General features: G+C 57.9%; 49 protein-coding genes and 4 tRNA genes (1 of these 53 running past the window's edge). 28 read left to right on the top strand and 25 right to left on the bottom strand.

Annotated features, from left to right (window positions below; genetic code table 11):
* Positions 1-701 carry the 3' portion of an outer membrane protein OmpK gene (locus AD669_RS08360; RefSeq protein ID WP_053118648.1) on the top strand. It extends 85 nt beyond the left edge of the window, so the window shows 701 of its 786 coding nt (coding positions 86-786); its start codon lies off the left edge, out of view; the stop codon is at positions 699-701.
* 374 nt (positions 702-1,075) lie between these two features.
* Positions 1,076-1,861, top strand: a complete 786-nt coding sequence (locus AD669_RS08355; protein WP_053118646.1) for an outer membrane protein OmpK — start codon at positions 1,076-1,078, stop codon at positions 1,859-1,861.
* Between the two features lie 73 nt (positions 1,862-1,934).
* Here the strand turns inward: AD669_RS08355 and AD669_RS08350 are convergent, their stop codons facing one another.
* The 3 genes from AD669_RS08350 to AD669_RS08340 all read right to left on the bottom strand — a co-directional run bounded on the left by AD669_RS08350 (position 1,935) and on the right by AD669_RS08340 (position 6,941).
* Entirely contained in the window at positions 1,935-4,733 is a 2,799-nt protein-coding gene (locus tag AD669_RS08350) for an RHS repeat domain-containing protein (protein WP_172680091.1), read from the bottom strand.
* 70 nt (positions 4,734-4,803) lie between these two features.
* Positions 4,804-5,973: a patatin-like phospholipase family protein gene (locus AD669_RS08345; protein WP_053118642.1), complete on the bottom strand. Its 1,170-nt coding sequence runs from the start codon at positions 5,971-5,973 to the stop codon at positions 4,804-4,806.
* Positions 5,974-6,008: 35 nt separating this feature from the next.
* On the bottom strand, positions 6,009-6,941 hold the full coding sequence (locus AD669_RS08340) for a lipid A biosynthesis lauroyl acyltransferase (protein WP_053118640.1): 933 nt from the start codon (positions 6,939-6,941) through the stop codon (positions 6,009-6,011).
* A 117-nt stretch (positions 6,942-7,058) separates the two neighbouring features.
* On the opposite strand from AD669_RS08340, the gene minC reads away from it, so the two are divergent.
* The 8 genes from minC (at position 7,059) to AD669_RS08305 (ending at position 15,007) form a co-directional block, all read left to right on the top strand.
* Positions 7,059-7,796, top strand: a complete 738-nt coding sequence (gene minC / locus AD669_RS08335) for a septum site-determining protein MinC (protein ID WP_053118637.1) — start codon at positions 7,059-7,061, stop codon at positions 7,794-7,796.
* A 169-nt stretch (positions 7,797-7,965) separates the two neighbouring features.
* A complete protein-coding gene (gene minD / locus AD669_RS08330; protein WP_007913953.1) occupies positions 7,966-8,778 on the top strand; it encodes a septum site-determining protein MinD in 813 nt (270 codons plus the stop codon).
* Positions 8,778-9,032, top strand: coding sequence for a cell division topological specificity factor MinE (gene minE / locus AD669_RS08325; protein WP_003223146.1), 255 nt, complete (start codon positions 8,778-8,780; stop codon positions 9,030-9,032). The genes minD and minE overlap by 1 nt, the downstream gene beginning before the upstream one ends.
* Before the next feature lie 174 nt (positions 9,033-9,206).
* The gene (locus AD669_RS08320) at positions 9,207-9,842 is read left to right on the top strand and encodes an RluA family pseudouridine synthase (RefSeq protein ID WP_034151766.1); all 636 of its coding nucleotides are present in this window, start codon (positions 9,207-9,209) and stop codon (positions 9,840-9,842) included.
* 15 nt (positions 9,843-9,857) lie between these two features.
* Positions 9,858-10,958, top strand: a complete 1,101-nt coding sequence (locus AD669_RS08315) for a hypothetical protein (protein WP_053118635.1) — start codon at positions 9,858-9,860, stop codon at positions 10,956-10,958.
* A gap of 158 nt (positions 10,959-11,116) precedes the next feature.
* A complete protein-coding gene (locus tag AD669_RS08310) occupies positions 11,117-12,406 on the top strand; it encodes a M18 family aminopeptidase (RefSeq protein ID WP_053118633.1) in 1,290 nt (429 codons plus the stop codon).
* Between the two features lie 195 nt (positions 12,407-12,601).
* Positions 12,602-12,778: a hypothetical protein gene (locus AD669_RS28565; protein WP_172680090.1), complete on the top strand. Its 177-nt coding sequence runs from the start codon at positions 12,602-12,604 to the stop codon at positions 12,776-12,778.
* A 75-nt stretch (positions 12,779-12,853) separates the two neighbouring features.
* Complete coding sequence (locus tag AD669_RS08305; RefSeq protein ID WP_053118631.1) at positions 12,854-15,007, top strand: mechanosensitive ion channel family protein; 2,154 nt, start codon at positions 12,854-12,856, stop codon at positions 15,005-15,007.
* Positions 15,008-15,049: 42 nt separating this feature from the next.
* On the opposite strand, the gene AD669_RS08300 is transcribed toward AD669_RS08305, so the two are convergent.
* On the bottom strand, positions 15,050-15,598 hold the full coding sequence (locus AD669_RS08300; RefSeq protein WP_053118629.1) for a hypothetical protein: 549 nt from the start codon (positions 15,596-15,598) through the stop codon (positions 15,050-15,052).
* A 120-nt stretch (positions 15,599-15,718) separates the two neighbouring features.
* Positions 15,719-16,432 carry a UTRA domain-containing protein gene (locus AD669_RS08295; RefSeq protein ID WP_053118627.1) on the bottom strand — a complete coding sequence of 238 codons (714 nt, stop codon included), beginning with the start codon at positions 16,430-16,432 and terminating at the stop codon, positions 15,719-15,721.
* A gap of 351 nt (positions 16,433-16,783) precedes the next feature.
* On the opposite strand from AD669_RS08295, the gene AD669_RS08290 reads away from it, so the two are divergent.
* The 6 genes from AD669_RS08290 to AD669_RS08265 all read left to right on the top strand — a co-directional run bounded on the left by AD669_RS08290 (position 16,784) and on the right by AD669_RS08265 (position 22,171).
* The gene (locus AD669_RS08290) at positions 16,784-17,851 is read left to right on the top strand and encodes an ABC transporter substrate-binding protein (protein ID WP_008083842.1); all 1,068 of its coding nucleotides are present in this window, start codon (positions 16,784-16,786) and stop codon (positions 17,849-17,851) included.
* A 133-nt stretch (positions 17,852-17,984) separates the two neighbouring features.
* Positions 17,985-18,791 (top strand): alkaline phosphatase family protein, encoded by an 807-nt coding sequence (locus tag AD669_RS08285; protein WP_053118625.1) that lies wholly within the window; start codon positions 17,985-17,987, stop codon positions 18,789-18,791.
* Positions 18,792-18,796: 5 nt separating this feature from the next.
* The gene (locus AD669_RS08280; RefSeq protein WP_162130782.1) at positions 18,797-19,633 is read left to right on the top strand and encodes an ABC transporter permease subunit; all 837 of its coding nucleotides are present in this window, start codon (positions 18,797-18,799) and stop codon (positions 19,631-19,633) included.
* The gene (locus tag AD669_RS08275) at positions 19,620-20,420 is read left to right on the top strand and encodes an ABC transporter permease (protein ID WP_008083711.1); all 801 of its coding nucleotides are present in this window, start codon (positions 19,620-19,622) and stop codon (positions 20,418-20,420) included. The genes AD669_RS08280 and AD669_RS08275 overlap by 14 nt, the downstream gene beginning before the upstream one ends.
* The gene (locus tag AD669_RS08270) at positions 20,417-21,406 is read left to right on the top strand and encodes an ABC transporter ATP-binding protein (RefSeq protein ID WP_053118623.1); all 990 of its coding nucleotides are present in this window, start codon (positions 20,417-20,419) and stop codon (positions 21,404-21,406) included. The genes AD669_RS08275 and AD669_RS08270 overlap by 4 nt, the downstream gene beginning before the upstream one ends.
* Positions 21,407-21,517: 111 nt before the next feature.
* Positions 21,518-22,171 (top strand): HAD family phosphatase, encoded by a 654-nt coding sequence (locus AD669_RS08265; protein ID WP_053118621.1) that lies wholly within the window; start codon positions 21,518-21,520, stop codon positions 22,169-22,171.
* 97 nt (positions 22,172-22,268) lie between these two features.
* On the opposite strand, the gene AD669_RS08260 is transcribed toward AD669_RS08265, so the two are convergent.
* The gene (locus AD669_RS08260) at positions 22,269-23,231 is read right to left on the bottom strand and encodes a zinc-binding dehydrogenase (protein ID WP_053118619.1); all 963 of its coding nucleotides are present in this window, start codon (positions 23,229-23,231) and stop codon (positions 22,269-22,271) included.
* Between the two features lie 138 nt (positions 23,232-23,369).
* Between AD669_RS08260 and AD669_RS08255 the strand changes: the two genes are divergently transcribed.
* Entirely contained in the window at positions 23,370-25,454 is a 2,085-nt protein-coding gene (locus tag AD669_RS08255; protein ID WP_172680089.1) for a carboxy terminal-processing peptidase, read from the top strand.
* A gap of 131 nt (positions 25,455-25,585) precedes the next feature.
* Positions 25,586-27,376, top strand: coding sequence for a bifunctional diguanylate cyclase/phosphodiesterase (locus AD669_RS08250; RefSeq protein WP_053118615.1), 1,791 nt, complete (start codon positions 25,586-25,588; stop codon positions 27,374-27,376).
* A gap of 88 nt (positions 27,377-27,464) precedes the next feature.
* On the opposite strand, the gene AD669_RS08245 is transcribed toward AD669_RS08250, so the two are convergent.
* The 9 genes from AD669_RS08245 to AD669_RS08205 form a co-directional block, all read right to left on the bottom strand.
* Entirely contained in the window at positions 27,465-27,881 is a 417-nt protein-coding gene (locus tag AD669_RS08245) for a hypothetical protein (RefSeq protein WP_053118613.1), read from the bottom strand.
* The gene (locus AD669_RS28740) at positions 27,881-28,333 is read right to left on the bottom strand and encodes a hypothetical protein (protein WP_256218827.1); all 453 of its coding nucleotides are present in this window, start codon (positions 28,331-28,333) and stop codon (positions 27,881-27,883) included. The genes AD669_RS08245 and AD669_RS28740 overlap by 1 nt, the downstream gene beginning before the upstream one ends.
* A gap of 71 nt (positions 28,334-28,404) precedes the next feature.
* Complete coding sequence (locus AD669_RS08235; RefSeq protein ID WP_053118611.1) at positions 28,405-28,719, bottom strand: contact-dependent growth inhibition system immunity protein; 315 nt, start codon at positions 28,717-28,719, stop codon at positions 28,405-28,407.
* Entirely contained in the window at positions 28,709-33,367 is a 4,659-nt protein-coding gene (locus AD669_RS08230) for an RHS repeat-associated core domain-containing protein (RefSeq protein WP_053118609.1), read from the bottom strand. Before AD669_RS08230 ends, AD669_RS08235 begins: the two co-directional genes overlap by 11 nt.
* Before the next feature lie 232 nt (positions 33,368-33,599).
* Positions 33,600-34,007 (bottom strand): tetratricopeptide repeat protein, encoded by a 408-nt coding sequence (locus tag AD669_RS08225; protein ID WP_053118607.1) that lies wholly within the window; start codon positions 34,005-34,007, stop codon positions 33,600-33,602.
* Positions 34,008-34,379, bottom strand: coding sequence for a hypothetical protein (locus AD669_RS08220; protein ID WP_003223109.1), 372 nt, complete (start codon positions 34,377-34,379; stop codon positions 34,008-34,010).
* Entirely contained in the window at positions 34,376-34,717 is a 342-nt protein-coding gene (locus tag AD669_RS08215) for a helix-turn-helix transcriptional regulator (protein ID WP_053118605.1), read from the bottom strand. Before AD669_RS08215 ends, AD669_RS08220 begins: the two co-directional genes overlap by 4 nt.
* Before the next feature lie 112 nt (positions 34,718-34,829).
* Positions 34,830-35,285 carry a YkvA family protein gene (locus AD669_RS08210; protein ID WP_053118602.1) on the bottom strand — a complete coding sequence of 152 codons (456 nt, stop codon included), beginning with the start codon at positions 35,283-35,285 and terminating at the stop codon, positions 34,830-34,832.
* A 293-nt stretch (positions 35,286-35,578) separates the two neighbouring features.
* Positions 35,579-36,298 carry an FKBP-type peptidyl-prolyl cis-trans isomerase gene (locus AD669_RS08205; protein WP_053118601.1) on the bottom strand — a complete coding sequence of 240 codons (720 nt, stop codon included), beginning with the start codon at positions 36,296-36,298 and terminating at the stop codon, positions 35,579-35,581.
* Between the two features lie 269 nt (positions 36,299-36,567).
* Between AD669_RS08205 and AD669_RS08200 the strand changes: the two genes are divergently transcribed.
* The gene (locus tag AD669_RS08200; RefSeq protein ID WP_053118598.1) at positions 36,568-38,376 is read left to right on the top strand and encodes a di-heme-cytochrome C peroxidase; all 1,809 of its coding nucleotides are present in this window, start codon (positions 36,568-36,570) and stop codon (positions 38,374-38,376) included.
* Complete coding sequence (locus AD669_RS08195) at positions 38,373-39,542, top strand: catalase family protein (RefSeq protein WP_053118596.1); 1,170 nt, start codon at positions 38,373-38,375, stop codon at positions 39,540-39,542. Before AD669_RS08200 ends, AD669_RS08195 begins: the two co-directional genes overlap by 4 nt.
* A gap of 220 nt (positions 39,543-39,762) precedes the next feature.
* On the opposite strand, the gene AD669_RS08190 is transcribed toward AD669_RS08195, so the two are convergent.
* From AD669_RS08190 to AD669_RS08175, 4 genes are all read right to left on the bottom strand, one after another.
* Positions 39,763-39,839: transfer RNA gene (locus AD669_RS08190), tRNA-Asp, on the bottom strand.
* A 19-nt stretch (positions 39,840-39,858) separates the two neighbouring features.
* Positions 39,859-39,934, bottom strand: a tRNA-Val gene (locus tag AD669_RS08185).
* Between the two features lie 200 nt (positions 39,935-40,134).
* Positions 40,135-40,211 (bottom strand) — tRNA-Asp (locus tag AD669_RS08180).
* Positions 40,212-40,230: 19 nt separating this feature from the next.
* Positions 40,231-40,306 (bottom strand) — tRNA-Val (locus AD669_RS08175).
* Positions 40,307-40,465: 159 nt separating this feature from the next.
* On the opposite strand from AD669_RS08175, the gene rdgC reads away from it, so the two are divergent.
* The 3 genes from rdgC to sugE all read left to right on the top strand — a co-directional run bounded on the left by rdgC (position 40,466) and on the right by sugE (position 42,932).
* Positions 40,466-41,386, top strand: a complete 921-nt coding sequence (gene rdgC / locus AD669_RS08170; protein WP_053118594.1) for a recombination-associated protein RdgC — start codon at positions 40,466-40,468, stop codon at positions 41,384-41,386.
* 147 nt (positions 41,387-41,533) lie between these two features.
* Positions 41,534-42,499 (top strand): bile acid:sodium symporter family protein, encoded by a 966-nt coding sequence (locus tag AD669_RS08165; RefSeq protein ID WP_053118592.1) that lies wholly within the window; start codon positions 41,534-41,536, stop codon positions 42,497-42,499.
* A 118-nt stretch (positions 42,500-42,617) separates the two neighbouring features.
* Positions 42,618-42,932 carry a quaternary ammonium compound efflux SMR transporter SugE gene (gene sugE, locus AD669_RS08160; RefSeq protein ID WP_008077894.1) on the top strand — a complete coding sequence of 105 codons (315 nt, stop codon included), beginning with the start codon at positions 42,618-42,620 and terminating at the stop codon, positions 42,930-42,932.
* A 114-nt stretch (positions 42,933-43,046) separates the two neighbouring features.
* Here sugE and AD669_RS08155 read toward each other — a convergent pair whose 3' ends face one another.
* From AD669_RS08155 to AD669_RS08140, 4 genes are all read right to left on the bottom strand, one after another.
* Positions 43,047-44,921: an MFS transporter gene (locus AD669_RS08155; RefSeq protein WP_053118590.1), complete on the bottom strand. Its 1,875-nt coding sequence runs from the start codon at positions 44,919-44,921 to the stop codon at positions 43,047-43,049.
* A gap of 97 nt (positions 44,922-45,018) precedes the next feature.
* Positions 45,019-46,170, bottom strand: coding sequence for a TDT family transporter (locus AD669_RS08150; protein WP_053118585.1), 1,152 nt, complete (start codon positions 46,168-46,170; stop codon positions 45,019-45,021).
* 105 nt (positions 46,171-46,275) lie between these two features.
* Positions 46,276-46,587 (bottom strand): cupin domain-containing protein, encoded by a 312-nt coding sequence (locus AD669_RS08145; RefSeq protein ID WP_053118583.1) that lies wholly within the window; start codon positions 46,585-46,587, stop codon positions 46,276-46,278.
* A gap of 44 nt (positions 46,588-46,631) precedes the next feature.
* On the bottom strand, positions 46,632-47,831 hold the full coding sequence (locus AD669_RS08140; RefSeq protein ID WP_371262365.1) for an MFS transporter: 1,200 nt from the start codon (positions 47,829-47,831) through the stop codon (positions 46,632-46,634).
* A 91-nt stretch (positions 47,832-47,922) separates the two neighbouring features.
* Between AD669_RS08140 and AD669_RS08135 the strand changes: the two genes are divergently transcribed.
* Together AD669_RS08135 and AD669_RS08130 are read left to right on the top strand one after the other, a co-directional pair.
* A complete protein-coding gene (locus tag AD669_RS08135) occupies positions 47,923-48,465 on the top strand; it encodes a TetR/AcrR family transcriptional regulator (protein ID WP_053118581.1) in 543 nt (180 codons plus the stop codon).
* A 253-nt stretch (positions 48,466-48,718) separates the two neighbouring features.
* Entirely contained in the window at positions 48,719-52,189 is a 3,471-nt protein-coding gene (locus tag AD669_RS08130; protein WP_053118578.1) for a PAS domain-containing hybrid sensor histidine kinase/response regulator, read from the top strand.
* Positions 52,190-52,301: 112 nt separating this feature from the next.
* On the opposite strand, the gene rmuC is transcribed toward AD669_RS08130, so the two are convergent.
* Positions 52,302-53,666, bottom strand: coding sequence for a DNA recombination protein RmuC (gene rmuC, locus AD669_RS08125; RefSeq protein WP_172680092.1), 1,365 nt, complete (start codon positions 53,664-53,666; stop codon positions 52,302-52,304).
* Positions 53,667-53,841: 175 nt separating this feature from the next.
* Complete coding sequence (locus AD669_RS08120; protein ID WP_082341407.1) at positions 53,842-54,165, bottom strand: hypothetical protein; 324 nt, start codon at positions 54,163-54,165, stop codon at positions 53,842-53,844.
* Positions 54,166-55,129: 964 nt separating this feature from the next.
* Between AD669_RS08120 and AD669_RS08115 the strand changes: the two genes are divergently transcribed.
* The 3 genes from AD669_RS08115 (at position 55,130) to AD669_RS08105 (ending at position 57,529) form a co-directional block, all read left to right on the top strand.
* A complete protein-coding gene (locus tag AD669_RS08115; RefSeq protein ID WP_003214941.1) occupies positions 55,130-55,354 on the top strand; it encodes a hypothetical protein in 225 nt (74 codons plus the stop codon).
* 274 nt (positions 55,355-55,628) lie between these two features.
* Complete coding sequence (locus AD669_RS08110) at positions 55,629-56,111, top strand: hypothetical protein (RefSeq protein ID WP_053118572.1); 483 nt, start codon at positions 55,629-55,631, stop codon at positions 56,109-56,111.
* Positions 56,112-56,257: 146 nt separating this feature from the next.
* Entirely contained in the window at positions 56,258-57,529 is a 1,272-nt protein-coding gene (locus AD669_RS08105) for an OmpP1/FadL family transporter (RefSeq protein ID WP_053118570.1), read from the top strand.
* Positions 57,530-57,671 lie beyond the last annotated feature (142 nt).

The raw sequence follows: 57,671 nt of genomic DNA, 5'->3' as shown, positions 1-57,671 counted from the left end.
AAACCAACAGCCTCAGCTACCTGTACGGCAAGAATTTCGCGATCAACCCGTCGATCCAGCAGACGGTCACGTTCGAGCACGCCGACAAGTGGAAATACGGCGACAACTTTCTCTTCGTCGACAAAATCTTCTACAACGGCGAAGAAGACCGCAACAAAGGCCCGCACACCTTTTACGGCGAATTCACCCCACGCTTCTCGTTCGGCAAGATCTTCGACCAGAAGATCGAATTCGGCCCGATCAAAGACGTGCTGCTGGCGATGACCTACGAGTACGGCGAAGGTGAAAGCGAGGCCTACCTGATCGGCCCGGGCTTCGACCTCAAGGTGCCCGGCTTCAACTACGTCACCCTCAACATCTTCCGCCGCCAGACCGAAGGCCCGCGCCCCGGCGACGGCGTGTGGCAGATCACCCCCGGCTGGTCTTACAGCATTCCCGTGGGCAATTCCGACGTGCTGATCGATGGCTATCTGGATTGGGTGGTCGACAACGACGAGAACTCGCGCGGCACCTACCACGCCAACCTGCACATCAATCCGCAGATCAAATATGACCTCGGCAAAGCCCTGGGCTGGAGTCAGAAGCAGCTGTACGTCGGCACCGAATACAGCTACTGGAAGAACAAATACGGCGTCGAAAGCAGCCACAACCTCGACACCAATCAGAACACCGCCAGCCTGCTTGTGAAGGTGCATTTTTAAGATGACCCGCAACCGTGCCCCATACCTGTCGTCGGTGCTCTGTTGCGGGGCACTTGAGAGCTGGCCGAGGAGTCAGTATTCTCCGCGGCCTCATGAATTCGGTCTAAAAAAAAGCCCGGATTTAATTCCTGACCGACGGGCCAACTTATCCCGGCCCCGGCCAGTACCGAGGCATCCCGAGAACACGCTCAATCGACTGTTTTGCAGCAGCCGACGGGCGTTTTTTTGCTTTTCGAAAAGCCTTGGCCCAGCTCTTGCTAACACCAGCAAAGCTGACCGATTGGATGACTTTTGCAGTAACGAAAAAAGGCGCCACACCAGAGCGCCGATCTTAAAAAAAATAAACGTGGAACACCTACTTTGGGAGCAACCGAATGAAACGTACGTGCACCAGCCTGATGCTTGCGGGATCGATGCTGGCCGGCGGCCAGGCCATGGCCGATGGCCTGCTGCAGTGGCAGAACAACAGCCTGACCTACCTCTACGGTAAGGACTTCAAGGTCAACCCTGCGATCCAGCAGACCGTCACCTTCGAGCACGCCGATGCGTGGAAGTATGGGGACAACTTCCTGTTCGTCGACAAGATCTTCTACAACGGTGACAAGGACTTCAACAACGGCCCGAACACCTACTACGGCGAGTTCCAGCCGCGCATCTCGCTGGGCAAGGTACTCGACCAGAAGATCGAATTCGGCCCGATCAAAGACGTCCTGCTGGCGATGACCTACGAGTTCGGCGAGGGTGACACCGAGTCCTACCTGATCGGTCCTGGCTTCGACCTGGCCATTCCGGGCTTCGACTACTTCCAGCTGAACTTCTACCAGCGCCACACCGAAGGCTCGCGCCCGGGTGACAACGTCTGGCAGATCACCCCGGTCTGGTCCTACACCATCCCGGTCGGCGACTCGAACGTGCTGATCGACGGTTACATGGACTGGGTCGTCGACAACGACGAAAACAACCGTGGCGAATACAAAGCCAACCTGCACTTCAACCCACAGGTCAAATACGACCTGGGCAAGGCGCTGAATTTCGGCGAGAAGCAGCTGTACGTCGGTGTTGAGTACGACTACTGGAAAGACAAGTACGGGATCGACGACACCCGTGCGTTCACCACCAATCAGAACGTGACCAGCTTCCTGGTGAAGTTCCACTTCTGATTACACGGCAACCTGTACACAGGTCTTTCACGGCAAACGTGAAGGATCTGTGTGTAATGATTATTCATGTCGGCTACGCGTCCTTCGGTGAACGGTAATTCGCCGAGAATTTATTTCTGAGTTGTTCTGAGTAAGGGGGTGGTCGCTGCTCTTCAAGCACATGAGCTAATGTCTTGGTAAAGTAAGTCAGCACTCCCGCATCATGCGTCAATAAATCAGCCCTGATTTCTGGATTCGCGGCCATTTTGCCTTCCAGATTAAAAAGCCTTTTCGATCCAAAAAAACATTTAACATCAGCAGGTTTTAGTCGATCCAGAACGCGAGATACAATTTCCCCATCAAACTTTCCATTTGCGAGATCTTCTCCAACAAAGGCAGTAGCATCAGGCGCTATCATTGGAAATCCCCTTGAAAAACCAAGTAACTCATGCCCTCCCATTCGTACTGCCGCGGCGTGAATAAAAGCAATATCGAGAGTTCCCTCACTTAAAAGTTCGCGCTCGGTGACCACCATTCGATTCATCGGATCCTTGGGGGGCATACGCACACCAGCATAAAGTCTCTCGTTTCCTCGACTCTCACCGATTGCCCGTTTTATATTCGGCCGCTCCACCAGAAGAATATTGTCTCTGTCAATGGAATAGTTGTTCAAATGGTCTTCTATTCTGCCTAATGCTTCCATCAAATAAGTACGATCGACACCAGGCCCAAACGTGTTATCAATGCAATCTGAAACCGCAGAATTAAATCCACTTTCTTTGTTCGACAACATCGCTGCATTTACACTTTCAATTTCAGAAATTGCTTTATCGAGTGAAAAATCAACTTTGCTTCTAGCTTTATCCCACCACTCCCCCTCTTCTTTATACACAAAGCCTATTGGCCTAACCTTGTAAAAATACTCACTGGCATTCCAACTCAACCCTTGGCTGTCAACTCTGCTCGCCGATCCATTCCCACAAAACAAAAACAAATTCAAACCATTCACGTCCCCTGCGGGATCCGTGCTCACCCATCGCTGCAACCAAGGCGCGTAATAGCGATAACCATAGTAATAAAGCCCCGTCAAATCCCTCTCTTTTCCCGAATAACGAATTGTTTTGTACTTCGCCTGAACCTCGCTAGCCCCCGCCCACAGAGCCGTGCCGCCATACGCGTAATAAACCTCCCGACTCAGGACGCTGCCCCACTCATCCAATTCCAGGGTGCATGAGTTCAAATGATTGCTCAGGGAAAAACGCAACTGATCGTTGCGCACATCCGCAGGCTTTCCGGTTTCCCAGTGCAAGGCGCGAACCTGGCTGTGCCCTGCTTCAACACTGATGACATGCCGCTCTTCTCCGGTGGCGGTATCACGATGGATTTCCAGTCCCGACAAGTAGCGAACTTCAGTCCTTAAAGTGCGACTGGCAGCTTGCGTAACGCCAACCTTGCGCAAGCGATGGCCGGGGCGCTCATAACAGTAATGTTCGGCATCATCTGAACCGTCAGGACGGTTGACCATCGTTACGCGGCTCAACTGGTTGCGAACATCCCACGTCATCCGTTGGCCGCGCAAAAGCTCCAGCTGATTGCCGTTCGCATCGAAGCCATCAGTCAGACTCGCTTGATCGGCAACACTGCGATTGCTCTGCAACGACGTAAACATCTCGAAAGTTTCTGCATCGCTGTGGTGGCGCCTTTTCAGGTTGCCGGCCGCGTCGTAATCGAATGCCTGGACGTAATTGCGTAACTGATTGGGATCCAGTGGCGTAGTTTGCCAGCCGGGTAATGCAGGGCCATGGCTGGGTTGGCTGACTTCACTGCCCGTGGCCTCGACCAGTTGGTAAAGGCTGTCATGAACATAACGGTTAACCGGATCAATGCGCTGATTCTTGAAATAACGCGTCGGCTGCGCAAGGTCTTGAAGCGTTACGATGTTGCCGACAGGATCGTACTCATAGTTGAAATCCTGCAGCACACCGCCCTCGCCATTGGGGGACTGCATTTGCAGCAAACGTCCGTCTTCAATGGCGTAGTGGGCAGTACTCACTGCATCATTGCCAGTCTGCTCACTGATGCGGTTACCCGTAGCGTCGTAATGTATATCGTTGACCAGCAAACGCGGAGGTTCCGAGGAGCCAGCGAGTTTGAGTCGGGCGGCGCTAAGTTGCCCCGCCCGGTCGAACTCAAAGAATCTGACATTGCCCGCGGCATCCGTCTGGCAGCGCACTTCTGCCAAAGGGCCATACTTCTGCGTTGACTTGAAAACCTCGTCTTCCAATAGGGCTGACACGGATTCGCACGACCAGTCAGGCAACTCGAGATCACGCAGAAACCGCGTCTGCTCCGATAACAGCAAACCACTCACGCCGTATTCGTCGAGGCTGCGGCTGCCTGCCGGATGATCATGCTGCAACAGTTGGCCGCACTGGTTATGCTCAGCAAACGCGTCAGAGCCATCGCCATAATCAAAACGGTCGCAAACCTTCGGTGAATCCTGCGCCAGATGCTCCGAAACAATCGTCGGCCGCTGCAGATGATCGTATTCGGTGTGCCGTTGACTCCCACGTCCGTCCCAGAAAGAGCGAGCCATACCGGCCTGATCCACCAGACTCAGTTGCCAGCCTGCATCAACGCTGTCCACCAATAGGGACTGGTTTTGCAGATTGTAGGTCGTCGCGAGGTTCGGTTTCGCTGCGCCCCCCCACAATCGAGGATCCCATGACGCTATCTGCCGGCCGGCAGCATCAAAATGATTGCGGGTAATGCGAGGTTCAATGGAAGGATTTTTCGGGTGTCGACAATAGGCAACGCTTCGCACGGCCAGCCCGCGTGAGTCGACGACAGAGAGTGCCGGCGTGTGAGTATCCGTCCATTGCTGACTGTCCATCGCTCCCCCCCTGTCCATGGGATAAAGCTAAGGACATAACCATCAGCCGTCTACTGTCATACCTGACAGGTCAAACGGCTTCAGGCTGCCGAATTCCGAGAAACCGGCACAACTCCTCACGCTTGGCCAACGCATCCCTTCGCCCCAAATCAATCAACTCGCTGCAATACCCCGCCTCGAACAACAGATAACTCAGCACCCCTGCCCCGCTCGTCTTCGTCGCCCCCGGCCCGCGCAAAAACAAGCGCAACGCCGCCGGCAATTCCTGACGATGCCGCGCCGCGATCTCATCAATCGGCTGACTCGGTGAAATCACCAGCACCTCCACCGGCGCCACGCCCAACTCGCGTGTCGGCGTGCCGGCGGGCATCAGATGACTGAATTGGTTGAGCCGCTGCAGCAACTCGATGTCGCTTTCCAGGCTGTCAATGAACGTGCTGTTGAGCATGTGCCCGCCGATCTGCGCGAGTGTCGGCTGTTGCCCGGAGTAGGTGCGTTCCAGCGGCTGCTGCGGATCAAAGCCACGCGGGTTGCCGCTGACGCCGACCACCAGCACGCGACTGGCGCCCAAGTGCAACGCCGGACTGATCGGCGCCGATTGCCGCACCGCGCCGTCGCCGAAATACTCCTCACCGATTTTCACCGGCGCGAACAACAACGGAATCGCCGAGCTGGCCAACAGATGATCGACCGACAATTGCGTCGGCACACCGATGCGCCGATGCCGCAGCCACGAATCAATCGTGCCGCCGCCCTGATAGAACGTCACCGCCTGCCCCGATTCGTAGCCGAACGCCGTCACCGCCACCGCATGCAATTGCTTGCGTGCGATGGATTCGGCGATGCCGGGCAGGTGCAGTTTTTCGTTGAGCAGGTCGCGCAGCGGCGAACTGTTGAGCAGCGCTGCCGGCAGATGTCGACCGAGGCCAAGCAGGCTGTGGCTGACAAAACGGCTGGCCTGACGGATCACACCGGGCCAGTCACTGCGCAGCACGCGATGGCTGCGAAAGCCTTGCCAGAACAGCGTCAGACGTTCGATCGCCGCGCGGAAATCGCTGGCGCCGCTGGCGAGGCTGACCGCGTTGATCGCGCCGGCCGAGGTGCCGACGATTACCGGGAACGGGTTGTCCGCGCCCACCGGCAACAATTCGGCAATCGCTGCCAGCACGCCCACTTGATACGCCGCCCGAGCCCCGCCGCCGGAAAGAATCAAACCTGTGACCGGTTCCGCTGGGCTCATCGCAACACTCCGTGGTGCTTAGGGGATGGGGTGAATCAACCGCGTTTGGCGTACAACTTCGGCTCGCCCGGCGGCCGGCTCTTGAAGCGACGATGCGCCCACAAGTATTGCTCCGGGCAATCGCGCAACACACCTTCAACCCATTGGTTGATGCGCAGGCAATCGGCTTCTTCGGTCTCGCCCGGGAAATCTTCCAGCGGCGGATGCACCACCAGACGATACCCGCTGCCGTCCGCCAGACGCTCCTGAGTGAACGGCACCACCAGCGCCTTACCCAGCCGCGCGAATTTGGTCGTCGCCGTCACCGTCGCCGCCTGAATGCCGAACAGCGGCACGAAGATACTTTGCTTGGCGCCGTAGTCCTGATCCGGCGCGTACCAGATCGCCCGACCGGAACGCAGCAGCTTGAGCATGCCGCGCACGTCGTCGCGCTCCACCGCCAGCGAATCGAGGTTGTGCCGCTCACGGCCCTGACGCTGGATGAAATCGAACAACGGATTTTTGTGCTCGCGGTACATGCCGTCGATGGTGTGCTGTTGGCCGAGCAGTGCCGCGCCGATTTCCAGCGTAGTGAAATGCACCGCCATCAGGATCACGCCTTTGCCTTCGCGCTGGGCTTTCTGCAAATGCTCCAGCCCTTCGACGTGGGCGAGTTTGGCCAGACGCTCACGCGACCACCACCAGCTCATCGCCATTTCAAAAAAAGCGATGCCGGTCGAGGCGAAATTTTCCTTGAGCAGGCGTTTGCGCTCCGCCGCGGATTTTTCCGGGAAGCACAGTTCAAGATTACGCTTGGCAATGCGCCGCCGGTCGCCGGCGAAGCGATACATCAACGCACCCAAAAATCGACCGATGGTCAGCAACGCCGGATACGGCAGCTGCACGATCAGCCACAAAAGCCCCAAGCCGCACCAGAGCGGCCAGAAGCGTGGAGCAAGAAATGCTTTTCGAAAACGCGGGCGATCCATTAAAGCTTCCGTAAATACAGTGGCCGCGCATTCTACATCGTTCGACCCGGCTTGCGGCCTGCGGGCGTTCTCGTTATAAGTCTCGGCACTTTTAGTGACAAGCCGTTGTATGCCGACATGAGCAAAACCGAACCGTTAAACCAAGATCCCGTGTTCCAGCTAAAGGGCAGCATGCTGGCCATTACCGTGCTGGAACTGGCCCGTAACGACCTCGACAGCCTCGATCGGCAATTGGCCGCCAAAGTTGCGCAGGCGCCGAATTTCTTCAGCAACGCGCCGCTGGTTCTGGCCCTGGACAAACTGCCGCCGAGCGAAGGCGCGGTCGACCTGCCAGGTTTGATGCGTGTGTGCCGTCAACATGGCCTGCGCACCCTGGCGATTCGCGCCAGCCGCATCGAAGACATTGCCGCCGCCATCGCCATCGACATTCCGGTGCTGCCGCCGTCCGGTGCCCGTGAACGCCCGCTGGAGATGCCCGAAGCCGAAGTCAAAAAGAAGCCGGAAAAGCCGCCAGAACCGACCGTCAAACAGACCCGCGTCATCACCACGCCAGTACGTGGTGGCCAACAGATATACGCGCAGGGTGGCGATTTGGTCGTGGTCTCCTCGGTCAGTCCGGGGGCGGAACTTCTTGCCGATGGCAACATCCATGTATACGGCCCGATGCGTGGCCGTGCGCTGGCCGGCGTGAAGGGTGACACCAAGGCACGGATTTTCTGTCAGCAATTGAGCGCTGAACTGATCTCCATCGCCGGTCATTACAAGGTTTCCGAGGATTTACGCCGCGATCCAATGTGGGGCTCGGGCGTACAGGTCAGCCTGTCGGGCGACGTGTTGAACATCATTCGGCTTTAACGGATACTGCCGCATTTTCCAAGCATCTCTAAAACGTAGCGAAAACGGCTCAAACGAAGTAGGAAAAAGGCCTAAAGCCAAATTCCAGCCAAGGCTGTCCGACTGCAGTAGTTTTCAAGAGATGTTTTTCAGGGGCTAAAAAGTCCTTCTTCCTTAGGGGTGAAACACCTTGGCCAAGATTCTCGTGGTTACATCCGGCAAGGGTGGTGTGGGTAAGACCACCACCAGCGCCGCTATCGGTACCGGCCTCGCTCTGCGCGGCCACAAAACAGTGATCGTCGACTTCGACGTGGGCCTGCGTAACCTTGACTTGATCATGGGTTGCGAGCGCCGCGTGGTGTATGACTTCGTCAACGTGGTCAATGGCGAAGCCAACCTGCAACAGGCGCTGATCAAAGACAAGCGCCTGGAAAACCTCTACGTGCTGGCCGCCAGCCAGACCCGCGACAAAGACGCGCTGACCGTCGAAGGCGTGGAAAAAGTCCTGATGGAGCTCAAGGAACAATTTGAGTTCGTCGTCTGCGACTCCCCGGCGGGCATCGAAAAAGGCGCACACCTGGCCATGTACTTCGCTGATGAAGCGATCGTCGTGACCAACCCGGAAGTGTCCTCGGTACGAGATTCGGACCGCATGCTCGGCCTGCTGGCGAGCAAATCGCGTCGCGCCGAACGTGGCGAAGACCCGATCAAGGAACACCTGCTGATCACTCGCTACCATCCAGAGCGTGTGGAAAAGGGCGAGATGCTTGGCGTTGAAGACGTCAAGGAAATCCTCTCGGTCACCCTGCTCGGCGTGATCCCGGAATCCCAGGCGGTGCTCAAGGCATCCAACCAGGGCGTGCCGGTGATTCTCGACGACCAGAGCGATGCCGGTCAGGCTTATAGCGATACCGTCGACCGTTTGCTGGGCAAAGAAAAAGCCCACCGTTTCCTCGATGTCGAGAAGAAGGGATTCTTCGAGCGCCTGTTTGGAGGTAGGTAATGAACCTTTTTGACTTCTTTCGTGCCAACAAAAAGCCAAGTACCGCCTCGGTAGCGAAAGAGCGTCTACAGATCATCGTGGCGCATGAGCGCGGCCAGCGCAGCACGCCGGATTACCTGCCAGCCTTGCAGAAGGAACTGGTCGACGTGATCCGCAAGTACGTCAACATCGGCAACGACGACGTACATGTTGCACTGGAAAGCCAGGGCAGTTGCTCGATTCTGGAACTCAACATCACCCTGCCCGATCGCTGAGTCGATTGGGTAGTCGCTACGGCGGCTCGGGGCCAACAAGCTTTTGTAGGAGCTGCGGCACGCTGCGATCTTTTGCTCTTGTTGTTAAAAGATCAAAAGATCGCAGCGTGCCGCAGCTCCTACAGGGAATGTGGTCCCCGAGCCGCCGTTGGCATTTGTTACGAGGCTGTTTTAATGCCGTTGTCCAACATCCACATCATCCATCAGGACGCCGCTGTACTGGTGGTGAACAAACCGACGTTGCTGCTCTCGGTGCCCGGTCGCGCCGACGACAACAAGGATTGCCTGATTACCCGTCTGCAGGAAAACGGCTACCCGGAAGCGCGCATCGTCCATCGTCTGGACTGGGAAACCTCCGGCATCATTCTGCTGGCCCGTGACGCCGACACGCATCGTGAACTGTCGCGCCAGTTTCATGACCGTGAAACCGAAAAGGCCTACACCGCGTTGGCCTGGGGTCAGCCGGAACTGGACAGCGGCAGCATCGATTTGCCCCTGCGCTACGACCCGCCGACCAAGCCGCGCCATGTGGTTGATCACGAATTCGGCAAACATGCGCTGACCTTCTGGCGCGTGCTGGAACGTTGTGGCGACTGGTGCCGCGTCGAGCTGACGCCGATCACCGGCCGTTCGCACCAGTTGCGCGTGCACATGCTGTCCATCGGTCATCCGCTGCTGGGCGACGGGCTCTACGCCCATGAACAAGCCTTGGCGGCCTGGCCGCGTTTGTGTCTGCACGCGAGTATGTTGAGCTTCACCCATCCCCAGACCGGCGAACGCTTGCGCTTCGAATGCCCGGCACCGTTTTAAGGATTTTTGTTTCGGATGAGTTGTATTGATTCCCTCGCCACACCCCTGAAAAAAACCCGCCAGCAGTTGCTGTACCTGATTTACGGCAATCAGGATGTCTACCGCCGCGAGGCCAAGTTCAGCATCCTCACCGTGTTGTCCCAGGCGAAAAACGGCCAGCTCCCGGCGATCAGGATTCTCACTGATCGCCCGCAAGATTACGCCGGCTGGCCGGTCGACACGGTGTTCCTCGATGAAGCCACGCTGACGCGCTGGCAAGGCGAAAACGGCTACCACCATCGCCGTAAGGCCTGCGCCATCGCCGCCGGCATGCAGTGGGCGGAGAAGACGCTGTTCGTCGACACCGACACGCTGTTCACTGATCATCCCAGCCGTCTGCTCGATGCCATCGGAGAGGATTGCTCGGTCATGGATCGCTTCGAGTACGACTGGAAAGACGTGCACCAGCGCAGCGACTATCTGAAGCTTGCGCGCGACCTCAGTGCGTATGGCGTGACGCCGGACAACGGCTTCAAGCTCTACAACAGCGGCCTGTGCGGTGTCACCGAAAACGATCTGGATCTGTTCGAAGAGTCGATCCGCATGATCGATCAATGCACGGTCGGCGGGTTCGAGATTCACACCATCGAGCAGATCGCCTTGTCTTATGCCATGCGTGAACGCCGGGTCGTGGAAGCGCGAAAATACGTCTATCACTACTTCGCCGAAAAGCGTTTTTTCCATGCGATGCAGACGTACTTCTTCTCCCAGCATGGCGAAACGTTCAGTCAGCGACTGGTGGATCTGTGCCGCGACGTGCCGCGAGTCAAACCGTTCCCGTCGGCCTGGCAGCGCCTGAAAATCAAATGGAAACTGCGCCACCAGAGCGGCGCCTTGCGCAAGGTCGGTCGAGACTTGTTGTATGGCAGCGCTGCACCGGATGATCCGTACTACAGCGCCTGTCGCCATGAGTGGTGGGAATGTGCGTCGCGGGAGATTCTGCGCTGGGACGAGAGCCGGCAGAAAAAGCTCCTGAGCCAGAGCCGCTGGCCAAAACAGCTGCCACGCCCGGACAAGCCGGAAGACGAGAAAGTCATCATGCGCTACCTGAAAAAACGCGTGTTCAGCCCGCGCTAACCAACCCCACCCTCTGTAGGAGCTGCGGCACGCTGCGATCTTTTGATTCTGCTTTTTGAAATCAAAATCAAAAGATCGCAGCGTGCCGCAGCTCCTACAGGGATCGAATTCCCCTCCCGATGCGTTAAACTCCCGGCCATTGCTGTCTGGAGCTTGTTATGCGCGAAGAGTTGAACCAAGGCCTGATCGACTTCCTCAAGGCCTCCCCTACCCCGTTCCACGCCACCGCCAGTCTTGTGCAGCGTCTGGAGGCCGCCGGTTTTGTGCGCCTCGACGAGCGCGAGCCGTGGACCACCGAGCCTAACGGCCGCTATTACGTTACTCGTAATGACTCCTCGATCGTCGCGATCAAAATGGGCCGCACTTCACCCCTGCACGGTGGCATCCGTCTGGTTGGCGCGCACACCGACAGCCCGTGCCTGCGCGTCAAACCACAGCCGGAACTGCAGCGTCAGGGCTTCTGGCAACTGGGCGTTGAAGTGTATGGCGGCGCACTGCTGGCGCCGTGGTTCGACCGCGATCTGTCGCTGGCCGGCCGCGTCACCTTCCGCCGCGATGGCAAGGTCGAAAGCCAACTGATCGACTTCAAGGTGCCGATCGCGATCATTCCCAACCTGGCCATTCACCTCAACCGTGAAGCCAATCAGGGCTGGGCGATCAACGCGCAGACCGAGCTGCCGCCGATCCTTGCGCAATTCGCTGGGGACGAACGCGTCGATTTCCGCGCCGTGCTCACCGATCAACTGGCCCGCGAACACGGCTTGAACGCCGACGTCGTGCTCGATTACGAGCTGAGCTTCTACGACACACAAAGTGCTGCAGTGATTGGCCTGAATGGCGACTTCATTGCCGGCGCGCGTCTCGACAACTTGCTGTCGTGCTACGCCGGACTGCAAGCGCTGCTGACTGCCGAAACCGACGAAACTTGCGTGCTGGTCTGCAACGATCACGAAGAAGTCGGCTCCTGCTCGGCCTGCGGCGCTGACGGCCCGATGCTCGAACAAACCCTGCGCCGTCTGCTGCCGGAAGGTGACGAGTTCGTTCGCACCATCCAGAAATCCCTGCTGGTCTCGGCCGACAACGCCCACGGCGTGCACCCGAACTACGCCGACAAGCACGACGCCAACCACGGCCCGAAACTCAACGCTGGCCCGGTGATCAAGGTCAACAGCAACCAGCGGTACGCCACCAACAGCGAAACCGCCGGCTTCTTCCGCCATCTGTGCATGGCCGAAGAAGTGCCGGTGCAAAGCTTCGTAGTGCGCAGCGACATGGGCTGCGGCTCGACCATCGGCCCGATCACCGCCAGCCACCTCGGTGTGCGCACCGTCGATATCGGCCTGCCGACCTTCGCCATGCACTCGATCCGCGAACTGTGCGGCAGCCATGATCTGGCACATCTGGTGAAAGTGCTGAGCGCGTTTTACGCCTGCCGCGATTTGCCTTAAAAGCCTTAAAAGCTTCGCGAGCAAGCTCTGCTCCTACACAAGCCTCACCTCTGTAGGAGCAAGGCTTGCCCGCGATGAGGCCGGTTCAGCCAGCACAAATTTCATCAAGAAACCGGCTCAACTCTGATACACATCAGCACCTCCCAAACAAAAGCCACCTAGACTTTAATCATCCCTTTCGACAAGGCTGTCTCCATGATCACGATGTCTTCGTTTCACGCCATGCTCATTCCGATCCTGTGCGGAATGCTCCTGCTGGCCATCGGCTTCAACTTCCGCGACAAGAACGCCGGTGTTTTCGCCATGTGGGTCGGCATGCTGTTGATCCTCGCCACCGTGGTTTACAAGATCCTCGCCAAACTCAACGAATAACCGCGCACCGGCTCGCATTGCAGCAGGCGGGCTCGTACACTCGTTCGATCCGCCCATTGCGAGGTTGACCGCCTAGTGTTTGCTCGTCTTTTTGCTTTACCCAGTCTGTTCCTCGTCTGCCTGATGACGCTGCTGCCGCTGGCGCCTGCCCAGGCGGTCGGTCTGCCCGGCCTGCTCAACACCAACAAGGCCCAGCCCGAAGCGCAGGAACCCCTCGGTCAATCCCTCGACGAAGTCATCAAGTCGCTGGAAAACGACAAGCAACGCGCGCAACTGCTCACCGACCTGAAAAAGCTGCGCGACGCCACGAAAAAAGCCCAGACCACACCTGAAGAAGGCGTGCTCGGCCTGATCGGCGGCACCCTCGCCAATTTCGAAAAACAATTCACCGGCGCTGACAGCCCGCTCAATCGCTGGTCTGCCGAGTTCGATCTGGCCAAAGATGAATTCAGCGCCTTGATGATGCCGGCCAGCGAATGGCTGCCGGTAATCTTCGGTTTCGCCATGATTCTGATGGTATGGAGCCTGCTCGCCGCTGCGCTGATCTGGCTCAGTCATCGCGTGCGCATGCGTTTTGGTCTGACCGAAGAACTGCCGCAACACCCCAAAGCCCTCGACATGTTGCGCTTCGCCCTGCGCAAACTCGGGCCGTGGCTGATCGCCTTGGTCATCACCGTTTACATGAGTTACGCCTTGCCGTCCTCGCTGGGTAAAAGCCTGGCGATGGTGTTGGCGTACGCATTGGTGGTCGGCACCTGCTTCTCGGCGATCTGCGTGATTGCTTTCTCCCTGCTCGATGGCCCGCACCGCCATCGCGCGCTGTACATCCTGCGTCATCAGGCGTTCCGGCCGTTGTGGCTGATCGGCAGCTTCGCCGCGTTCGGTGAGGCGCTGAATGATCCGCGTCTGATCGAAAGCCTCGGCGTGCATCTGGCCCACACCGCCGCGACCGTCGCCAACGTCCTCGCGGCAATTTCAACCGGCCTGTTCATTCTGCGGTTCCGCCGACCGATTGCGCACCTGATCCGCAACCAGCCCCTGTCGCGACGCCTGACCCGCCGCGCCCTCAGCGACACCATCGATATCCTCGGTACCTTCTGGTACGTCCCGGCGCTGGTGCTGGTGGGGATTTCGCTGTTCGCGACGTTCTTCTCCGCCGGCGACACCAGCACTGCTTTGCGCCAATCGATGATCTGCACGGTGTTGCTGGTGTTGTGCATGGTGATCAACGGCCTGGTGCGTCGCCACTCGCTGAAACCGCAGCGCGGGGCTAAACGCCATGCGCTGTATTCGGAACGACTGAAAAACTTCTTCTACACCCTCGCCCATCTGCTGGTGTGGCTGGCGTTTATCGAGTTGGGTCTGCGGGTGTGGGGCAAGTCGCTGATCACTTTCGCAGAAGGCGACGGGCATGACGTCAGCGTCAAACTGTTCAGCCTCGCTGGCACGCTGCTGTTTGCCTGGCTGATCTGGATTCTTTCTGATACGGCTGTGCACCACGCCCTCACCCGCTCGCGCAAAGGCCTGGCCAATGCCCGCGCGCAAACGATGATGCCGCTGATCCGCAACGTGCTGTTCGTGGCGATTTTCATCATCGCGCTGATCGTCGCGCTGGCGAACATGGGCATGAACGTTACGCCACTGCTGGCCGGTGCCGGTGTGATCGGTCTGGCCATCGGTTTCGGTGCGCAGTCGCTGGTTGCCGACTTGATTACCGGCCTGTTCATCATCATCGAAGATTCGCTGGCCATCGATGACTACGTCGACGTCGGCGGCCACCTCGGTACCGTCGAAGGCCTGACCATCCGCACCGTGCGCCTGCGCGACATCGACGGCATCGTCCACACCATCCCGTTCAGCGAAATCAAAAGCATCAAGAACTACTCCCGCGAATTCGGCTACGCGATCTTCCGCGTCGCGGTGCCGTACAACATGGAAATCGACGACGCGATCAAACTAATGCGCGACGTCGGCCAGAAGATGCGCACCGATCCTCTGCAACGGCGCAATATCTGGTCGCCGCTGGAAATTCAGGGTGTCGAAAGTTTTGAGTCGGGTAGCGCGATTTTGCGTGCACGGTTCAAGACGGCGCCAATCAAACAGTGGGAAGTGTCGCGGGCGTTCAACTTGTCGCTGAAGCGGCATCTGGATGAAGCCGGACTGGATCTGGCGACACCGAGGATGAGTATTCAGATGGTGCCGGGGGGGAGTCAGCTGGATAAGCAGTAATAAAAAACGCAGCGCGAAACTCCGCGCTGCGTACAACTGGGTTTACACAACGGTTAATACAAAGGGTGTAGCCTTACTGAAGTACGGCTGATCTTCCGTATACTTCCTCCATGTGCCATCGCCGGCCGGGGCGAAATAATAAACACTTTCATCAATAGTCTCGTGTTTGACTTTATGAGCTGCGTTCAAGAAGTTGTATCGCGCATCCACATCCCAATCAAACAAGTCTGCGCCGCCAAACAGCAATACATCTGCATTCTCTGTAGAGCCGACCAGATACACCACCTTTTCACCCGACGATTGTGTGTTGGCGAGTGGCGCCCCTTCACCATCACTGACATAAAACTCAATACCTTGCTGTTGTATGCGCAGATACCCTTCCGTTTCCATTCCGACAACGCCCTTGCCTTCATCAGTGCGTCCCAGACTTATCGAATATCTACCGTAACTCCCGTAGAAATAGAACACGGTCGGTTCAACACCCGAGCGCATTGCCGCTACTCGTCCAGTCTCCGTCACAGAAATAGGGTTACCGTAAGCAGTCAACGTGCCCTTAAAGCTTTCCTTGCTGCAATCTTCATCACCAAACATACAACATCCTTATTTAAATCAATGCAAGTCAGATTTGACCTGCATTTACTTTAAACAAGACAACCAAACTTAAAAATCGAAAACAAACCACTAGTTATTTCAACAAATCATATAAAAAGTTCAAAGCACATCCACTCCAACATGAATCGCATCATGCCGCCAAAACTCCAGATCACAATCAATCAACCGCTCATGCTGATCATAATTAACCCGAGCAATCCGTAACCCCGGACTCCCCACCGACACCCGCAAAGCCGCCGCCGCATCCACCGACAAAGACGTCGGCACAATCTCAAAGCGCACCCGCCCATAGTGCAAATCGTAATGCCGCGCATACAACTCAGTAATCGACTGATTCAAATCAAACTCAAGAATCCCCGGAAAAAACTGCGGATTCAAATAGTGCTCCACATACAACACCAACCGCCCGTCAATCCGCCGCGACCGGCAAATCTGAATCACGCTGGACAGCGCCGGCAACTGCAACCACTCGCATACCGCCGCTGACGCCGGTTGCAGCCGCGCCGAAATCACCTCGGTCGACGGCACCCGCCCCTGCGCACTGACCATCGCGTGAAAGTGACTGCGTTGCATCAGGTTATAGGCCAGACGCGGCGGCGACACGAACCAGCCGCGTCGCTCCTCACGATAAATCTGCCCCTGCGCCTCCAACTGCAACAACGCCTCACGCACAGTAATCCGCGTGGTGCCAAACAACTCACTGAGCTTACGCTCGGCCGGCAACTTGCTGCCCGCCGCCAACAGCCCATGATCGAGCTGCTCCTGCAAGACCTGGCCAATGGCTGTCACCGCTTTTGTTGCCTCATCGCGCATCAACGTTACCTATCTGGACTAGACCAGCACTGTTTCGGGGCAAAACCGCACGGCGATCAAACCGTTTTGCGGTGTTGCAAGCCTAGGCAGTACAGATGACCGAGAGATGACAAAACTACCCGACGGTCGTCCTCACGACTTGCAATACATCGGCCAAGTCCCTTGCCCTCCGGGCCTTTGAGCATGGTCTACGCTTATCTGGCACCTGCCGATATCGACCAAATAAAAGGCCTGGCGCGAGGCCACCGACATCAAAGTGTCATCCAGCCCCCTTAAATTGGCTCAGGTATTGCTGACCTAGACCAACAACCACCGCAATCGCAGCGTTGAACACGACCAAGGAGCTTCGGAATGAAACAGCTTTTCCTGGCAACACTGTTAGGCTCGACCATTGCACTGTGCACCTCCGCCATGGCGGCCGGCACCGATCTGAAAACCCTCGAAGCCGCTGCGAAAGCGGAAGGCGCCGTCAACAGCGTCGGCATGCCGGATGACTGGGCCAACTGGAAAGGCACCTGGGAAGACCTGGCCAAGACCTACGGCCTGAAACACATCGACACCGACATGAGTTCCGCCCAGGAAATCGCCAAGTTCGCCGCTGAAAAAGACAACGCCACCGCCGACATCGGCGACGTCGGTGCCGCTTTCGGCCCGATCGCGGTCAAGCAAGGCGTGGTGCAACCGTACAAGCCAAGCACCTGGGATCAGGTTCCGGACTGGGCCAAGGACAAGGACGGCAACTGGGCACTGGCCTACACCGGCACCATCGCCTTTATCGTCAACAAAAAGCTGCTGCACGGTTCCGAAGTACCGACCAAATGGGCTGACCTCAAGGGCGGCAAATACAAGGTCTCGATTGGTGACGTGAGCACCGCCGCCCAAGCTGCCAACGGCGTACTCGCTGCGGCACTGGCCAACGGTGGCGACGAGAAAAACATCAAGCCTGCGCTGCTGTTGTTTGCCGACATTGCCAAGCAAGGTCGCCTGTCGATGGCCAACCCGACCATCGCCACCATGGAAAAAGGCGAGATCGAAGTCGGTGTGGTCTGGGACTTCAACGGCCTGAGCTACAAAGCCAAAATGGCCAACCCGGATGACTACGTGGTGCTGATCCCGTCCGACGGCTCGGTGATTTCCGGCTACACCACGATCATCAACAAGTACGCGAAAAACCCTAACGCCGCCAAGCTGACCCGCGAATACATCTTCAGCGACGCCGGCCAGACCAACCTCGCTCGCGGCAACGCGCGCCCGATCCGCGCCGAGCACCTGCAACTGCCGGAAGACGTGAAAGCCAAACTGCTGCCAAACGAGCAGTACAAAAAGGTCACCCCGATCAAAGACGCCGATGCGTGGGAAAAAACCTCCAAAGCCCTGCCACAGGCTTGGAACGAAGAAGTCATCGTAGAGATGAAGTAATCCTTCATCTGTAGGAGCTGCCGCAGGCTGCGATCTTTTGATCTTGCCCTTTAAAAGCAACATCAAAAGATCGCAGCCTGCGGCAGCTCCTACAGGGGTTGGTTCCAGTTTTGTTTTCGGAGTTTTTGCCCCTATGAAGCACAACGTCATCCTTGTCGTGCTCGACGGTCTCAACTACGAGGTCGCGCGCCACGCCATGGGGCATCTGCAGGCTTATGTTGGCGCAGGACGCGCCGCGCTCTACCAGTTGGAGTGCGAGCTGCCGGCCCTGTCCCGACCGCTTTATGAATGCATCCTCACCGGCGTGCCGCCGATCGACAGCGGCATCGTCCACAACAACGTTTCGCGCCTGTCCAATCAGCGCAGCATTTATCATTACGCCCGCGATGCCGGTCTGAAAACCGCCGCCGCGGCGTATCACTGGGTCAGCGAGCTGTACAACCGCTCGCCCTTCGTCGCCGCCCGCGACCGCCACACTGACAATCTGTCGCTGCCGATCCAGCACGGGCATTTCTACTGGAGCGATCACTACCCGGATTCGCACCTGTTCGCCGACGCGGAAAACCTGCGCCTGCGCCACGATCCGAACTTCCTGCTGATCCACCCGATGAACATCGACGACGCCGGGCACAAGCACGGCCTCGACTCTTCGCAGTACCGCAACAGTGCGCGCTCGGCCGACATCATCCTCGCCGACTATCTGCAGAGCTGGCTCGACACCGGCTATCAAATACTGGTGACCGCCGACCACGGCATGAACAACGACCGTTCGCACAACGGCCTGTTGCCGGAAGAACGCCAAGTGCCGCTGTTCGTCCTTGGTGATGCATTCAGCCTCGACGCTGACGCCGCACCGAAACAGACGGAAATCTGCGGCACGGTCTGCGAACTGCTCGGCGTGCCCCACGACAAACCTGTGTGCCGGGAGCTGCTCAAGTGAACGCCATGACTCGCGGCAAATGGCTGGCGGCACTGTGCCTGGTGCCCTTCGCGCTGTTCTTTATCGTTTTCGAAATCGCCCCGCTGGTCTGGGTGATGATCAACAGCCTGCAATCGGAAGAGTTCGGTTGGGGCATCGAAAACTTCACCAAGATCTTCAATTCGAAGTTCTATTTGCAGGCGATCCAGTACAGCCTGGAGATCAGTTTCTGGTCGAGTGTGTTCGGCATCATCATTGCCGTGCTCGGGGCGTATTCCCTGCGCCGGGTCGACTCGAAACTGCGCAACTTCGTCAACGCCTTCGCCAACATGACCAGCAACTTTGCCGGCGTGCCGCTGGCCTTCGCCTTCATCATCCTGCTCGGTTTCAACGGCAGCATCACCATCATGCTGAAGCAGTCGGGGATCATTCAGGACTTCAACCTGTACTCGAAAACCGGGTTGATCATCCTCTACACCTATTTCCAGATTCCCCTCGGCGTGCTGCTGCTCTACCCGGCCTTCGACGCCTTGCGTGAAGACTGGCGCGAATCCGCAGCGTTGCTCGGCGCCAATGGCTGGCAGTTCTGGCGGCACATCGGTTTGCCAGTGCTGACACCTGCTTTGCTCGGTACGTTTGTGATTCTGCTGGCCAACGCCCTCGGCGCCTACGCCACGGTGTATGCACTGACGACGGGCAACTTCAACGTCCTGCCGATCCGGATTGCTGCGATGGTCTCCGGCGACATTTCCCTCGACCCGAATCTGGCCAGCGCTCTGGCCGTGGTGCTGGTGGCGCTGATGACCATCGTCACCGTCGTGCATCAACTGCTGTTGAAGAGGAGCTACCATGTCTCGCGCTGAATCCGGCCCGGCCGGCCTCTACCACCGCGTCGTGGTTTATCTGCTGTTTGCGATCCTCTTGCTGCCGCTGGCAGGCACGCTGGTCTACTCGATCGCCAGCAGTTGGTCGGCGACCATTTTGCCCAGCGGTTTCACTTTCAAGTGGTACATCCAGTTGTGGAGCGACCCGCGCTTCCTTCACGCGTTCGGCCAGTCATTGCTGGTCTGCGTCGGCGCGCTGGTGCTGTCAGTGGTGTTGATTCTGCCGCTGCTGTTCGTCGTGCATTACCACTTCCCGAAACTCGATGCGCTGATGAACATCCTGATCCTGCTGCCCTTCGCGGTGCCGCCGGTGGTGTCGTCGGTGGGCCTGTTGCAGCTCTACGGTTCCGGGCCGATGGCGATGGTCGGCACGCCTTGGATTCTGATCGGCTGCTACTTCACCGTGGCGCTGCCGTTCATGTACCGGGCGATCACCAACAACCTGCAAGCGATCAACCTGCGCGACCTGATGGACGCCGCGCAACTGCTCGGCGCCAGCACCTTTCAGGCAGCGATTCTGGTGGTGCTGCCCAACCTGCGCAAAGGCCTGATGGTCGCGTTGCTGCTGTCGTTCTCGTTCCTGTTCGGTGAGTTCGTTTTCGCCAACATTCTGGTCGGCACGCGTTACGAAACCCTGCAGGTTTATTTGAACAACATGCGCAACAGCAGCGGCCACTTCACCAGTGCGCTGGTCATCTCGTATTTCTTTTTCGTGCTGGTCCTGACCTGGATCGCCAACATCTTGAACAAGGACAAAAGCGAATGAGCTATGTCAGCGTCCAACACCTGCAGAAAAATTACGCGGGCACCCCGGTGTTCAGCGACATCAACTGCGAGATCAACAAAGGCGAATTCGTCACCCTGCTCGGCCCGTCCGGTTGCGGCAAATCTACGCTGCTGCGCTGCATCGCCGGCCTGACGCCGGTCGATGGAGGCCAGATCCTGCTGGATGGCGTCGACATTGTGCCGCTGACACCGCAAAAACGCGGGATCGGCATGGTCTTCCAGAGCTACGCGCTGTTCCCCAACATGACCGTCGAGCAGAACGTCGCATTCGGTTTGCGCATGCAGAAGGTCAACGCCGACGACAGTCATAAACGCGTGTCGGAAGTATTGAAACTGGTTGAACTCATCGACTTCGCCAGCCGCTATCCGCATCAACTCTCCGGTGGTCAATGCCAGCGTGTCGCCCTCGCCCGTTCGCTGGTCACGCGCCCACGTTTGTTGCTATTGGATGAACCGCTGTCAGCACTCGATGCACGAATTCGCAAACACCTGCGCGAACAGATCCGTCAGATTCAGCGCGAACTCGGCCTGACCACGATCTTCGTCACACACGATCAGGAAGAAGCGCTGACCATGTCTGATCGCATTTTCCTGATGAATCAGGGAAAAATCGTACAGAGCGGCGACGCCGAAACCTTGTACACCGCGCCAGTCGACGTGTTCGCCGCAGGCTTTATCGGCAACTACAACCTGCTCGACGCCGAAGCCGCGTCGAAACTGTTGCAGCGCCCGATCAACCATCGCATCGCCATTCGCCCGGAAGCCATCGAACTGAGCCTCAACGGCGAACTCGACGCGCAGATCCGCAGCCACAGCCTGCTCGGCAATGTCATTCGCTATCGCATCGAAGCGCGCGGCGTGGAATTGGTGGTGGATGTGCTCAATCGTTCGGCGGCTGATCTGCATCCCGACGGTCAGCGTCTGGCGCTTTCCATCGATCCGACGGCCCTGTGCGAAGTCGCTTAAAAGCAGCTGCACGCTTCGAGCTACAAGCTTCAAGTTGTAGACTGCGGCGTAGCTGATTCCAATTCTTGCAGCTCGAAGCTTGTAGCTCGCAGCTGTTCTCGGAGAGAACTGATGGCCCTGGCAATTTTTGATCTGGACGAAACGTTGATCCACGGCGACTGCGCCACCCTCTGGAGCGAGCAGATGGGGCGCCTGGGCTGGGTCGATCCCGAGTCGTTCATGCGCAAGAACAACGAACTGATGGACGCCTACAGCCATGGCAAATTACGCATGGAAGAGTACATGGCGTTCAGCCTCGAACCGCTGATCGGCCGTACGCCAGAAGAAGTCGAGCACCTGGTCGGGCCGTGGGTTGAAGACTTTATCGAACCGATCATCTTCAGCGACGCGACCAAAACCATCGCCGCGCACCGAAAGGCCGGCGACCGGATTCTGGTGATCTCGGCGTCGGGCACGCACCTGGTCAGACCGATTGCCGATCGACTCGGCATCGACGAGATTCTGGGGATTGAACTGGAAGTCGCACACGGCGTTTACAGCGGCCAGACCGTGGGCACGTTGACCTACCGTGAAGGCAAGATCACTCGCTTGCTGGAGTGGCTGGACGCTGAGGAAGAGAACCTCGAAGGCGCGAGTTTTTATTCCGACTCACGCAATGACCTGCCATTGCTGCTGAAAGTGGATTTCCCGCACGTGGTCAACCCGGATCCGGTGCTGCTCGAGCACGCCGAAAAAGCCGGCTGGCCCATCCATCTCTGGAAATAAAAGCAAAAGATCGCAGCCTTCGGCAGCTCCTACATTTGGAATGCAATCCCCCTGTAGGAGCTGCCGAAGGCTGCGATCTTTTGACCTTGCTCTGATCTCAGCTCAAACTTTCGTCAATCACCAACACCAGTTTCCCAGCCACCGTATTACTCGCCAGCTCGGCAAACGCCGCCTCGGCATCCTTCACCGCAAACGCCTTGGCCAACTGCGGACTCAATCGCCCCTCAGCAAACAATGGCCACACCTGCTGGCCCAAATCGCTCAACAGATCCGCCTTGAACTGATCATCACGGCTGCGCAACGTCGAGCCCAGCAACTGCACGCGCTTACCCAACACCTGCGCCAGATCCAGTTTCGCTTCGCGGCCACCCATCAAACCGATCAGCACCCAACGCCCGTCCAGCGCCATCAGCTTCAGATTCAGCGCCGAATAATTACCGCCCACCGGATCGAGAATCACATCAAACGACCCGAAGTCGCGCAGGCTCTCCAGATCGTCAGTGCGCAGCACCCCGCCCTGAGCCCCCAGCGCCTCGCAATAGGCCAAACGCTCGGCTGAACCGACGCTGACCCAGCACGGATTGCCAAACGCCTTGCACAGCTGAATGGCGGCTGAACCGATTCCACTTGCCCCGGCGTGCAAGAGAACTTTCTCACCCGGTTTGAGCGCCGCAAGTTGAAACACATTCAGCCAGACTGTTGCGTAAACCTCGGGCAATGCCGCCGCTTCAATCAACGAAACGCCTTCGGGAACCGGCAGCACGTGCCGCCCGTCAACCACCACCTCTTCGGCCATGCCGCCCCCGGCCAGCAAGGCGCAGACCCGATCGCCGACCTGCCACGAACTGCCCGCGCCAACCTCGCTGATGACCCCGGAACACTCCAGACCGAGCACGTCGCTTGCGCCCGGCGGTGGCGGATAGAGACCGGCTTTCTGTAATAAATCGGCGCGATTGAGGCCGGCTGCCGCCACTCGAATGCGAACTTGTCCTACATCACATGTAGGACTCGGAGTCTCAACCCACGCCACTTGACCTTCCACGCCTTGCAATGCCTTCACAGTGCCTCCATAGTGAGTCTGGACTGAGCCCGAAGCTGTAGCGCCGGGCTTTTTGCATTATGCGACCGGCTCTCGTAGAACCGGCGACTTCAAAGACGGCCTAATATGCGTTATCAATTGTCCCCGCGTCGAATCAGCATGAAGCATCTGCTCCCAAGCACCGCCCTCGCTCTATTCATCGGTATCGGTATTTTGCCGATGTCGGGCAATACCTTCGCTGCCAACAGCTGGGACAAATTGCAGCCTGATCGCGATGAAGTCATCGCCAGCCTGAACGTCGTCGAGTTGCTCAAGCGTCACCACTACAGCAAGCCGCCGCTCGACGATGCGCGCTCGGTGATCATCTACGACAGCTACATCAAGCTGCTGGATCCGTCGCGCAGCTATTTCATGGCCAGCGACATCGCCGAATTCGACAAGTGGAAGACGCAGTTCGACGACTTCCTCAAAAGCGGCGACCTCAACGCCGGCTTCACCATCTACAAGCGTTATCTGGATCGCGTCAAATCGCGTCTGGACTTCGCCATCGCCGAGCTGAACAAAGGCGTCGACAAGATGGACTTCAACACCAAGGAAACCTTGCTGATCGATCGCAAGGACGCCCCTTGGCTGAAATCCACTGCAGAACTTGATGACCTGTGGCGCAAACGCGTCAAGGACGAAGTCCTGCGCCAGAAGATCGCCGGCAAAGATCCGAAGCAGATTCAGGAAACCCTGACCAAGCGCTACAAAAACCAGTTGGCGCGCCTGGATCAGACCCGTCCGGAAGACATCTTCCAGGCGTACATCAACACCTTCGCCATGTCGTACGACCCGCACACCAACTATCTGTCGCCGGATAACGCGGAAAACTTCGACATCAACATGAGCCTGTCCCTCGAGGGCATCGGCGCTGTGTTGCAGAGCGACAACGACCAGGTGAAAGTCGTGCGTCTGGTGCCGGCAGGCCCGGCCGACAAGACCAAACAGGTCGCCCCGGCGGACAAGATCATCGGCGTTGCCCAAGGCAACAAAGAGATGGTCGACGTGGTCGGCTGGCGTCTGGACGAAGTGGTCAAACTGATTCGCGGCCCGAAAGGCACCGTGGTGCGTCTGGAAGTGATTCCGGCGAGCAATGCGCCGAACGATCAGACCACCAAGATCGTGCCGATCACCCGTGAAGCGGTGAAGCTCGAAGACCAGGCGGTGAAGAAGTCCATCCTCAACCTGAAACAGGACGGTAAGGACTACAAGCTCGGCGTCATCGAGATTCCGGCCTTCTACCTCGACTTCAAAGCGTTCCGCGCCGGTGATCCGGACTACAAGAGCACCACCCGCGACGTTAAAAAACTGCTGACTGAACTGCAGAAAGAAAAAGTCGACGGTGTGGTTATCGACCTGCGCAACAACGGCGGCGGCTCCCTCCAGGAAGCCACCGAGCTGACCAGTCTGTTCATCGACAAAGGCCCGACCGTACTGGTGCGTAATGCCGATGGCCGTGTCGACGTGCTCGAAGATGAAAACCCGGGCGCGTTCTACAAAGGCCCGATGGCGCTGCTGGTCAACCGCTTGTCCGCCTCGGCTTCGGAGATTTTCGCCGGCGCCATGCAGGACTATCACCGCGCGCTGATCATCGGTGGCCAGACCTTCGGTAAAGGCACCGTGCAGACCATTCAGCCGCTGAACCATGGCGAACTGAAACTGACCCTGGCCAAGTTCTACCGGGTCTCCGGTCAGAGCACCCAGCATCAGGGCGTGCTGCCGGACATCGACTACCCGTCGCTGATCGACACCAAGGAAATTGGCGAAAGCGCTCTGCCGGAAGCCATGCCGTGGGACACCATCCGCGCGGCCATCAAACCGGCGGCCGATCCGTTCAAACCGTATCTGGCTCAGCTCAAATCCGAGCATGACGCCCGCACGGCGAAAGACGCGGAGTTCGTGTTCATCCGTGACAAGCTGGCACTCGCGCAGAAACTGATGGAAGAAAAAACCGTCAGCCTCAATGAAACCGAGCGTCGCGCGCAACACACCGACATCGACGCCAAGCAACTGGCGATGGAAAACATCCGTCGCAAAGCCAAAGGCGAAGAGCCGCTCAAAGAGCTGAAGAAAGAAGACGACGACGCCCTCACGGCCGCCGAGCCGGACAAGGTTAAACCAGAAGACGATGCCTACCTGAGCGAAACCGGGCGCGTGCTGCTGGATTACCTGAAGCTGAGCAATCAGGTGGCGAAGAAGTAAGTGATGGCAATTTAATGCTGACGATCCCCGGATCGTCATCAAACAGTCATCATTCTGTCGTGCAATAAAGGACTGGGAGCCACTCTCCAACGAGAGCGCTCCCAGTCCTTTTTTTATCGCCAGAGATTGCCATGACCACGACCGAACAGCTGAGTGCCTTGAGCTCGATCCTGACTCAAAGCGGATTGCACAGCCTGTTCCAGCCGATCATCTGCCTCTCCGAGCGCCGCATTCTCGGCTACGAAGCGCTGACACGCGGCCCGTCCAACAGCCCTCTTCACTCGCCGATTGCCTTGTTCGCCGTGGCGCGACAGGCCGGACGTTTGAGTGAGCTGGAAATCGCCTGCCGCCAAAGCGCTTGCCGTCGTTTCAATGAACAGCAACTGCCGGGCAAACTGTTTCTCAACGTCTCGCCCGAGTCATTACTCGAAGCAGCGCATCAACCGGGACGCACACTGCAACTACTGCAGGACTTCGGCATTCCACCCAGCCAGGTCGTCATTGAACTGACCGAACAAACACCCATCGACGACTTCCAGCTGCTGCAAACCGCACTGCATCACTACCGCGCGATGGGCTTCTCCATCGCGCTGGATGATCTTGGCGCCGGTTATTCGAGCCTGCGCCTGTGGTCGGAGCTGCGCCCGGATTACGTGAAGATCGATCGACACTTCATCGACGGCATCCATCAGGATGCGCTGAAACGCGAATTCGTCGGCTCGATCCTGCAAATCGCCAAAGCCTCCCGCGCGCAAGTCATCGCCGAAGGCATCGAACTGCCGGAAGAACTCGCGGTGCTCACCGAAATGGGCGTCGACCTGGTGCAGGGCTACTTGCTCGGCCGCCCACAGGAACACCCACCGCGCGACGCCCGCACGTTGATGCCCAAACACGACAGCAGCAGCGTTGCGCTGAACGACGAAGGCAGCGACCTCAGCGCACTGCTCAACGACCAACCCGCCGTAGCGCGTGACACACCGACCGCCACCGTGCTGGAAGCCTTCCGCCGCCAGGCCAACCTCAACTCACTGGCCGTACTCGATGAACAGGGTCAGCCGTGTGGCATCGTCCATCGCCATTCCTTGTCGGATGCGCTGCTCAAACCGTTTGCCACTGACTTGTTTGCGCGTAAACCGATTAGCCGATTGATGAATGACGACTTTCTCGCGGTGGAAATGAGTCAGTCGTTGCAGCAAGTGAGCCGCCTCATCACCAGCCGCGCCCGTCAGCGGATCGAAGAAGATTTCATCATCACCCTCAACGGCAGCTACCTCGGTCTCGGCCGGGTGATCGACGTGCTCAAACTCATCACCGAACTGAAAATCCAACAGGCACGCTACGCCAACCCGCTGACCTTGCTACCCGGCAATGTGCCGATTCAGCAGTGCCTCACCCGCCTGCTGCAACAGGGTCGAGAATCAGTCATCTGCTACGTCGACATCGACAGCTTCAAACCCTTCAACGATATCTACGGGTACGGACGCGGGGACGAAGTGTTGTTGTGTCTCGCGCAATGCCTGAATGAACGCGTCGACCCCACCCGAGATTTCGTTGGCCACATTGGTGGCGACGACTTCCTGTTAGTCCTCGGCCCTGAAGACTGGCGCAAACGACTCAATCAACTACTCGACGACTTCCAAAGCCAATGCCGCCGCTTCTATCGCCCGGAACACCTTGAGGCTGGATGCTTTATCGCGCCGAATCGCCAAGGCGTGCGGCAGGAGTTTCCGCTGCTGTCGCTGTCCATTGGCGTCGTGCATCTGCATCCCGAGGCCTGCGCACAGCTTGATGCCAGTCAGCTTGCGGAAATGGCTTCGCAGGCGAAGCATCATGCGAAGAATGTTCCGGGGTATAGCGTGTATCTGTTGGATAGCCTGTTCGCACAGCCACCTGCAGAAGCACTTACACTCGAACATCGGTGATTCGACATAACCGAATTCGTGCAACCAGCATCTTCACCCTATAAATGCCCCCAAAACTTACAAAATAGCAGCGAGCACCAAGTCGCGGTTACCAAGTTGATGAGTCTTCTTGGCTGGCTTTGGAAAGCTCGTCCATCCATGCTTCGGACAACTGAAAGTACATGTTTTCGAAAAATGCCCTTGGATCACTCATCTCATCCCAGCCGTCTGGTAGCAAGGAGTGAGAGTATGGATCATGCTCCAGCACCTCTTGAAAGACATCACCGCTTTCTTCAAGCGCCTCTCCCAACACAGCAAACAAAACGAACTTATGCCGATGGCTCAGTTTCGAAAACCGCTTGATTACGTACCTGGATATTAAAATACTCCTGTCTGATGGATCCTCAGGATCGTACGCAGACAGCGTCTCACCCAAGCTTTCTTCGCGATCATACGTATCAAACCCACCGAGAAAGTGAGACAACCTTGGACGATAAGGAATATCAAGATAAGGATGCATCAACATTATGCTTTCTCTATCGGATAAAGAGCCCAAGGCTCCTGCGTCTCGAAATCAAATCTCATTTCAAAACCATACATTTCAGAGATGTAGCGTGGATCAGATGGATTTGCGGGATTTGGCTCATATCCTTCACCAATATTTTCAGTCTCCATTCGCACTACCAGATTTCCCATACTATCCTCTCCCGTGAAGCAAGGCATTTTTCTGGACTCTCTCGTCATCGCCTCGTTATATGCATTCATTTGTGCTCTGTGACTCAAAAAGCGAGAACTATGAACTCCTCGGAATTTTTTAAATTTAGCAACAGCCCCCTCATTTAATGCTCGCTCATGGCTAGCCGATTCTTCAACTTCCTGAAACTGAAGCTTCGACCTTTGCATCACAAACAAGCCTATAACTTTACAACAAAACAAAATCCTTGATAACAAACCAACTTTACGACTCTGCTCAACCACAATACCCACTCCTCTTAGAGCCACTTTCTTATTCAACGAATAACAAATAACACTAACAATCCTAGAAACACTTAAATATCATTATGCGAAGCCTCACTAAACAGTACAGAAATGTGCTTCAACCACGAACTCCCGTCTTGCCACTCATTCCAATAGCAATAGCAACAACCATTTTTTTTCAGCAAAAAATCTCGAGTTTCATTTTCTGAAATTTTCATCGCCAAAAGAGAGTCGATTTCCTTTACCACCTTCTCAAGTACGCGAGATTCCGAGTCCGCTATGAAAGATTTAACAACATCATCTGCTGAGTCAAACTCACACATCCAGTCCTCATGAAAATAGGCCCCGAAAAACTGAAACAGGCTAGGAAAATCTTCAATTGTCATTTACAAATCCCGTCAAAATAAAGTATCCAAGCGGTGAAGTTGCATCTCGCCGCAACACCAATCTAATGCTAGACAAAGGCTCCAACCTTCCGCTCTGCCTCACTACACCCACCCCTGCAGGAGCTGACACCTGTTCATTAATTACAAGTTTTATTGCATTACCCTGCACAAAATTATCAATTGTCACCTTATTGTTTCTAATAACATTCGAGAGTGCAGCTTCAGCTTCTGACCTATTTAGAAATGTTGACGCAATAGGTATGTTCGGCTCGGCCGCTAGCCTAGCTCTGAGTTGAGCCTCCGATCTATCTACATGTCTCGCAATAGAATGTCCACCGCGAGTCTCATGGGCTTCTAATCCTCCACCTGGAACAATTTCGCTATAAGGTCCATCAGCAGGAATGCCTCCGGGGCAGTTACAGCTCAACCCCAACGGATCCACCCACCCAATCGGATTCGGCGTGTACTGGTACTGATTCAACCCACCCGCCAGCTTCACCGGATCCGGCGTCAAATACCGTCCCAGCCGCGGGTCGTAATACCGATGTCGGTTGTAGTGCAACCCACTTTCCGCGTCGAAATACTGCCCCTGAAACCGCAGCGGCTGATCCAGGTATTCCTCAGCCGCCAACGTCACCGCCGCGACTTTTCCATAGGCATCGTACTGCGCCGACCAGACGATTTCCCCGCTGTAATCGGTCAGCTCCAGCGGCGTGCCGAGGTGGTCGTTCTGGTAGTAAAACGGGCAGGCCTTTTTCGGGCCTTTGCCGTCGAGCAGTGCTAACGGACGGAAGGTGCCGGGGTCGTAGACGTAGCTGCGGTATTCGCTCTGGCTGCTTTCGGCGACGAGGTTGTCGCCTTGCCAGAAGAATTCAGTGGTGGCGCCGTCGACGGTTTTGCTGATGCGTCTGCCGAAAGCGTCGTAACGGTAAGACGCGGTTTTACCGTCAGGGCGAATCAGGCCGATCAGGCGGTGCTGGCAGTCGTAGCGGTATTCGGTGACGAGTTTGTGCGCGGTGCCGCGACGTTCGCGGATCAGGTTGCCGAAGGCGTCGTAGTCGTAATGGCGGTCGCCTTGCATCAACAGGCGGTTGCCTGTGATCTGGCTCGGGCCGGGGCGATCCTGCATGAGCAGGTTGCCGGCCGGGTCGTGGGCGTAGGTTTCCGGGAGTTCGTCGCGGGAGTGGCGGACGCGGGTCAGTCGGTCGAGGGCGTCGTAGTAATAGCTGCGCTGACCGTGGCGGCTATCGGCGATGCTCGCCAGGTTGCCGTTGACCGCGTAGCTGTAGTGGCGCAGGTACAGTGGGCTGGATTGTTGATTGACGGCGTGGGCCTGAAGGCGACCCTGTTCGTCGTAGTGATAGTGGCTGTGCAGCAAACCTTGCTGACGGGTTTGCTCGCGACCGAATTCGAACTGATGGGTGGTCAGGCGTGCGCCGTTGAGGTCGATCGCGGTCAGCGCGCCGCCCTTGGCATGGTGGTAATCGAGTTTGCTGTTGTCCGGCAGACGCATGCGCTTGAGCTGGCCGCAAGCGTCGTAGGCATAGCGCAGAGTGCCCCAGCCCTGGTGCTCGGTGATCAGCCGATCCTGGCGGTCGTATTCGAAGGCCAGCGGATGGTTTTGGCCATTATCGACACCGATCAAGCGACCGAGACTGTCGTACTGGTAGCTGACCTTCACTCCGTCCGGCAGGGTTTTAACCAGCAGACGCCCGGCGCCATCGCGTTCGTATGCGGTGACTAAACGTGAGTCGTCATCGCCAAACTCGGTCTTTTCCAGCAGATGCCCGTTGAGGTCATACACGTAAGCGGTACGGCGCCCATCGAAACCGGTTTCCTGTCGGATTAATCCGGTCGGCGTGTAGTCCAGCCGATATTTCTCACCCGACTCGTTCTCAATTTCCGTGAGCAACAGTTGGGCATGGTCGTAGCGATACTGAACCCGCGTGCCGTCGTGGTTAATGCGGCGGGAGACCAGATGCAGGTCATCGTCGTATTCATACCGGGTGACATGCCCCAGCTCATCACGCTCGGCGGTGACTTGCCCGTAAGCGCCGTAGCTATAAGCACGCGTGGCGCCCGTAGGAAAAGTCGTCTGAACCAGTCGGCCAACGGCGTCCCACTGCTGTCGCGTAACGGCGCCATGTTGATCAACCGTGGTCGTCCGCCGTCCCAAAGCATCGTAGGAAAAACGCCGTACGCCACCCTCAGGCAACGTTTCTTCAACCAGTTGGCCAAGATCATTCCAGGCCAGCAGATGACGGCTGGTGTCCGGATAACGGATCGAAACCAGTTGGCCGCGAACGCTGTAGTAGTAATGAGTCACCTGCCCGTCAGGATCGACAGCCTCGGTGATGTCGCCCTCGGCATTGCGCCGATAAATCCAAACCGCATCGCCACGCGAACGCCGATGCAGGAAACCATTGCGATACTCGTAGGACGTTGGCGCATCCGCTGCCGGAATCAGCGCGATCAGTCGTCCGACATCGTCATAGCGGTACTCGGTGACAGAACCCAAAGCATCCTGTTCTGCGATCAACCGTCCCTGATCGTCGTAGGCCTTGAGCTGCTCGCCACCATCCGCCTCAACCTTGCGCACCAGTCGCGCACGGTCGTCATGGACATAAACCTCTTCAGTGCCATCGACGTACTGCACCGCGACACTGCCGTCGTCGCTCCAGAGATAACGCGTGTCCATCTGCGAAAACGAAGCCCAATGCCTTACGCAACGTGCAGCCTTGCCGGCCCGTTCCCACTCCCAGAAAAAACTCGCGCCACCGGTCAGCTGTCGCTGCAGGATGACGTGCGCGTCGTCGTAGTCGTAGCGCTCGCTTTCACCTGCGGCATTGGTCGCCGCGAGCAAACGCTGACGCGCGTCATAGCAATAACTGACGAGGGTTTGCTCGGTACGCCACGCCTCGTCAAGGCGCTCGGCAGGATGAAAACTCTGATAGTCGATCGCGATCAGTTGCGCACGGTCGTAGCGCAACTGCAGCGCCCGCCCCGCGCCATTGTCGAGACGACTGATGCGATCCTGACGATCGCGGCTAATGCGTAAACGGTTGTCGTACGCATCGCTAAGCGCCGTCAGACGCCCGCCACGAAAGTGATAAAAACGCGCCGTTTCCCCGGCCAGCGCAAGAATCAGCTCCTCCGGCTCATCCCCAAGAAAAATCGCCGCCCGCGACAGGCTGTTGTGAATCGCCGGCCGCTCAACATTCGGCAGCGGAAACCGTGTGCGCCTATTCTCGTGATCGACCCAAACAACCGAGTCGCCATCAAATTCCAGCCGATGTGCCAGCGAATGGCTCCAGCCAAACCCCAGCCCGACATCGATTTCCACCGCACTGGTGCGATACAACCGAGTGAATTCAAACGGCAACACGCCGTCGAGCACAGCATCCGTCAGCGTCAACAGTTCCTCACCGGTGACCATCGACACCGGACAACCGTTGGTACACGTAGCCGAAGCGCAATCAGCGCTGTCCCCGTTGGGATTTTTCGCCTGATCCGGAGCGTCATCGTGGTGCTCGTCTTTCTTCAGCAAGGCGTTGCGCTTGGCATCCCAACGCAACTGCATCCGGCCTTTTTTCACCCCGGCGGCAATCCCGCGTGCAGCGACTTTTTTGTATTTGTCGACGTACTTGATGAAGCCTTCGACGATGGCAAACATCGCCTTCAGCAACCGCGTCAACGCTGACAACAACTGCGCGGCGCGGTCAGCCAGACGCAGCGCCAGATAAGCGATGCCGGCACCCGCACCGACGAAGGTCAGCACGACGCCGATCAGTACATCGATCAGCACCTGCACGATCATCATTGACGCCGCTTCGGCGGTTTTGCCGGCGATTTCGCTGGGCGGCAGCATCTCCAGCCAAAGGCTGGCGGTACGCAGCAGCAAACACAGCGCCGCTTCATCGCTCATCAGCAGTTGCAGCTTTTCCATGACATCGGGAGCCGTCTCCGCCAGCTCCTTCAACTGCGTGGCTCCAGCCCCCAACCGCTCGGCAAAGGCCCCGGGATCCTTGAGAATGTCCGAGAGCAAACCGATGCTGTCCCACACACCCTCGATCGCCGCCCAACTTCCGGCCAGCATGCCGTTGCTTGCCGATGTCGCCACCGATTGCGACCACTGCGGTTTAAAACCCTGCCACTCAACGCGCAGCCAGCCGTCGAGTTCATCGGTCAGGCCGTCGTAGGCTTTAAACAGGTCATCAACCTGGGCCGTGGTGACCTCGCTGTGCACCAGCACCCGATAGAACTTGCCCGCTGTGCCCTTGAACAAGCCTTTGCCTTGCGCATCAAGGGTTACGGGGGTGATTTCGCCACTGTCCATGGCGATCACATCGACGGTGATGTTGCCGAGCGCAATGTCGTACACCGACTCGAACTTGCTCTCGATCAACATCGGCCCGTCCTTCGGGCACTGGACGACGCCGGAGAAAAACTCGTTATCGGTACTGCTGACAACGGTGCTGTTTTCGCCGAAGCGGATGATCCGCTCCATGCCCATCAGCGACGGCAGATCCGCCGCGTGGCTGACGTTGTCTGCGGCACGGCTGGCCCAGTGCTTGAGCTGTTCGCGGTAGAGACTGAGGCTGGCGGGAAAGCTGTCGAGTTCTTGCTCGATGCGAGCGATGGCGTCCATCAGCGCACGTCAAAGCGCGAATTAGACGGGTTAATCGGGTCGAACATGAGCGTTCCCTCGCGCAAAAAAATAGGCGCGGGAACTGTGCGGGGGATCAATCAGGAAAGAAGTCGGCCAAGTAGGCGATGGTTGTAGGACTAATCTGTAAACGCTTGCCCACAGCTAAACAAAACAGCGAAAACGCAAACAGGGCGTGAGGTTTCCCTCACGCCCTGTTTATTAATGACGAGATTTACTGGCTGGAATCGCGCGAACTCAATTCTTGCAGTTTGTGCTCGGCCAATGGGTGCCCAGCCTTGGCGGCCATGCTCCACCAGCGCGCAGCCTCCTCTGGATCCGGCGCCTTGCTCGGCGTACCGGCAAGGCTGATCACGCCGACCTGATAGGCCGCTTTGCCATCGCCGGCCAGTGCCGCCAGACGCAGCAGTCGCACGCCCTCTTCACGCGCGCCCAGCCCCACACCGCGAAAGGTCAGGATGTGCCCATAGAAGCTTTGCGCGCCGACATCACCGAGGTTGGCCATGCGCGCAAATTGCCCTTCCATCCAGCGCCAGATGCGCGGCTGGCGAACACACCACGACCAATGAAACAGCCTACGGGCCAGCCAGTAACTGGCCCGCGCCTTGAGGCGTAAAAACACTCAGGCCTCCGCCGATTCCGGGTACTCGTATTCGAACACTCTGACCACTTCGGAAGCGTGCCAAGACGCGGCGGCAACACCATCGGAAGGCCCGGAAAAACGCCCCAGACGTTCAACACATTCAAAAAAACCGGTGCGCGGTAAACGGCTCGCGCCTTGGCTGATTACCAGTGAACTGCGCAGCGGTTGCTCGGCCTTGGCATCCAGCGCGGCGAGATGTTCAAGTGCAGCGGTCAGGGTTTGCATGGCCGGTGTCGGCAGTTGCAGACGCTCAAGCAAGGCGCGATACGTCAGCAGATGACGCTGTCGGCGCGCCTGATCCAGCTCCCCCAGCAACCCGTCCCAATGTTGACGACTGATGCGTACGCTCACGATTCATCCCTCCAACCTGGCACCGTCAATTCCCAGGCCAGGCTGCGGCGAATCGCGGCGTCGGGCGCACGCTCACCACTTTCGATCATGGCCAGATAAGACGGGCTGATGCCTACCGTGCGGGCCAGCGCCTCGATGGCGATGCCCTTCCCTTCGCGCAAACTGCGGAGTTGATCCAGACCTGGAAGAATCGGGTCTGAAGTGGCCGCGACAGGCGCTGGGGCCGGACGCGACGGTGTTTCGTTGAGACCTGCTGCTTTGAGTAACGCCTGATATTGAGCCCATGGCAGAACCGCGTATTCGGGTTCGCCATCGCGTGCAATTATCTGAATATCCATGACTACCCCGTAGGACAACAACACTTAGCGAGTCGGCACTTTTCCCTAGAAGTGTAATCCTAACAGCGGCTAAGGTCGCGGGGGCGATCTATCTATCGCAGGTCTTGGTTATTCAGGGCTTTTTCGGGCCTTCCAGTTGCAGTTGTTCAGGTGTATCGGGCAGACGTTCGGCAACCGCGAGTTTTTCCGGACGCTGACGACTGCGCCACAGGCGGAACGCGTTGAGTTCTTCGTCGAGCGTTTTCATCAGCCAGGCGAGCACGGCGATGTCGTCGAGCATGCCGAAGACCGGGATGAAATCCGGAATGGCATCGACCGGGCTGAGGAAGTACATCAACCCCGCCACCACCGAAACCAACGCCTTGCCGCTTATTGCGCGGTACTCGCCACGCCAGTAAGCCAGGCACAGCGCCTGCAGCAAACGCAGGTCATCTTTGAGCTTGCCGAGGCGATTGCCTTGCGCGGCGCCTTTGCTGGCCACGGCGAACAATAAAGTCGGCAGGCGACCACGGGCCAGCAAACGGCCAGCCAGGGGCAGGAATCGAGCGAAATTCCACGGAGCTTTCATCTATTCCTCCCGTTGAAATGTTATCCACACAAATTGTGGATAACCTTGTGAACAGAGCTGCATTTCGGCGCTGAGAGCCCCGGTTTATAAGGGCCGCGCTCAGATCGGGCGTTTTTTACTCACATAAAAAACCCCAATATTTCATTGACTTGGCGGCTCAGGGCGTCTAGCGCGGGCAGCCTCAAAGCTATGACTCCCCTGACCGGCATCGGTTCGCTCTGTTTACGCCCGCCAACCTGCAGATGCAACAACGCCCCGCTTAAGCGAGGCGTTGTTGTTGAAGCCGAAGCTGCTTACTTGGCAGCAGCAGCGTCTTCTTTGGCTGGATCCTTGATGGCCAGCAGTTCCAGGTCGAAAACCAGAACCGAATTGGCCGGGATTGCCGGGCTTGGCGATTGCGCGCCGTAAGCCAGATCGCTAGGGATGTACAGTTTGTACTTCTCGCCAACGTGCATCAGTTGCAGACCTTCAACCCAACCCGGGATCACGCCGCTTACTGGCAGATCGATCGGGCTGCCGCGCTCGACGGAGCTGTCGAATACGGTGCCGTTGGTCAGCTTGCCGGTGTAGTGAACAGTCACTACGTCGGTCGGCTTAGGCTGGGGGCCGTCGGCTTTTTTGATGACTTCATATTGCAGGCCGGAAGCAGTAGTCGTTACGCCTGCTTTCTTGCCGTTTTCTTCGAGGAATTTCTTGCCAGCGGTTGCCGACTCTTCGCTCATCTTGGCCATACGCTCTTCGGCACGCTTTTGCAGCGCGGCGAAAGCTTCAACCAGTTCTTCGTCTTTCAGCTTCTGTTCTTTCTTGCCGACGGCATCTTCGATGCCCTGGGCTACTGCTTTGGAGTCCAGATCATCCATGCCTTCCTGAGCCAGGCTCTTGCCCATGTTCAGGCCGATACCGTAGGAAGCTTTTTGCGCCGGGGTTTTCAGCTCTACGCTGGTTTGCGAATCACAACCCGCAAGTACCAGGCTAACCAGGGCTACCGCCGCCGCCAACCGATGCTGTTTCATGCTATTTCCTTGTTCATGCGCCGAAAGGGCAATCGAGTAAAGCCGCGAGCTTATCAGGCCGCCACGACCAATGGCTACCGGCATGAGAGCAGTAAAGCGGCGATAAGTTCAGGTATTGAAACGCATTCGGCTAAAGGCACGATGAAGCTTCTGTCATCTACGCCCTACAACGATTGATGCCACTTCTCACAACAGTTGGCGTAATGGCCACTTGCCCACCCTCATAGCCTCAGGCATAACAGCGCAATAATTCGACAAGGATGTTTAACTTGCGCCGCTTATTCCGTGTTTTGACCCTGATCGTCGTGCTGCTTGGCCTCGTCCTCGCCGTGGTTTTGTATTACGTCGCCAACCCGAAATTACCGTTCTACACCCCGGCCGAGCAGGTGCATTACCTGAATCAATGGTCGGAAGAACAGCGGCAAACTTATTACTTCACGCCTCAGGGCACACAGGTCAAAGGCCTGCGCTATGAGTGGTTTCAAGCGCTGGAGCTGCCCTTCTCCGAGCAGCGTTTCGCCTCTGCGGAATACCTCGCGCGTTTCGGTTTTCTGGTCGATCCAAAACAGAAAGCCACGCAGAACAACCCCGGCAACCTGCCCGTGGGTTTCGCCCGACATCAAAACCCCGCTACTTCCGAGCAATATCTCGACATAACTTGCGCGGCTTGCCACACCGGCGAATTGCGTTTCAAAGGTCAGGCTGTGCGCATCGACGGCGGCACCGCGCAGCACGTGTTGCCTTCCAGTGTTCCTACATTGCGCGGTGGCAGTTTCGGACAGGCATTGGTCGCGAGTCTGACGGCGACTTACTACAACCCGTGGAAATTCGAACGCTTCGCCCGAAGCGTGCTCGGCGATCAATACGACGTGCGCCACGAGCAACTGCGCAAAGACTTCAAAACCTCGCTGGATACGTTCCTGAAAGTCGCCTGGAACGACACCTATCGCGGCCTCTACCCCACCGAAGAAGGCCCTGGCCGCGCCGATGCATTCGGTCGGATCGCCAACGCGACCTTCGGCGATGCGATTTCCCCCGCCAACTATCGCGTGGCCAATGCGCCAGTCGATTACCCGCAGTTGTGGGACATGTGGACGTTCGACTGGGTGCAGTGGAACGGCTCGGCGCAGCAGCCGATGGCGCGCAATATCGGCGAAGCGCTGGGCGTGGGCGCCACTTTGAATTTCTTCGATGCCAACGGCCAACCGCTGCAAGGCGATGAGCGCTACGCCTCGAGCGTTCGCGTGCGCGATCTGCACACAATTGAAGAAACCCTGCAAAAACTGCAACCACCGGCCTGGCCGGAAGAGATACTTGGCGCCGTCGACCAACCTCTGGCCGCCAAGGGCCGCGCGCTATTTGCGGAAAACTGCGCCGGCTGCCATGTGCCGCGCGTCACCCAGGAGGGCGAGCGCTGGGTGCAGCATTTGCACATACTGCCGCTCGATGTGATCGGTACTGACCCGAACGCCGCCACCAACATCGCCACCCACCGCTTCGACCTGACAACGCTGCAATGGGATTTGAAAGAGCTGGCGAACATGGACGTCAAGTTGCACCCGACGCCCACCGAACCGCTGGATCTGAGCCAGCTGTCAGTCGCCAAGGGACTGGCGTACGTCACCGCTTTCGTCGAAAACCGCGCCTACCGCGAAGCCAACGTCACTCCGGAAGAAAAACCTCGACTGGACGGTTTCGGCCTGCCGATCGGCGTGAGCGAAAAAGTCGCTTACAAGGCGCGGCCATTGGCTGGCGTCTGGGCGACCCCACCCTTCCTGCACAACGGCTCGGTGCCAAGCGTTTATCAATTGCTCTCGCCGCAAGATGAGCGCGCGACCACCTTCTATAAAGGCACCTTCGAATACGATCCTCGCCATCTGGGTTATCGCAGCGAAGCGTTCACCAATGGCTTCCTGTTCGATACGCGCATCAGTGGCAACCGCAACAGCGGTCATGAATTCCGCGCCGGCGAACGCGGCAATGGCGTGATCGGCCGACTGTTGCAGCCCGAAGAACGCTGGGCCTTGCTCGAATACCTGAAAGTGCTGGGCGGCCCACTGGAGGCGCAATTGCCATGACGATGCCGACATTCAAGAAAAAATTGCCGTTGCTCGCCCGAATCTGGTTGTGGCTGGGGCGCTTGCTTGGCAAAACCGTGTTAATCCTTCTGGTGATTGGCTTGCTCGGCTGGGCGATCGCGACGGCGTGGTTTGCCTGGCAGTACCGCGGCCCGGTGTCGGCGCTGGAGCAAATTCCGCCCGGCGAAGCCGCGATGACGCAGGACGTGATCCAGACTGCCGTGCGCATCGTCGATCAACACCGCGAGCCCACGCGTTATCTGCGCGACGCCCATGCCAAAGCGCATGGTTGCGTGAAGGCAGAAGTCAAAGTATTGCCGGAACTGGCGCAATCATTACGCCAAGGCGTGTTCAGTGAGCCGGGGAAAACCTGGCAGGCGATGATTCGTCTGTCGAATGGCAACGCTTATCCGCAATTCGACAGCCTGCGCGATGCTCGCGGTATGGCGATCAAGTTGTTCGATGTGTCGGGTAAACCCTTGCTCGGCGATCGACCGGCGCAGCGCGAACAGGATTTAGTGATGTTCAGTCATGCGAACTTCTTTGTCAGCGATGTCGCCGAGTACCGTCAGAATGTGGCGGCGCAGGCTGACGGCAAGAAGATCATGGCGTTTTTTCCGGGGTGGGATCCGCGCACCTGGCAGATCCGTCATCTGTTTATTGCACTGGCCACGCTGGCACCGCCGCCGGACAGCCCGACGCAGACGACTTATTTTTCGGTCTCGCCGTACAAATTCGGTGAGGCCAATGCGAAATTTCGGGTGATGCCGGATCCGGACAGTTGCCCGGCGTACGCGTTGCCTCAACAGAATCACGATCTGCCGAACTTTCTGCGCAGTGCTTTGAGTCAGCAGTTATCGACGGATCGGGTGCCAGCGTGTTTTGTCCTGCAGATTCAGCGTCAGGATGCCAACAAGTACATGCCGATCGAAGACACCAGCATTGAATGGCGTGAGCAGGACTCGCCGTTTGAGACGGTGGCGCGGATTACCTTGCCGGCGCAAGACTTCGATACGCCGACGTTGAATCTGGCGTGCGACAACCTGTCGTTCAATCCGTGGTTTGGTATCGAGGCGCATCGGCCGATTGGCGGGATCAATCGGTTGCGTAAAGCGGTGTATGAAGCGGTGAGCGACTATCGCCACAGCCAGAATGCCGCGCATTAAAAAAGATCTGCACATAACCTGTGGCGAGAGGATTTATCCCCGTTGGGCTGCGAAGCGGCCCCCGCTTTTAAAATCTGGGCCTGCTGCAGGCCAACGGGGATAAATCCCCTCGCCACAGGTCAGCATCAAATCTGAGATTTCATAAACCCCAGACAGCAAAAAGCCCGCACTAGGCGGGCTTTCTGTGGATTCTGGCGTTCAGTGTTCCAGATTCCGAATATGGCGCAGCGGACGGGACTCGAACCCGCGACCCCCGGCGTGACAGGCCGGTATTCTAACCGACTGAACTACCGCTGCGCGAAACGCTTGAAACGAATGGTGGGTGATGACGGGATCGAACCGCCGACATTCTGCTTGTAAGGCAGACGCTCTCCCAGCTGAGCTAATCACCCTTCGCTTCGTTACGGGACGCATTATGCCACAAGTTTTCGTAAAGTGTTGATTTAATTGAAGTTTTTTTCAAATAAATCCGAAAACCGGTAAAACGACACATCCCGCGGGTACAACTGTACAAACTTTGAGGCAGAAAAAAACCCGCTTGGGCGGGTTCTTCCGTGGTGACCTGGCGTTCAGTGGTCCAGGTTACCGAATATGGCGCAGCGGACGGGACTCGAACCCGCGACCCCCGGCGTGACAGGCCGGTATTCTAACCGACTGAACTACCGCTGCGCTAAACACTAGAAACGAATGGTGGGTGATGACGGGATCGAACCGCCGACATTCTGCTTGTAAGGCAGACGCTCTCCCAGCTGAGCTAATCACCCTTCGCTTCGGTGTGGCGCGCATTCTACGGAGCGACCCAACCTCTGGCAAGCACTTTTTTAAATAATTTTCTCAGGCCTTCCAAAGGCTTACAGAAGGGTTGGCCTATGAGACGGCGAGGACAATAATGCCCCCCTTTGTATAAAGGAGAGACTCACCCCATGTGGTTCAAGAACCTGCTTATCTATCGCCTGACCCAAGACCTGCCTGTCGATGCCGAGGCGCTGGAAACTGCACTGGCCACCAAACTGGCGCGTCCATGTGCAAGCCAGGAGTTGACCACCTACGGTTTCGTCGCGCCGTTCGGCAAAGGCGAAGATGCTCCACTGGTGCACGTCAGCGGTGACTTCCTGCTGATTTCCGCGCGTAAAGAAGAACGCATTCTGCCGGGCAGCGTCGTGCGCGACGCGGTAAAGGAAAAGGTCGAAGAGATCGAAGCCGAGCAGATGCGCAAGGTCTATAAGAAGGAACGCGATCAGATCAAGGATGAAATCATCCAGGCCTTCCTGCCGCGCGCCTTTATCCGTCGCTCGTCGACCTTCGCCGCCATTGCGCCGAAACAGGGTCTGATCCTGGTCAACTCGGCCAGCCCGAAACGCGCTGAAGACTTGCTGTCGACCCTGCGCGAAGTGATCGGCACCCTGCCCGTCCGTCCGCTGAGCGTGAAAATGTCGCCAACCGCGACCATGACCGAATGGGTCACCACGCAGAAAGCTGCCGACGACTTCTATGTGCTGGACGAGTGCGAACTGCGCGACACCCACGAAGACGGCGGCATCGTTCGTTGCAAACGTCAGGATCTGACCAGCGAAGAAATCCAGCTGCACCTGAGCACCGGCAAAGTCGTCACGCAGCTGTCGCTGGCGTGGCAGGACAAGTTGTCGTTCATGCTTGACGACAAGATGACTGTTAAACGTCTGAAGTTCGAAGACCTGTTGCAGGATCAGGCGGAACAGGACGGTGGCGATGAGGCACTGGGTCAACTGGACGCCAGCTTCACCCTGATGATGCTGACCTTCGGCGACTTCCTGCCGGCGCTGGTTGAAGCGCTGGGTGGTGAAGAGACGCCGCAGGGGATCTGATCCCTTGTGATGTCCAAACTGTAGGAGTGAGCCTGCTCGCGATGAGGGACTGACATTCAACATCAATGTTGACTGAACGACCGCCATCGCGAGCAGGCTCACTCCTACATTTGGTTTTGTGGTGTAACTAACAATAAGGAACAAGCCATGCGCGCACTGGCTGCACTCAGCCGCTTTGTCGGCAATACCTTCGCTTACTGGGTTCTGATTTTCGCGGTCATCGCGTTCCTGCAACCGGCGTGGTTCCTCGGTCTGAAAGGCGCGATCGTGCCGTTGCTCGGGCTGGTGATGTTCGGCATGGGCCTGACCCTCAAACTCGACGACTTCGCTGCCGTTGCCCGCCATCCGTGGCGCGTGGCGCTGGGCGTGGTTGCACATTTCGTGATCATGCCCGGTGTGGCGTGGTTGCTTTGCCAGGTGTTTCACCTGCCGCCGGAAATCGCCGTCGGCGTGATTCTGGTCGGTTGCTGCCCAAGCGGCACCTCCTCCAACGTGATGACCTGGCTGGCGCGCGGCGATCTGGCGTTGTCGGTAGCCATCGCCGCCGTTACCACCCTCCTCGCTCCGCTGCTGACCCCGGCGCTGATCTGGCTGCTGGCTTCGGCGTGGTTGCCGGTGTCGTTCATGGAGCTGTTCTGGTCGATCCTGCAAGTGGTGCTGTTGCCGATCATTCTCGGCGTGGTTGCCCAGCGTCTGCTTGGCGACAAGGTTCGTCATGCGGTGGATGTGTTGCCGCTGGTGTCGGTGGTCAGCATCGTGATTATCGTCACTGCCGTGGTCGCCGCCAGCCAGGCAAAAATTGCCGAATCCGGTCTGCTGATCATGGCCGTGGTGATGCTGCACAACAGCTTCGGTTATCTGCTGGGTTACTTCACCGGTCGCCTGTTCAAGCTGCCGTTGGCTCAGCGCAAATCGCTGGCGCTGGAAGTCGGCATGCAGAACTCGGGATTGGGCGCTGCGTTGGCCAGTGCGCACTTCTCGCCACTGGCGGCAGTGCCGAGCGCGTTGTTCAGTGTCTGGCACAATATTTCCGGTGCGCTGCTGTCGACCTACTTCCGCCGCATGAGCGAAAAGGAAGATCGCGAGGCGCTGGCGCAACAGGCTGCCGACTGAGCTGAAACTTGATCCCCGGGTTAATGCTCGTCAAACTATCGCGCAACGCGAGGACGACCTCGCGGCTCGATCGAGTCATTAATCTGGGGACGACCCCGTCAATCGATGGAGGTCTCTCATGTCCTGGATCATTCTGTTTTTCGCCGGCCTGTTCGAAGTCGGCTGGGCCGTTGGCCTGAAATACACCGATGGCTTCAGCCGTCCACTTCCTACTGCGCTGACCGTTGCGGCCATGGCCATCAGCCTAGGCCTGCTCGGCCTTGCGATGAAGGAATTGCCGTTGGGCACGGCGTATGCGATCTGGACTGGGGTCGGTGCTGTGGGCACAGTGATTGCCGGGATCATACTGTTTGGCGAATCGATGGCGTTGATTCGGCTGGCGAGTGTGGCGTTGATCATCACTGGCCTGATAGGGCTTAAGGTCAGCGCTTAGGCCTCTACCGCTTTCGCGAGCAAGCCCGCTCCCACATTCGACCGCGTTCCATCATGGGAATACGGTCAACTGTGGGAGCGGGCTTGCTCGCGAAGAGGCCCTAAAAATCACTAATTATTTAACCGCCCCACGCAACTCCCCCACCAACACCTGCAACTTCGCCGGCTCAGCCGCACCAACATCCACCGCCGAACCCGCCACCAATGTCACCCGCGACCACAACCGGTGAAAAAAACCCTTGTTCGGATCGCGACTGAAGAAGCTCCCCCACAACCCCTGCAACGCCAGCGGAATCACCGGTACCGGCGTCTCCTCTAGAATCCGCGTCAGCCCGCCCCTGAATTCATTCATCTCGCCATCAGCAGTCAATTTGCCTTCCGGGAAGATGCACACCAATTCGCCTTCCTTCAGATATTGCGCAATCCGCGTGAAGGCCTTCTCATAGATCTGGATATCTTCCTGCCGCCCAGCGATAGGAATGGCTCCCGCCGTGCGGAAGATAAAGTTCAGCACCGGCAAGTTGTAGATTTTGTAGTACATGACAAAGCGAATCGGCCTACGCACTGCGCCGCCAATCAGCAAGGCATCGACGAACGACACGTGGTTACACACCAACAACGCCGCGCCCTCATCAGGAATCGCCTCAAGGTTGCGATGTTCGACGCGGTACATGGAATGGCTGAGCAGCCAGATCATGAAACGCATACTGAACTCGGGGACGATTTTGAAGATGTAGGCGTTGACGCCGATGTTCAGCAGCGACACCACCAAGAACAGCTGCGGAATCGACAGTTTGACCACGCTCAACAACACGATAGAGACGATGGCCGAGACCACCATAAACAGTGCGTTGAGAATGTTGTTCGCTGCGATTACCCGCGCGCGCTCGTTCTCGGCGGTGCGCGACTGGATCAACGCGTACAGCGGAACGATATAGAAGCCGCCGAAAATGCCCAGACCGAGAATGTCGATCAACACCGCCCACGTGTGCACAAAGCCCAGCACTTCAACCCAGCTATGGCCAGTGACGCTGTCCGGGATTCCACCGGAATGCCACCACAGCAGCAGCCCGAACACGGTCAGACCAAATGAGCCGAACGGCACCAGACCGATCTCGACTTTACGCCCGGAAAGCTTCTCGCAGAGCATTGAACCGAGGGCGATCCCCACCGAGAACACCGTCAGAATCAAGGTGACCACGGTTTCATCGCCGTGCATCCATTCCTTGGCATACGCCGGAATCTGCGTCAGATAAATCGCCCCGACAAACCAGAACCACGAATTGCCTACGATCGAACGCGACACCGCTGGGGTCTGGCCCAAGCCGAGTTTCAGCGTCGCCCACGATTGGCTGAAGATATTCCAGTTCAGGCGCATTTCCGGCGAGGACGCCGCCGCCCGTGGAATGCTGCGGCTGGCGAGATAACCCAGCACGGCAATGCCAACGATGGCGCCGGACACCAGTGGCGCGTAGTGCGTCGAAGACATGATGACCCCGGCGCCGATGGTGCCGGCCAGGATCGCCAGAAACGTGCCCATCTCCACCAGGCCATTGCCGCCGACCAGTTCATCCTCGCGCAATGCCTGCGGCAGGATCGAATACTTCACCGGCCCGAACAGCGCCGAGTGCGTGCCCATGGCGAACAACGCCACCAGCATCAGCGACAGCTGATCGAACAAGAATCCGACGGATCCCACCGCCATGATGGCGATTTCCGCCAGTTTGATCAGACGGATCAACGCGTCCTTGGCGAATTTTTCGCCAAACTGCCCGGCCAGCGCCGAGAACAGAAAGAACGGCAGAATAAACAGCAGCGCGCAGAGGTTGACCCAGATCGAGCGGTCACCTTCGATGGTCAGCCGATAGAGAATGGCGAGGATCAACGACTGTTTAAACACGTTGTCGTTAAACGCGCCGAGCGATTGCGTGATGAAGAACGGTAAAAAGCGTCGCGTGCGCAGCAGGTTGAACTGTGAGGAGTGACTCATCTTCCGTGTTTCCCTGATTTTGCTGGGGGTGGTCTGGATACTGTCTATTGGATTCACAAACCGCAATCCAGGCCACACCTTAGCTAAATATTTCAGGTTATTTCTTCAAACCGGCGATGCACGGTGAAACAAACAGCTCGCCGCGCCACGCGCCTTGCACGGTACGTTTACCGACGATCAGCCACATGATCGCGAGCAACGTCACCAACACACAGCCAACCACGCTGAAAAATCCGAGATTCAAGGTGCTCGCCAGCTTCAACGTTGCCAGCGAATAAACGCCCAACGGGAAGGTGAAGCCCCACCAGCCAAGATTGAAAGGGATGCCGTCACGCATATAACGCACGGTGATCAGCAGTGCCATCAACATCCACCACAACCCGAAGCCCCACAGCGTGATGCCGGCGACCAGGCCAATGCCCGATGCGATTTCGCCGATGCCCGGCAGACCGTTGGCAGCGAAGATCGCCGGTGCATCAGCGCCCAACAGCAACATGCCCAGCGCACCGGTGCCGATCGGGCCAAGGGCCAGCCAGCTCGAAGCGGCCATGTTTTCGTGAGGCAGTTTGTGCAGGGCCATGCGCAGCAGAAGGATTGTCAGAATGCTGAACGCCACCGGTAGGGAAAATGCCCAAAGCACGTAGCTGGTGGTCAGTACCACCAGTTGCGAGTGGGCATCGGTCAGATGCGGTGCGAGCAAACCACCGCTGGCCGCTGCCACTTCTGCGGCGACTACGGGCAACAGCCAAACGGCGGTCATCTGATCAATGCTGTGTTCCTGACGGGTAAACATCATGTACGGAATCAACACGCCGCAGGCCAGCGACATCGCCACATCGATCCACCACAGCACTTCGGCCAGATGAATTACCCCGTCGCCCCAGCGTGGCAGGCCGAACACCAAAAAACCGTTAATGATCGTCGCCAGGCCCATGGGAATGGTGCCGAAGAACATCGATACCGTGGAATGCCCGAAAATCCGCCGCGCTTCATCGAAGAACAGAATCCAGCGAGCGGCATAAGCCAGGGTGAACAACGTGAACAACAGAATGTTGAACAACCACAGCCCTTCGGCCACGGCGTGCAAAGCGGGAATCGCCACCGGCAGTTGCGCCAACGCCAATGCCAGCACACCGGTACCCATGGTCGCGGCGAACCAGTTCGGTGTGAATTGGCGGATCACTTCACGCGGATGCTGAAGTTGGCTGAATGGCTTGATGCCGGGTTTGGCGCTGTTGGGGCAAATCATCATGAACTCCTGTCCTCAGGTGAGGTGGAATTCATGGTAGATCCGAATCGAATATCTATATAACGGGTAATATCTCTAACTGTTATCTGCTTTGCCAATAAGCAGTCAAACGCTGCCTTCGCTTTCGATCACCAGAATCCGCGCCGCGCCTTGTGGATGCGCGACATGCTCGGTGCCGACCGAGGCGTAAAAGATGTCGCCAACGTCGAGCTGCACCTGTTTTTCTTCGCCATTTTCGCGGTAGTGCATCTGCACCTGGCCATCGAGCACCACGAATACTTCTTCGCCATCGTTGACGTGCCATTTGTACGGCTGATCCGTCCAGTGCAGGCGCGTGGTGATGCCGTTCATGTTGGCGATGTCCAGCGCGCCCCAGGCGCAGTCGGCGGTAAAGGTTTTGCTGCGGATAATCTTCATGAATCGATCCGTGAGAAGAATGGCCAAGCAAGGCTAACCGAAACTCAGGGAGCGCTGCACACCTTGACCGCTTTGGCGCGCAGGCTGAGCAATAACGCGCCCACTGCCAACACGATCAGTACCGCGCCGTAGCCATCAGTGGTTGCCAGCAAGCCATAGGTGCGAGCCAGATAACCGGCCAACAATGCCGGCAGGCAGAACGCGAGATAGCTGAGCAGGTAATACGCCGACATCAATCCCGCGCGCTCATGCGGCAATGCCAGCGGCACCAGGCTGCGCACTGCGCCGAGGAAACCCGAGCCAAACCCACAACCGGCGACCAGCGTGCCGAGGAAGAACAGGGAAAGACTCGCGCTGTGCACGCCGAGCAAGATCAGCACCAGACCGATCGGCAGCAAACTAGCGCCCAGCCGCAAGGCTTGTTTGGCGCTGCGATTGCGCAGGGTGAAGATCATCAGCGCACCGGTCAGAGTCAACGCCGCCACGGTCGAGCCGCCGATCAGGTTGGACGTTGAACCGGTGGCCGTGCGCACCAACGACGGAGCCAGCGAGGCGTAAAAACCACCAAGCGCCCATGTCGCCGTGTTCAGCGGCAGCACTCGCCACAATGTTGAACGCGCCTGAGCCGGCACGTGCAGCGTTGGCTTCAACGACGCCCAGGCCCCGGCTTGCGGAGAGACACTTTCCGGCAGACGCCAGACATAAATTCCCTGCAACACAAACAATCCGAGCAGCAACCAATAGGTCAACTGCAACGGCGCCGGAGCGAATTCAGCGAGCAATCCACAACCCAAACCACCCAACGCCATCCCCAACAGCGGCGCGACGCTGTTGATCAACGGCCCTTGCTGGCGATCCGTATCGAGCAACGTCGCGCTCAACACCGCCGTCGCCATGCCGGTGGCGAAACCTTGCAGGACGCGCGCGCTGATCAGCCACGTGACGCTGTCGGCATAGATAAACAGCAGCATCGCCAAGGCATTGAGCAGCACGGCGGTGAAGATCACCGGTTTGCGTCCCACATGGTCGGACAGCGAGCCCACTGTTAATAGCGCCGCCAACAGACTGAGCGCATAGACACCGAAGATCAGCGTCAGCACCACCGCCGAGAAATGCATTTGATCCTGATACAGGTGATACAGCGGCGTCGGCGCGGTGGAAGCGGCGAGAAAACTGAGTAAGGTGATCGCCAGAAACCACAGGCTGGAGCGGTTTGAAACGACGTTATTCAAGGGGCTAATCATGGGCACACTCCGCAAAAGCTAATTTTTTGCTTTTGCGGAGTGTGCTACCGCCTCGCGCTTAAAGCAAATTCTTTGTGTTAAGGTCTGCCGCATGGCTATTAAAGAAGGTTTACGCCCCGGCGGCCGCAGTGCCCGGGTGCAAGAGTCGATTCATTCGGCAGTCCACGCGCTCCTGCAAGAGCAGGAGCGCTCGACCGTGACCGTGCCGCAAATCGCCGCACGCGCGGGGGTGACGCCGTCGACGATTTATCGACGCTGGGGGGATCTGGCGGCGTTGCTCGCAGACGTCGCTCTCGCCCGCATGCGCCCGGACAGCGAGCCGGCAGCAACGGGCAGTTTGCGCAGCGATATTCGTGCGTGGGCTGAACAGTATCTCGACGAGATGAGCTCCGAGCCCGGCCGCAACATGATGCGCGACGTGCAGGCGAGCGCGACGCCGGGGTATTGCGTGACGATTATTGGTGCGCAGTTGCAGACGATCATTGAACGGCATCCGGATGAAACCGCGCCGAGTGTTGATCGGTTGATCAACCTGGTGGTGGCGCCGGTGGTGTTCCGGATACTGTTTTCGGCGGCGGCGCTTGAAGTGGATGAGCTGCACCATTTGATCGATGTCGCACTGAATCAGCGCTGACGCCAATCCCCTGTAGGAGCTGCGGCACGCTGCGATCTTTTGATCTTGATTTCAAAGATCAAAAGATCAAAAGATCAAAAGATCAAAAGATCGCAGCGTGCCGCAGCTCCTACAGTTCATCGCAGAACCAGCCGGTTCCCCCCTGCGACACCCCGCCACGCCACGACCTTGGTCGACACTGACTAACCGCCGCACTCATGCGAGACTGTTGGCCCGGACAGGGTTGCCGGGGAGTCTCTGTCGGGAGTGTTGCATGTCGTTGTCCACCGGGCTGATCGCCGCCGTCGCCCTCGCCTATATGGCTATCATGTTCGCCATCGCCTTCTACGGCGACCGTCGCAGCGCGCCTTTGCCGCCGCGGATGCGTGCCTGGGTGTACAGCCTGTCGCTGGCGGTTTATTGCACCAGTTGGACATTCTTCGGCGCGGTCGGTCAGGCCGCCGAACAACTGTGGTCATTCCTGCCGATTTACCTCGGGCCGATTCTGCTGCTGCTCGGCGCGCCGTGGGTGCTGCAGAAAATGGTGATGATCAGCAAACAGGAGAACATCACCTCCATCGCTGACTTCATCGCCGCGCGTTACGGCAAATCGCAATCGCTGGCGGTGGTCGTCGCGCTGATCTGCCTGGTCGGCGTCCTCCCCTACATCGCCCTGCAACTCAAAGGCATCGTCCTCGGCGTGAACCTGTTGATCGGCGCCGGTGCCGACGCCATGGGCACCCGCGCGCAGGACACGGCGCTGATCGTGTCGCTGGTGCTGGCGCTGTTCACCATCGTCTTCGGTACGCGCAACCTCGACGCCACCGAGCACCACCGCGGCATGGTGTTGGCGATTGCCTTTGAGTCGCTGGTCAAGCTGTTTGCTTTTCTCGCGGTCGGCGCCTTCGTCACTTTCGGTCTGTACGACGGTTTCGATGACCTGTTCAACCAGGCAATGCTCGCCCCGCGCCTCGAGGAATACTGGAAAGAAACCATTAACTGGCCGTCGATGGTGGTGCAGACCGGCGTGGCGATGATGGCGATCATCTGCCTGCCCCGGCAGTTTCACGTCACCGTAGTCGAGAACATCGACCCGCAAGATCTGCGTCTGGCCAAATGGGTGTTCCCGGCCTACCTCGCACTGGCCGCGCTGTTTGTAGTCCCGATCGCCCTCGCCGGTCAGATGTTGTTACCGAGCGACGTACTCCCCGACTCATTCGTGATCAGTTTGCCGCTCGCTCAAGCCCATCCGGCGCTGGCGCTGCTGGCGTTCATCGGCGGCGCGTCGGCGGCGACCGGCATGGTGATTGTCGCCAGCGTAGCGTTGTCGACCATGGTCTCCAACGACATGCTGTTGCCGTGGTTGCTGCGCCGAAATAACGCCGAGCGCCCGTTCGAAGTGTTCCGCCAGTGGATGCTCTCGGTGCGCCGCGTCAGCATCGTGGTGATTCTGTTGCTGGCGTATGTCAGCTATCGCCTGCTCGGTTCGACTGCGAGTCTGGCAACCATCGGCCAGATTGCCTTCGCCGCTGTCACCCAATTGGCCCCGGCCATGTTGGGCGCGCTGTACTGGAAACAGGCCAACCGGCGCGGGGTTTTCGCCGGTCTCGCCGCCGGTACTTTCCTGTGGTTTTACACGCTGATTCTGCCGATTGCCGCGCACAGCCTGGGCTTGTCCCTGAGCAGTTTTCCGGGACTGGCGTGGTTGCACAGCAATCCGCTGAATTTGCCAATCACCCCACTGACACAAGGCGTGGTGCTGTCGCTGGCCGGTAACTTCACCCTGTTCGCGTGGGTCTCGGTGCTGTCGCGCACGCGGGTATCGGAACACTGGCAGGCCGGGCGTTTCATCGGTCAGGAGATCAGCGCACGGCCAAGTGCCCGCTCAATGTTGGCGGTGCAGATCGACGATTTGCTGCAACTGGCGGCGCGGTTTGTCGGTGAAGAACGCGCGCGACAGAGCTTTATTCGTTTCGCTTACCGTCAGGGCAAAGGCTTCAACCCGAACCAGAACGCCGATGGCGAATGGATCGCCCACACCGAGCGCTTGTTGGCCGGTGTGCTTGGCGCTTCTTCGACGCGCGCCGTGGTAAAAGCCGCCATCGAAGGTCGGGAAATGCAGCTGGAGGACGTAGTCCGGATCGCTGACGAAGCGTCGGAAGTGTTGCAGTTCAACCGCGCCCTGCTGCAAGGCGCGATCGAGAACATCACCCAAGGCATCAGCGTGGTCGACCAGTCGCTGAAACTGGTGGCGTGGAATCGCCGTTATCTGGAGCTGTTCAACTATCCCGACGGTTTGATCAGCGTTGGCCGGCCGATTGCCGACATCATTCGCTACAACGCCGAGCGCGGCTTGTGCGGCCCCGGCGAAGCCGAAGTACACGTTGCCCGCCGTTTGCACTGGATGCGTCAGGGCCGTGCGCACACCTCCGAGCGGCTGTTCCCCAACGGTCGGGTGATCGAACTGATCGGCAACCCGATGCCGGGCGGCGGTTTCGTCATGAGTTTCACCGACATTACTGCGTTCCGCGAAGCCGAGCAGGCGCTGACCGAGGCCAACGAGGGGCTGGAGCAACGGGTCAGCGAGCGTACGCAGGAACTGTCGCAACTCAACGTCGCGCTGACCGAAGCCAAGGGCACCGCCGAGGCAGCGAACCAGTCGAAAACCCGCTTCCTCGCGGCGGTCAGCCATGACTTGATGCAACCGTTGAACGCCGCCCGCCTATTCTCCGCCGCCCTCTCCCACCAGGACGATGGCTTGAGCAGCGAGGCGCAGAAACTGGTGCAGCACCTCGACAGTTCGCTGCGTTCAGCCGAAGACTTGATCAGCGATCTGCTGGATATCTCGCGCCTGGAAAACGGCAAGATCAACCCGGATCGCAAGCCGTTTGCGCTCAATGAGCTGTTCGATATTCTCGGCGCCGAATTCAAGGCATTGGCGCAAGAACAAGGCCTGACCTTCCGCGTGCGTGGCAGTCATCTGCGCATCGACAGCGACAGCAAATTGCTGCGGCGGATTTTGCAGAACTTCCTCACCAATGCATTCCGCTACGCCAAGGGCCCGGTGCTGCTCGGGGTGCGTCGGCGCGGGGCAGAATTGTCGCTGGAAGTGTGGGATCGCGGGCCGGGGATTCCGGAGGACAAGCTGCAGGTGATTTTCGAAGAATTCAAACGCCTCGACAGCCATCAGACCCGCGCCGAAAAAGGCTTGGGGCTTGGCTTGGCGATTGCCGATGGCTTGTGCCGCGTGCTCGGCCATACGTTGCGCGTGCGTTCGTGGCCGGGGCGCGGCAGTGTGTTCAGCGTCAGCGTGCCATTGGCCCCGACGCAAACCGTGCCGGCCAGCGCCGCCGTCGAGTTGAACGGCAAGTTGCTGGGCGGCGCGCAGGTGCTGTGTATCGACAATGAAGACAGCATTTTGATTGGCATGAACAGTTTGCTCAGCCGCTGGGGTTGTCAGGTGTGGACGGCGCGCAATCGTGAGGAATGTGCGGCGTTGCTTAAGGATGGCGTGCGGCCGCAACTGGCATTGGTGGATTACCACCTCGATCACGGCGACACCGGGACAGAGTTGATGGCGTGGTTGCGCACGACGTTGGGCGAGCCGGTGCCGGGAGTGGTGATCAGTGCGGATGGGCGGCCGGAGACGGTGGCGCAGGTGCATGCGGCGGGTCTGGATTATCTGGCGAAACCGGTGAAACCGGCGGCGTTGCGGGCGTTGTTGAGTCGGTATGTGCCGCTCTAAAAGCAAAAGATCGCAGCCTGCGGCAGCTCCTACAGGTTCGGTGTCAGACCACATTTTTGTGTTCGACAAAAATCCCCTGTAGGAGCTGCCGAAGGCTGCGATCTTTTGATCTTTATTCCGGCAACTCAACCAACCCATCAACATCAGTCATCGCCCGCTCCAGCAGATCCGCCGGCAAGCTCTTGCTCGCCCGTGCCCCGAGCAGTTTGAGCTGCTCACTGCGGCTGACCAGATTGCCGCGCCCTTCTGTCAGTTTGTTGCGCGCTGAGCTGTAGGCTTTGTCCAGTTGTTGCAGACGATTGCCGACCTCGTCCAGATCCTGAATGAACAGCACGAACTTGTCGTACAGCCATCCGGCACGCTCGGCGATTTCCCGGGCGTTCTGGCTCTGGCGCTCCTGCTTCCACAGACTGTCGATGACCCGCAATGTCGCCAATAAGGTAGTTGGGCTGACGATCACGATGTTGCGGTCGAACGCCTCTTGAAACAGCGACGGCTCAGCCTGCAACGCCGCCGAGAACGCTGCTTCGATCGGCACGAACAGCAAAACAAAATCGAGACTGTGCAGGCCTTCCAGACGCTTGTAATCCTTGCCGGCCAAGCCTTTGACGTGATTGCGCAGGGACAGTACGTGCTGCTTGATCGCGATCTGGCCGAGGGTGTCGTCTTCGGCGGCGACGTATTGCTGATACGCGGTCAGACTGACTTTCGAGTCGACCACCACCTGCTTGTCGCCCGGCAGATAAATCACCACGTCGGGCTGGAAACGCTCGCCGTCCGGGCCCTTCAAATTGACCTGTGTCTGATACTCGCGGCCCTTCTCCAGACCGGCGTGTTCGAGCACGCGTTCGAGAATCAGCTCGCCCCAATTGCCTTGGGTTTTCTGGCCCTTGAGGGCACGAGTCAGGTTGGTCGCTTCGTCGCTCAGACGCAGGTTGAGCGCTTGCAAACGCTCCAGCTCCTTGGCCAGCGAAAAGCGCTCGCGGGCTTCAGCCTGATAGCTTTCTTCCACACGTTTTTCGAAGGATTGGATGCGTTCTTTCAGCGGATCGAGCAACTGGCCGAGGCGCTGCTGGCTGGTTTCGGCGAAACGCTGCTCGCGCTCATCGAAGATCTTGCCGGCCAGTTCGGCGAACTGCGCGCGCAGCTCATCACGCGAGCCTTGCAGGTCGCTGAGGCGTTGCTGATGGCTTTCCTGTTGCTCACGCAGCTCGGCGTTCAACGAAGCGGCTTGCGCGTCGAGACGGCGCAGTTCGGCTTCTTTGCTGGCACGTTCAATATTCCAGGCGTGGGAGGCGTCGCGGGCGTCGTCGCGCTCGATCTGCAGCAGCTCGACTTCACGGCGCAGGGCCGCCAGTTCCGCCTTTTTCGCGGCGTTGGCCTGGCCCAGATCAGCGACTTCATCGCGGCTCGCCTCAAGCTGAGCGTTGAGGCCGTCCTGCGCCAGTTGCGCCATGGCCAGCCGCTCTTCGAGCAGGGCCACGTCGGCTTGGCCGTTGCTCGCCCGGCGCTGCAGTTGCCAGGCCAGCGCCAGCAATGGCAACCCCGCTGCCGCGAGACCGAGCAATACGCTGGTCAAGTCCATCGCCATAGAGATTCCTGCCCATCCAATAAAGCCTGAAGGTTAACCAAGGTGTCAGGTCTTGGACAGCTCAGTCTTCGATGAGACCGAGTTCCTGCTGCGCACGCCGGTCGCCGGCACGGGCAGCCGAACGCAGCAGATCCTGGCCAATGCGGCGGTCGCGGGCGTTACCGCACTCACGGCACATCAATTGGCCGAGACGGCTTTGCGCAGCGACCACGCCTTCCCGCGCAGGCTGCTTGAGCAGGCGACCGGCAAGGTGTTTGGCGTTGTGGCTGTCGCTCAGGCGCGGGCTGTCGAGCAGCCATTCGGCCACGCGCACAGAAAATCGCTTGGGCGGGGTAACACGAGGGGGTTCTGAGGTAACAGAGTCTGATACTGAGCGAAACTTCATAAAGCACTGTGGGACAGATCGGAAGGCGCGCCACTCTACTCTCTTTTTCTTACAGGTAAAGTCCGAAAAAAACCCGGCACGCCCGTGCTAGAGCAAGCGCTCGGGACAATCCACAGAAGCTGTGGATAACTCAGTGGACAACCGCCCTTGAACCCTCGCAAACCCTTGTGGAATGGGGCTCGCAGTCAAACTGACGATTTTTTCACCAACAAAAAAAACCGATGTTTTTCATTGACTTAAACTTTCGATGCAGGCAGCCATCGGGGTCAGGATTGATGTGACAGTGCTGTGACAGCCTGCGCAACTAATGTGCACAAGTACCTGTTACCCGGTTATAGGGGTGCGCTTTTTCGGGTCGTTTTCCACCCTTGCCTGGGGATAAGGCTGTCTGGCGCGGCGCTTGATGAAAATTGTTTCACCGACCGACGGTCTTAATGTGGGCCAATACGGGGCGATCCGCCGAATCGGCAAGCAGAATCCGTAGCCGCCTGCAATCTTTTTTAGCATGGGGTTTGCTTTGTACTTTTCGATCCGTTAGTATCCGCGGCGTTAGTACCAAGCTGAAAGTCAATTCCGGTCGAACACATCCCCACGGTCAACCTTCTACCAAGAAGCCAATCGCCGAAAAAAGCGGGAGCGACCCCTCGATGGTTTCCAGGTAAATCTTGCGACAACACAGCCTTTGAATGATGCAAAGGGTGTTGCGAAGGCCACTTACTCTGACCGAACCAACCTGCAAATTGATCAGGATCTTCACCCCGGGCCCAGAACCTTTGCCCTTGATGTGTTGCCTGCCCTCCTAAGTACCTACCTGCCAGCCCAAGCGCGCCAACTTATCAGCGCTTCAAACTGGCTGCTTTGTTCCAGTCGGGTTCTTCGTTCGACCAATGGTGGTCGTCGTCACTGGAACGTTTTAACGTTGCACGGTTCTTATCCGTGTCATTTGTAGGAACACCTAATAACTATGTCTACTCAAATCCATACTCAGGATGCCATTCGCACCCTAACCAACGCTTTTGCTCCGATGAACTGCCTGATCATGGCCGCTCGCAAAGGCTGCTTCAGCTTCACACTGGTCAACGAACACGGTATCGCCCGCCACAGCGAGCGTCTGTACCCCGATCAGTACTCCAGCGCTGAACCGCTGCAGGCCGTGATTGATCGTACCCGTCAGGCACTGGTTGCCTGAAAGCCGAAAAGGCTGCAAAAGCAAAAGCCCCGCACAAAATGCGGGGCTTTTTATTGCCCGATGTTTCGCTTTTACCCCTCAGCGGCTAAGCACCATCGGATATAACGAATATTCCGCGCAGCCGGAAATATTTTAAAAACAGGCCTTTACGTCGCGAATATGACACTACACTTCAACTCAAGCGGCGTGATCCGCTTGCGGCGAGCCTGAACCGATCCACTGCTGCCAAGCCCCCCTTCAGGACTCGCCATCAATAACAAGAACCGAGGGATTTATGGGTATCGCTGCCAGCGAACTGTGCCGCTATGTGATCCGTCCTACGTTGATCTACCTGGGACGCCACTGCGCAACTGCCGAAGCCCTGTTGCTGGGCATCGCCGCCAGTCAGTCAGCCCTGGGTTCTGCCCTGCATGACCGCCGTGGCCACGGCCTCTACCGCATTGCCGAGCATCGTCATCAAGCCCTTTGGGATGATTACCTGGCACTCGATCCCGAGCGCGCAAGCCTGGTTCGTGGCCTCGCCAGTCAACACGCTTTTCTCAGTGGCCCACACCTGGAATTAACCGTTAATCTGCGTTACGCCACCGCCATCGCCTGGCTGCTGGTAGAAGAACAAAACCCCACCCTCCCCGACCCGGCTGATTTGCTCGGAATGGCGCGTATCTGGCGTCAGACGTTTCAGCCTCAGGGTCGTCTGCGCGATTTCACCTACGCCTGGCAGACCTGTGTTTCACCGATGAATCAGGTCGCTTGTTGACCCACCGGTTTCGCAAGATCGTGCAACGGGTCGCGAATCTGGTCGGATTGTCCTACAAAACCGCTCTAACTCAAGGCATACGGACTATAGCGCCGGAGCGAAAATGTTGGTAATTTTCGCCCCGGTGATCACCAGGAGTTCTAATAATGAAAAAAGTAATGCTCAAAACCACCCTTAGCCTCGCCGTTACCATGGCATCCACCCAGATTTTCGCAGCTGGCTTTGCCATCAACGAACACAGCATCAGCGGGATGGGGACTGGGTACGCCGGGCGATCTTCTTCTGCCGACGACGCAAGCACTGTTTATGGCAACCCTGCCGGCATGTCGCGCCTCACGCGCGAACAAGTCACTGGCGGTGTTGCATTTCTCGACGCAAAAACCGATATCAGCGACGCCAGCTCCAGCCCTAACGGCGGCAGCAACAAAGGCGACATGGTGCCCTTCACCTCCGTACCTATGGGCTTCTACGTCAAACCAATCGATGATCATTGGGCATTCGGCCTCGGCGTTTACGTGCCGTTCGGCCTGATCACCGATTACGAAAACGGCTTTGCCGGCCGTTACTTCGGCAGCAAGTCCGAAGTACAAGTCATCACCTTCCAGCCAACCGTGAGCTACAAGTTCAACGACGTGGTGTCGATCGGCTTCGGTCCGACCATCAACCGTATCGACGGCTCGCTGGAATCCAACCTGTCGATCACTCAGGCCGCGCCAGATGGCAAGGTCAAGATCAAGGGTGACGACACCGCACTGGGCTACAACATCGGCGTGCTGGTTCAAGCCACCGACACTACGCGCCTGGGCATGACCTACCACTCGAAAGTCGACTACAAGCTCGAAGGCAACACCAAGGTCAACTACGGTGTGCTCGGCCTGATCGGCGCGAACCCGAACCAGAAGTACGACGCTTCGCTGAAGATCACTACGCCTGAATCCCTGGACTTCTCGGTGACCCAGGCGATCAACGATCAGTGGAATGTCTACGCCGGTTCGACCTTCACCCGCTGGAGCCAGTTGAAGAAAATCACCGTCGAGAACTCGGGCGTGCAGCCTGCACTGGCCGGTCAGTTCGGCGAAATCACCGAAGACCAGAACTGGCACGACTCCTGGGCTTACGCCGTGGGTACTTCGTACCAGTTGAACAAGGAATGGGTACTGCGCACCGGTCTGACCTTCGACCAGTCGCCGACCAACAACGTCGACCGTTCGCCACGTATTCCGACTGGCGACCGTACGATTTTCAGCATCGGTGCTGGCTGGAGCCCGACCGAAGACCTGACCATCGACGTGGCCTACTCTTATCTGAAAGAAGAGTCGATCAAGATCCGCAACGAAAACGATCGTGGCCAGACCTACGACGCCAAGTATGAAAACTCGGCAAACGGTTTCGGTGTTGGCGCGACTTATCGCTTCTGATGCTGCCGGGCGGGGTTAACCCCTCGCCCACTGAAAAGCCCCGCTCTCTTTGCAGAAAGCGGGGCTTTTTTGTGCATGCGAGCAAAACTTTGTAGGAGCTGCGGCACGCTGCGATCTTTTGATTTTGACCTTTAAGATCAAA

Origin of the sequence: Pseudomonas sp. P1.31 (assembly GCF_001269815.1) — a bacterium.
GTDB classification, from domain to species: Bacteria; Pseudomonadota; Gammaproteobacteria; order Pseudomonadales; family Pseudomonadaceae; genus Aquipseudomonas; species Aquipseudomonas rustica.
The sequence above is the reverse complement of the archived record's forward strand: the minus strand, read 5'-3'. Positions and strand labels throughout refer to the sequence as shown.

What these genes read in the sequence shown, in the direction of transcription:
- AD669_RS08315 (WP_053118635.1), top strand. Translation starts at nt 9,858, where the DNA reads ATGAGTTGTATTGATTCCCTCGCCACACCCCTGAAAAAAACCCGCCAG.
- AD669_RS08215 (WP_053118605.1), bottom strand. Translation starts at nt 34,717, where the DNA reads ATGGATATTCAGATAATTGCACGCGATGGCGAACCCGAATACGCGGTT.
- AD669_RS08230 (WP_053118609.1), bottom strand. Translation starts at nt 33,367, where the DNA reads ATGGACGCCATCGCTCGCATCGAGCAAGAACTCGACAGCTTTCCCGCC.
- AD669_RS08145 (WP_053118583.1), bottom strand. Translation starts at nt 46,587, where the DNA reads ATGAAGATTATCCGCAGCAAAACCTTTACCGCCGACTGCGCCTGGGGC.
- AD669_RS08320 (WP_034151766.1), top strand. Translation starts at nt 9,207, where the DNA reads ATGCCGTTGTCCAACATCCACATCATCCATCAGGACGCCGCTGTACTG.
- AD669_RS08105 (WP_053118570.1), top strand. Translation starts at nt 56,258, where the DNA reads ATGAAAAAAGTAATGCTCAAAACCACCCTTAGCCTCGCCGTTACCATG.
- AD669_RS08150 (WP_053118585.1), bottom strand. Translation starts at nt 46,170, where the DNA reads ATGATTTGCCCCAACAGCGCCAAACCCGGCATCAAGCCATTCAGCCAA.
- AD669_RS08310 (WP_053118633.1), top strand. Translation starts at nt 11,117, where the DNA reads ATGCGCGAAGAGTTGAACCAAGGCCTGATCGACTTCCTCAAGGCCTCC.
- minC (WP_053118637.1), top strand. Translation starts at nt 7,059, where the DNA reads ATGAGCAAAACCGAACCGTTAAACCAAGATCCCGTGTTCCAGCTAAAG.
- AD669_RS08350 (WP_172680091.1), bottom strand. Translation starts at nt 4,733, where the DNA reads ATGGACAGTCAGCAATGGACGGATACTCACACGCCGGCACTCTCTGTC.
- AD669_RS08300 (WP_053118629.1), bottom strand. Translation starts at nt 15,598, where the DNA reads ATGTTTGGTGATGAAGATTGCAGCAAGGAAAGCTTTAAGGGCACGTTG.
- AD669_RS08285 (WP_053118625.1), top strand. Translation starts at nt 17,985, where the DNA reads ATGAAGCACAACGTCATCCTTGTCGTGCTCGACGGTCTCAACTACGAG.
- AD669_RS08265 (WP_053118621.1), top strand. Translation starts at nt 21,518, where the DNA reads ATGGCCCTGGCAATTTTTGATCTGGACGAAACGTTGATCCACGGCGAC.
- AD669_RS08345 (WP_053118642.1), bottom strand. Translation starts at nt 5,973, where the DNA reads ATGAGCCCAGCGGAACCGGTCACAGGTTTGATTCTTTCCGGCGGCGGG.
- AD669_RS08270 (WP_053118623.1), top strand. Translation starts at nt 20,417, where the DNA reads ATGAGCTATGTCAGCGTCCAACACCTGCAGAAAAATTACGCGGGCACC.
- AD669_RS08275 (WP_008083711.1), top strand. Translation starts at nt 19,620, where the DNA reads ATGTCTCGCGCTGAATCCGGCCCGGCCGGCCTCTACCACCGCGTCGTG.
- rdgC (WP_053118594.1), top strand. Translation starts at nt 40,466, where the DNA reads ATGTGGTTCAAGAACCTGCTTATCTATCGCCTGACCCAAGACCTGCCT.
- AD669_RS08250 (WP_053118615.1), top strand. Translation starts at nt 25,586, where the DNA reads ATGACCACGACCGAACAGCTGAGTGCCTTGAGCTCGATCCTGACTCAA.
- AD669_RS08110 (WP_053118572.1), top strand. Translation starts at nt 55,629, where the DNA reads ATGGGTATCGCTGCCAGCGAACTGTGCCGCTATGTGATCCGTCCTACG.
- AD669_RS08120 (WP_082341407.1), bottom strand. Translation starts at nt 54,165, where the DNA reads ATGAAGTTTCGCTCAGTATCAGACTCTGTTACCTCAGAACCCCCTCGT.
- minE (WP_003223146.1), top strand. Translation starts at nt 8,778, where the DNA reads ATGAACCTTTTTGACTTCTTTCGTGCCAACAAAAAGCCAAGTACCGCC.
- AD669_RS08195 (WP_053118596.1), top strand. Translation starts at nt 38,373, where the DNA reads ATGACGATGCCGACATTCAAGAAAAAATTGCCGTTGCTCGCCCGAATC.
- AD669_RS08235 (WP_053118611.1), bottom strand. Translation starts at nt 28,719, where the DNA reads ATGACAATTGAAGATTTTCCTAGCCTGTTTCAGTTTTTCGGGGCCTAT.
- AD669_RS08135 (WP_053118581.1), top strand. Translation starts at nt 47,923, where the DNA reads ATGGCTATTAAAGAAGGTTTACGCCCCGGCGGCCGCAGTGCCCGGGTG.
- AD669_RS08210 (WP_053118602.1), bottom strand. Translation starts at nt 35,285, where the DNA reads ATGAAAGCTCCGTGGAATTTCGCTCGATTCCTGCCCCTGGCTGGCCGT.
- AD669_RS08295 (WP_053118627.1), bottom strand. Translation starts at nt 16,432, where the DNA reads ATGCGCGATGAGGCAACAAAAGCGGTGACAGCCATTGGCCAGGTCTTG.
- AD669_RS08355 (WP_053118646.1), top strand. Translation starts at nt 1,076, where the DNA reads ATGAAACGTACGTGCACCAGCCTGATGCTTGCGGGATCGATGCTGGCC.
- AD669_RS08155 (WP_053118590.1), bottom strand. Translation starts at nt 44,921, where the DNA reads ATGAGTCACTCCTCACAGTTCAACCTGCTGCGCACGCGACGCTTTTTA.
- AD669_RS08140 (WP_371262365.1), bottom strand. Translation starts at nt 47,831, where the DNA reads ATGATTAGCCCCTTGAATAACGTCGTTTCAAACCGCTCCAGCCTGTGG.
- AD669_RS08280 (WP_162130782.1), top strand. Translation starts at nt 18,797, where the DNA reads ATGACTCGCGGCAAATGGCTGGCGGCACTGTGCCTGGTGCCCTTCGCG.
- AD669_RS08205 (WP_053118601.1), bottom strand. Translation starts at nt 36,298, where the DNA reads ATGAAACAGCATCGGTTGGCGGCGGCGGTAGCCCTGGTTAGCCTGGTA.
- AD669_RS08130 (WP_053118578.1), top strand. Translation starts at nt 48,719, where the DNA reads ATGTCGTTGTCCACCGGGCTGATCGCCGCCGTCGCCCTCGCCTATATG.
- AD669_RS28565 (WP_172680090.1), top strand. Translation starts at nt 12,602, where the DNA reads ATGATCACGATGTCTTCGTTTCACGCCATGCTCATTCCGATCCTGTGC.
- sugE (WP_008077894.1), top strand. Translation starts at nt 42,618, where the DNA reads ATGTCCTGGATCATTCTGTTTTTCGCCGGCCTGTTCGAAGTCGGCTGG.
- AD669_RS08255 (WP_172680089.1), top strand. Translation starts at nt 23,370, where the DNA reads ATGAAGCATCTGCTCCCAAGCACCGCCCTCGCTCTATTCATCGGTATC.
- AD669_RS08165 (WP_053118592.1), top strand. Translation starts at nt 41,534, where the DNA reads ATGCGCGCACTGGCTGCACTCAGCCGCTTTGTCGGCAATACCTTCGCT.
- AD669_RS08340 (WP_053118640.1), bottom strand. Translation starts at nt 6,941, where the DNA reads ATGGATCGCCCGCGTTTTCGAAAAGCATTTCTTGCTCCACGCTTCTGG.
- AD669_RS08290 (WP_008083842.1), top strand. Translation starts at nt 16,784, where the DNA reads ATGAAACAGCTTTTCCTGGCAACACTGTTAGGCTCGACCATTGCACTG.
- AD669_RS08115 (WP_003214941.1), top strand. Translation starts at nt 55,130, where the DNA reads ATGTCTACTCAAATCCATACTCAGGATGCCATTCGCACCCTAACCAAC.
- AD669_RS08245 (WP_053118613.1), bottom strand. Translation starts at nt 27,881, where the DNA reads ATGTTGATGCATCCTTATCTTGATATTCCTTATCGTCCAAGGTTGTCT.